The organism is Paenibacillus sp. An7 (assembly GCF_009870785.1).
In the GTDB taxonomy this organism is placed as follows: Bacteria; Bacillota; Bacilli; order Paenibacillales; family Paenibacillaceae; genus Paenibacillus.
The window spans coordinates 1-57,671 of the sequence record NZ_WTWX01000002.1 but is presented as its reverse complement, the minus strand read 5'-3'; the positions used below and the strand labels follow the sequence as shown (position 1 = coordinate 57,671).

The 57,671-nt window shown below is 41.7% G+C and carries 48 protein-coding genes; 33 read left to right on the top strand and 15 right to left on the bottom strand.

From position 1 onward, the window contains the following. The first annotated feature begins 109 nt into the window (after positions 1-109). From GQY27_RS03190 to GQY27_RS03170, 5 genes are all read left to right on the top strand, one after another. A complete protein-coding gene (locus GQY27_RS03190; RefSeq protein ID WP_160032100.1) occupies positions 110-712 on the top strand; it encodes a hypothetical protein in 603 nt (200 codons plus the stop codon). A 103-nt stretch (positions 713-815) separates the two neighbouring features. Continuing rightward, entirely contained in the window at positions 816-1,211 is a 396-nt protein-coding gene (locus tag GQY27_RS03185) for an SRPBCC family protein (RefSeq protein ID WP_328802940.1), read from the top strand. Positions 1,212-1,252: 41 nt separating this feature from the next. Continuing rightward, on the top strand, positions 1,253-1,738 hold the full coding sequence (locus tag GQY27_RS03180; protein WP_160032099.1) for an 8-oxo-dGTP diphosphatase: 486 nt from the start codon (positions 1,253-1,255) through the stop codon (positions 1,736-1,738). 14 nt (positions 1,739-1,752) lie between these two features. Beyond that, positions 1,753-2,889, top strand: coding sequence for a DUF4269 domain-containing protein (locus GQY27_RS03175; protein WP_236570465.1), 1,137 nt, complete (start codon positions 1,753-1,755; stop codon positions 2,887-2,889). Between the two features lie 72 nt (positions 2,890-2,961). Continuing rightward, complete coding sequence (locus GQY27_RS03170) at positions 2,962-3,390, top strand: hypothetical protein (RefSeq protein ID WP_160032098.1); 429 nt, start codon at positions 2,962-2,964, stop codon at positions 3,388-3,390. Between the two features lie 134 nt (positions 3,391-3,524). Here the strand turns inward: GQY27_RS03170 and pgmB are convergent, their stop codons facing one another. The 3 genes from pgmB to GQY27_RS03155 form a co-directional block, all read right to left on the bottom strand. Beyond that, complete coding sequence (gene pgmB, locus GQY27_RS03165) at positions 3,525-4,184, bottom strand: beta-phosphoglucomutase (protein ID WP_160032097.1); 660 nt, start codon at positions 4,182-4,184, stop codon at positions 3,525-3,527. Positions 4,185-4,208: 24 nt separating this feature from the next. Beyond that, complete coding sequence (gene mdxK / locus GQY27_RS03160; RefSeq protein WP_160032096.1) at positions 4,209-6,491, bottom strand: maltose phosphorylase MdxK; 2,283 nt, start codon at positions 6,489-6,491, stop codon at positions 4,209-4,211. A 365-nt stretch (positions 6,492-6,856) separates the two neighbouring features. Then, entirely contained in the window at positions 6,857-7,876 is a 1,020-nt protein-coding gene (locus tag GQY27_RS03155) for a LacI family DNA-binding transcriptional regulator (protein WP_160032095.1), read from the bottom strand. 379 nt (positions 7,877-8,255) lie between these two features. Here GQY27_RS03155 and GQY27_RS03150 point away from each other — a divergent pair, with 379 nt between their 5' ends. After that, the gene (locus GQY27_RS03150) at positions 8,256-9,923 is read left to right on the top strand and encodes a PTS transporter subunit IIBC (protein ID WP_160032094.1); all 1,668 of its coding nucleotides are present in this window, start codon (positions 8,256-8,258) and stop codon (positions 9,921-9,923) included. Positions 9,924-9,930: 7 nt separating this feature from the next. Continuing rightward, on the top strand, positions 9,931-10,752 hold the full coding sequence (locus tag GQY27_RS03145; RefSeq protein WP_160032093.1) for an endonuclease/exonuclease/phosphatase family protein: 822 nt from the start codon (positions 9,931-9,933) through the stop codon (positions 10,750-10,752). Positions 10,753-10,859: 107 nt separating this feature from the next. On the opposite strand, the gene GQY27_RS03140 is transcribed toward GQY27_RS03145, so the two are convergent. The 3 genes from GQY27_RS03140 to GQY27_RS03130 form a co-directional block, all read right to left on the bottom strand. Beyond that, positions 10,860-12,815, bottom strand: a complete 1,956-nt coding sequence (locus GQY27_RS03140) for an FUSC family protein (protein ID WP_160032092.1) — start codon at positions 12,813-12,815, stop codon at positions 10,860-10,862. A 108-nt stretch (positions 12,816-12,923) separates the two neighbouring features. Beyond that, positions 12,924-14,717 (bottom strand): ABC transporter ATP-binding protein, encoded by a 1,794-nt coding sequence (locus GQY27_RS03135; RefSeq protein WP_160032091.1) that lies wholly within the window; start codon positions 14,715-14,717, stop codon positions 12,924-12,926. Then, positions 14,710-16,446 (bottom strand): ABC transporter ATP-binding protein, encoded by a 1,737-nt coding sequence (locus tag GQY27_RS03130; protein WP_160032090.1) that lies wholly within the window; start codon positions 16,444-16,446, stop codon positions 14,710-14,712. The genes GQY27_RS03135 and GQY27_RS03130 overlap by 8 nt, the downstream gene beginning before the upstream one ends. A gap of 393 nt (positions 16,447-16,839) precedes the next feature. Between GQY27_RS03130 and GQY27_RS03125 the strand changes: the two genes are divergently transcribed. The 11 genes from GQY27_RS03125 to GQY27_RS03075 all read left to right on the top strand — a co-directional run bounded on the left by GQY27_RS03125 (position 16,840) and on the right by GQY27_RS03075 (position 25,101). Beyond that, positions 16,840-18,333: an alpha-N-arabinofuranosidase gene (locus tag GQY27_RS03125; protein ID WP_160032089.1), complete on the top strand. Its 1,494-nt coding sequence runs from the start codon at positions 16,840-16,842 to the stop codon at positions 18,331-18,333. Between the two features lie 9 nt (positions 18,334-18,342). Then, on the top strand, positions 18,343-18,624 hold the full coding sequence (locus GQY27_RS03120; protein WP_160032088.1) for a DUF6171 family protein: 282 nt from the start codon (positions 18,343-18,345) through the stop codon (positions 18,622-18,624). Between the two features lie 135 nt (positions 18,625-18,759). After that, a complete protein-coding gene (locus GQY27_RS03115; RefSeq protein WP_160032087.1) occupies positions 18,760-19,341 on the top strand; it encodes a DJ-1/PfpI family protein in 582 nt (193 codons plus the stop codon). Between the two features lie 315 nt (positions 19,342-19,656). Then, positions 19,657-20,094, top strand: coding sequence for a GNAT family N-acetyltransferase (locus tag GQY27_RS03110; RefSeq protein ID WP_236570464.1), 438 nt, complete (start codon positions 19,657-19,659; stop codon positions 20,092-20,094). Positions 20,095-20,134: 40 nt separating this feature from the next. Continuing rightward, positions 20,135-20,464 (top strand): avidin-fold protein, encoded by a 330-nt coding sequence (locus tag GQY27_RS03105; protein ID WP_160032086.1) that lies wholly within the window; start codon positions 20,135-20,137, stop codon positions 20,462-20,464. Positions 20,465-20,499: 35 nt separating this feature from the next. Further along, positions 20,500-20,832, top strand: coding sequence for an SdpI family protein (locus tag GQY27_RS03100; RefSeq protein WP_160032085.1), 333 nt, complete (start codon positions 20,500-20,502; stop codon positions 20,830-20,832). 637 nt (positions 20,833-21,469) lie between these two features. Continuing rightward, positions 21,470-21,946 (top strand): NUDIX domain-containing protein, encoded by a 477-nt coding sequence (locus GQY27_RS03095; RefSeq protein ID WP_160032084.1) that lies wholly within the window; start codon positions 21,470-21,472, stop codon positions 21,944-21,946. Between the two features lie 218 nt (positions 21,947-22,164). After that, positions 22,165-22,821, top strand: coding sequence for a ribonuclease H (gene rnhA / locus GQY27_RS03090; protein ID WP_160032083.1), 657 nt, complete (start codon positions 22,165-22,167; stop codon positions 22,819-22,821). A 43-nt stretch (positions 22,822-22,864) separates the two neighbouring features. After that, positions 22,865-23,668: a Cof-type HAD-IIB family hydrolase gene (locus GQY27_RS03085; RefSeq protein WP_160032082.1), complete on the top strand. Its 804-nt coding sequence runs from the start codon at positions 22,865-22,867 to the stop codon at positions 23,666-23,668. Positions 23,669-23,864: 196 nt separating this feature from the next. Next, entirely contained in the window at positions 23,865-24,353 is a 489-nt protein-coding gene (locus GQY27_RS03080; RefSeq protein ID WP_160032081.1) for an NUDIX domain-containing protein, read from the top strand. Between the two features lie 115 nt (positions 24,354-24,468). Further along, positions 24,469-25,101 carry a LysE family transporter gene (locus GQY27_RS03075; protein WP_160032080.1) on the top strand — a complete coding sequence of 211 codons (633 nt, stop codon included), beginning with the start codon at positions 24,469-24,471 and terminating at the stop codon, positions 25,099-25,101. Here GQY27_RS03075 and GQY27_RS03070 read toward each other — a convergent pair. Next, complete coding sequence (locus GQY27_RS03070) at positions 25,082-26,512, bottom strand: amino acid permease (protein WP_160032079.1); 1,431 nt, start codon at positions 26,510-26,512, stop codon at positions 25,082-25,084. The genes GQY27_RS03075 and GQY27_RS03070 overlap by 20 nt on opposite strands. 175 nt (positions 26,513-26,687) lie before the next feature. Between GQY27_RS03070 and GQY27_RS03065 the strand changes: the two genes are divergently transcribed. The 5 genes from GQY27_RS03065 to GQY27_RS03045 all read left to right on the top strand — a co-directional run bounded on the left by GQY27_RS03065 (position 26,688) and on the right by GQY27_RS03045 (position 32,693). Beyond that, positions 26,688-27,539 carry a GNAT family N-acetyltransferase gene (locus GQY27_RS03065; RefSeq protein WP_160032078.1) on the top strand — a complete coding sequence of 284 codons (852 nt, stop codon included), beginning with the start codon at positions 26,688-26,690 and terminating at the stop codon, positions 27,537-27,539. 19 nt (positions 27,540-27,558) lie between these two features. Continuing rightward, entirely contained in the window at positions 27,559-27,981 is a 423-nt protein-coding gene (locus GQY27_RS03060; RefSeq protein WP_160032077.1) for a VanZ family protein, read from the top strand. Positions 27,982-28,197: 216 nt separating this feature from the next. Then, on the top strand, positions 28,198-29,667 hold the full coding sequence (locus tag GQY27_RS03055; RefSeq protein WP_236570463.1) for an N-acetylmuramoyl-L-alanine amidase family protein: 1,470 nt from the start codon (positions 28,198-28,200) through the stop codon (positions 29,665-29,667). 356 nt (positions 29,668-30,023) lie between these two features. Next, positions 30,024-30,737 (top strand): beta-glucanase, encoded by a 714-nt coding sequence (bglS, locus tag GQY27_RS03050; RefSeq protein ID WP_160032075.1) that lies wholly within the window; start codon positions 30,024-30,026, stop codon positions 30,735-30,737. A gap of 267 nt (positions 30,738-31,004) precedes the next feature. Then, positions 31,005-32,693 carry an extracellular solute-binding protein gene (locus tag GQY27_RS03045; RefSeq protein WP_160032074.1) on the top strand — a complete coding sequence of 563 codons (1,689 nt, stop codon included), beginning with the start codon at positions 31,005-31,007 and terminating at the stop codon, positions 32,691-32,693. Between the two features lie 151 nt (positions 32,694-32,844). Here the strand turns inward: GQY27_RS03045 and GQY27_RS03040 are convergent, their stop codons facing one another. Together GQY27_RS03040 and GQY27_RS03035 are read right to left on the bottom strand one after the other, a co-directional pair. Beyond that, on the bottom strand, positions 32,845-34,485 hold the full coding sequence (locus GQY27_RS03040; RefSeq protein ID WP_160032073.1) for a response regulator transcription factor: 1,641 nt from the start codon (positions 34,483-34,485) through the stop codon (positions 32,845-32,847). 11 nt (positions 34,486-34,496) lie between these two features. Next, the gene (locus GQY27_RS03035; RefSeq protein ID WP_160032072.1) at positions 34,497-36,206 is read right to left on the bottom strand and encodes a sensor histidine kinase; all 1,710 of its coding nucleotides are present in this window, start codon (positions 36,204-36,206) and stop codon (positions 34,497-34,499) included. Positions 36,207-36,441: 235 nt separating this feature from the next. On the opposite strand from GQY27_RS03035, the gene GQY27_RS03030 reads away from it, so the two are divergent. The 4 genes from GQY27_RS03030 (at position 36,442) to GQY27_RS03015 (ending at position 43,529) form a co-directional block, all read left to right on the top strand. Beyond that, on the top strand, positions 36,442-37,302 hold the full coding sequence (locus GQY27_RS03030) for an ABC transporter permease (RefSeq protein ID WP_201450683.1): 861 nt from the start codon (positions 36,442-36,444) through the stop codon (positions 37,300-37,302). Between the two features lie 18 nt (positions 37,303-37,320). Then, complete coding sequence (locus tag GQY27_RS03025; protein WP_160032070.1) at positions 37,321-38,199, top strand: carbohydrate ABC transporter permease; 879 nt, start codon at positions 37,321-37,323, stop codon at positions 38,197-38,199. Between the two features lie 32 nt (positions 38,200-38,231). Then, a complete protein-coding gene (locus tag GQY27_RS03020; protein ID WP_160032069.1) occupies positions 38,232-42,671 on the top strand; it encodes a carbohydrate binding domain-containing protein in 4,440 nt (1,479 codons plus the stop codon). Positions 42,672-42,890: 219 nt separating this feature from the next. After that, positions 42,891-43,529, top strand: coding sequence for a hypothetical protein (locus tag GQY27_RS03015; protein WP_160032068.1), 639 nt, complete (start codon positions 42,891-42,893; stop codon positions 43,527-43,529). 61 nt (positions 43,530-43,590) lie between these two features. Here GQY27_RS03015 and GQY27_RS03010 read toward each other — a convergent pair whose 3' ends face one another. The 4 genes from GQY27_RS03010 to GQY27_RS02995 all read right to left on the bottom strand — a co-directional run bounded on the left by GQY27_RS03010 (position 43,591) and on the right by GQY27_RS02995 (position 48,735). After that, positions 43,591-45,222, bottom strand: coding sequence for a type 2 periplasmic-binding domain-containing protein (locus tag GQY27_RS03010; RefSeq protein ID WP_160032067.1), 1,632 nt, complete (start codon positions 45,220-45,222; stop codon positions 43,591-43,593). An 80-nt stretch (positions 45,223-45,302) separates the two neighbouring features. Further along, the gene (locus tag GQY27_RS03005; RefSeq protein ID WP_160032066.1) at positions 45,303-46,172 is read right to left on the bottom strand and encodes a carbohydrate ABC transporter permease; all 870 of its coding nucleotides are present in this window, start codon (positions 46,170-46,172) and stop codon (positions 45,303-45,305) included. A gap of 15 nt (positions 46,173-46,187) precedes the next feature. Continuing rightward, positions 46,188-47,144: an ABC transporter permease gene (locus tag GQY27_RS03000; RefSeq protein WP_160032476.1), complete on the bottom strand. Its 957-nt coding sequence runs from the start codon at positions 47,142-47,144 to the stop codon at positions 46,188-46,190. 394 nt (positions 47,145-47,538) lie between these two features. Beyond that, a complete protein-coding gene (locus GQY27_RS02995; RefSeq protein WP_236570462.1) occupies positions 47,539-48,735 on the bottom strand; it encodes a MalY/PatB family protein in 1,197 nt (398 codons plus the stop codon). Between the two features lie 101 nt (positions 48,736-48,836). Here GQY27_RS02995 and murG point away from each other — a divergent pair, with 101 nt between their 5' ends. Genes murG through GQY27_RS02975 form a run of 4 tightly spaced genes read left to right on the top strand, consistent with a single transcriptional unit; the run spans position 48,837 to position 51,318 of the window. Next, the gene (gene murG / locus GQY27_RS02990) at positions 48,837-49,913 is read left to right on the top strand and encodes an undecaprenyldiphospho-muramoylpentapeptide beta-N-acetylglucosaminyltransferase (RefSeq protein WP_160032065.1); all 1,077 of its coding nucleotides are present in this window, start codon (positions 48,837-48,839) and stop codon (positions 49,911-49,913) included. A gap of 37 nt (positions 49,914-49,950) precedes the next feature. Beyond that, positions 49,951-50,496: a DinB family protein gene (locus GQY27_RS02985; protein ID WP_160032064.1), complete on the top strand. Its 546-nt coding sequence runs from the start codon at positions 49,951-49,953 to the stop codon at positions 50,494-50,496. Positions 50,497-50,511: 15 nt separating this feature from the next. Continuing rightward, positions 50,512-50,805, top strand: a complete 294-nt coding sequence (locus tag GQY27_RS02980; protein WP_160032063.1) for an antibiotic biosynthesis monooxygenase family protein — start codon at positions 50,512-50,514, stop codon at positions 50,803-50,805. A gap of 54 nt (positions 50,806-50,859) precedes the next feature. Continuing rightward, positions 50,860-51,318, top strand: a complete 459-nt coding sequence (locus GQY27_RS02975; RefSeq protein ID WP_160032062.1) for a GNAT family N-acetyltransferase — start codon at positions 50,860-50,862, stop codon at positions 51,316-51,318. 206 nt (positions 51,319-51,524) lie between these two features. On the opposite strand, the gene GQY27_RS02970 is transcribed toward GQY27_RS02975, so the two are convergent. Further along, positions 51,525-52,610 (bottom strand): Gfo/Idh/MocA family protein, encoded by a 1,086-nt coding sequence (locus tag GQY27_RS02970; protein ID WP_160032061.1) that lies wholly within the window; start codon positions 52,608-52,610, stop codon positions 51,525-51,527. Between the two features lie 713 nt (positions 52,611-53,323). Between GQY27_RS02970 and GQY27_RS02965 the strand changes: the two genes are divergently transcribed. Beyond that, the gene (locus GQY27_RS02965; RefSeq protein ID WP_160032060.1) at positions 53,324-56,215 is read left to right on the top strand and encodes a 2-oxoglutarate dehydrogenase E1 component; all 2,892 of its coding nucleotides are present in this window, start codon (positions 53,324-53,326) and stop codon (positions 56,213-56,215) included. A 6-nt stretch (positions 56,216-56,221) separates the two neighbouring features. Next, entirely contained in the window at positions 56,222-57,478 is a 1,257-nt protein-coding gene (gene odhB / locus GQY27_RS02960; protein WP_160032059.1) for a 2-oxoglutarate dehydrogenase complex dihydrolipoyllysine-residue succinyltransferase, read from the top strand. A gap of 95 nt (positions 57,479-57,573) precedes the next feature. Here the strand turns inward: odhB and GQY27_RS02955 are convergent. Beyond that, a partial coding sequence (locus tag GQY27_RS02955; protein WP_160032058.1) for an IS3 family transposase occupies positions 57,574-57,671 on the bottom strand: 98 nt, incomplete at its 5' end.

Below are 57,671 nucleotides of genomic sequence, written 5' to 3'. Positions count from 1 at the left end.
TTTTGTGTTAGAGATTCTATGAAACAATGCACTTACTGGTAACGTTAATAATCATGTAGAATAGATAGATTCTAGTACATTACATCCTAGAGAGGAGCATGGCTACACGATGAATAATAAATGGAAGAACCTTATTTTGATTCTTACCTCCATTTTACTGATCTTTGGAACTCTACAAGCGAAGAAAAAGTATGCTCAGTATCAAAATACACACAGATATGTGCTGTCATTAATGAATCACGAATTAGTAACAAATGGTATGAGTAATTACAGTGAACTAAATCGGTTGTTGAAGGAACTCGATAGAGGCAGTATCTCGATGATACAGTTTGAGAATGGACTTCTGAATGTTGTTAAGAATTTGGATAGAGCTGAGCTCGCTGAATATACACTTGCGAATACCCATTGGAATTACACATATGATCAGCCCATAGGTGCAAATGATATCACAGGTTTCTTAACTTATATCTCCTACAAACTGAAATATATAGCTCTCTCGGATGATGATGAGGCTAAAGTGGAAGCTGTGAAAGAACTAAAAGAGATCTTCCTGACCATGGAAAATAACTTAGATCAAGAGCGGATGATCAGTGGAAATTATCCTTCTATTGAAAATAGTTGGACCGCTGCGATGAAAGCAGTATATAAGGAACATGGAGAATCAGATCTCGTGAAGAGTTTCTTTGAAAACAATGAGAGATATACAAAATAAACAGGTGGATTCATTCAATAAGGGGGAATGACCTCTGATTAGTATTCAGACCGAGATCACGATTGATAGACCGATACGCTGCTGTTTTGATGCAGCAAGAGATTTGGATCTGCATACCCGAACGGTATGGAAACATACTCACGAGAAGGTCATTTCATCCACTGGAGGTAAAGATGGACAGCTGATCGGGTATGGTGAGATGGTAACCTTTGAGGCAACTCACTTCTTAGTTCGTCAGAAGCTTACTTCTAAAGTGGTAGCGTTTGAGCCACCCTACATGTTTACAGATCAAATGCAAAAAGGCGCATTTCGCAGCATGATACACATTCACGAGTTCGACGTCCTTGGTCCAAGATCAACACGGCTTAGGGACACGCTTTATCTTGAAGCTCCTTATGGATGGGTAGGAAGGCTTGCGGAACGTTTTATTTTACAATTGTATATGAAGAATTTCCTGGAATACCGTAATAAGCAGTTAAAGAAGATGCTAGAATCATAGAGAGTACATATAATTTACTCTTCATAAGGAGAAATAATAGAATGACAAACGGATCAAATGATATTGAAATTAAACTGTACACGATGTGCGTAGTACGTGGCGGAGATCGAATCTTATTAATGAACCGTCCAAGTGAAAACGGATTTCCAGGATGGATTGCTGCAGGAGGGAAAGTGGACTTTCCCGAGAGCTTAACCGAAGGCGCCATACGCGAAGTAAAGGAAGAAACGGGTCTTACGGTAAGTAATCTAATATACAAAGGTCTTGATGAGTTTGTTGATGTGAATGAGAAATACCGGTATATGGTATTTAACTATATAACGGATACTTTCGAAGGAGATTTGCTGGACAATCCTCCTGAAGGAGAACTTCGGTGGATTCCGCTTAACGAACTTATGAATTATCCAATGCAAGATTGGTTTAGAGAGAGACTTACGTATTTTTTTGAAGATGGAACCTTTGAAATTTATGCTCTATGGGATGAAAAGCGTAACGAGACACAAAAGCGAACCATAACAAAACTGTAGGGAGAAAGACAACAGTGAATCATATTCGGTACAAAGATTTGACCTATCTACTTAGTGGCAGTGAAGTACAACAAGCGGCCTACCATGTGTTGCAACAATATAACGTTATGGAGATTCTATCTCCATATACTCCTATCCTTACAGGAACGATTCCGATCGATATCAATATTGTAGGCAGTGATCTCGATATTATTTGTGAGGTGCATGATTTTTCGGCATTTGAACGACTTTTACGAAGTGAATTTGGAGACTTCCAGGATTTTATCTTGACGGACAAAATAGTGAACGACATCAGAAGAATGAAGGCGAACTTCCAGCTTGAGCAGTTTGAGGTTGAGGTATTTGGACAGCCCATTCCGGTCACTAAGCAGAATGCCTATCGTCATATGGTGATCGAAGACCGCATACTTCGTCTTTATATTGAAGAGTTTAGACAACATGTACGTTCTCTTAAAAGAGAAGGATATAAAACAGAACCGGCTTTTGCTAAGCTGATGGATTTAGAAGGTAATCCTTACGAGACTCTGTTAGAGGTTGAAACATGGACTGACGAGAAAATGGAAGCAATGGGGTATCCTTCTTTTATAGATTGTGTCACAAGAGTATATCAATTTAGTGAGAAAGAGAAATACCACTTTCCATTGACCACGAAAAATATAGAGTATACAGAAGGGAACGAAGGGTCTGAATTATTTGCTGAAAGATATCATAAAGATCATTCCATACATGTATCACCGGGGAAAAATCGAAACGAAGCACATTTGTTTTTTCGAGGTGCTCATGACTTCACTTGTCGATGTACGATTCTTGACCTGTCACAGGAACAATCTCCGATTCTTAAGGAGATGAAGGCAAGTATTATCGAAGATACGGATGATTATAATTATGACTATTCTGATGTTTTCGATTCATTTGGTGTCATTGAAGTGAAGAACTTTGAGTGGAATACCTATATCACCTCAGATGTAGAGAAATGGGGTACGGAGTTTTTTGGTTTTATTGAATCTTTTTTGCTTCGATTTTTTTCTCAGCTTGTTTTTCCTGCGAAAGATATAAAAGCGATAGAGATCTACATGAAACGAACCTTGCCTTTCGCTAAAGCCTTTTATTATGAAGAAGAATTATATTATCGGTTTAAGGATTTCTGGTGACAGAGAGAGGAGGTATTCGTACTGGCATAATGGGACTTCTTTTTAAATGAATAATAGAAAGGAAGATCGCTCATGAAACTAAAAAAACGCAAAGTTTTTACTAGAATGCTACTTCTTCTACCGTTTCTTTTGATTATCATCCTCCTGCCTTTTGCTTATTCGAGTAAAACATATTATCCTGCTGCTCCTTTCTCAGCAATAAGCAAGAAAGAAGCGGTTCAAGCATTAGAACCGTCTTCCAAAGAACTGATCTATTTGACAGAAGAGGACGGTAAGCGCTGGTACGGATTTAAGGGCAACCAAGGTGATGGCGCAGAGGCCGTTATTTCTTTCATGAAGTCTAAAGGATGGACGTATCAAACTCAGGAGGGAGCAGGCTATTTCTTTGGCAAGGAAAGTGGAGTAAGCACCGAGAAGGAAGCTTCTGCAATCGTACATAGTGAAATGTGGACAGGTCAATATGTTCTCTACAGGATCCCTGTTCGTCACTTGGAAGAATAAATATCCATGCATCGTATACCAAATAGGAATTAAGGAACAGCGCCAGCATAAAAATAAAAAATAAAAAAGACGCGAGTGGAACGGGGCGCAAAGAACGACCATTTCACTCGCGTCTTTTATTTATCTACAATACATTACTTTGTTTTTTGCTTGAAATTCTCTTTCAACAAAGAGAGAGACAACTCCGCTGTGGATGAAACAATAAGGTCCGCTTTTTGCATCTGAGCAGGGGTACCTACGCCAACCGCATACATACCAGCAGAGAGAATAGATTCGATCCCTGCTTCTGCATCTTCAATGCCGACACATTCTTCAGGCAGAACGCCAAGTTTAGCAGCACCCGTTAAGAAGATTTCCGGATCCGGTTTTCCTTGTTTAATCAAGTTCACATCAACCACATGATTGAAATAGTGGGTAACTCCCAGACGATCCAGAATAAACGGTGCATTCTTACTTGCGGAGGCAAGGGCAGTGCCAATGCCAGCTTCTTGTAACTCTTTTAGCAGCGCTTCAATTCCTGGAAGCAAGTCAGCAGGTGTGACTTTTGCGATCATTTCTTTATAGAGATCGTTTTTCTTTTCAGCAAGTGCTTTTTTCTCTTCATCGGAGTAAGCAGCGTCACCTAGGGACAGGATGAATTCCAGGGATTCCATCCGGCTGACCCCTTTTAATTTCTCGTTAAATTCCTTATCAAAAGGAAGGTTCAATTCATCAGCTAGACTTTTCCATGCTAGATAATGATATTCTGCTGTATCGGTAATGACCCCGTCGAGGTCGAAAATAACGGCTTTCATTCTTTCTCCACCTTTCAGATTCACTTAGGAAGTGGTTTTTGTAATGAGTGGCTCTTCATTTGTAATGAGCACTTCTTTATCATAAAGCTCTATCGTCAGCGGCGCACCGGAGACAAGTGCGATCTTCACTTCGTTCTGATCTACACTTACGTTAATCAGGCGCTCACGATAATTGATGTGGAAGCTGTAGCTAGACCATTCTTTTGGCAGGAATGGGGAGAAGCGCAGCGTCTCTCCATGCGTACGCATGCCGGCAAATCCTTGTACAATAGCGAGCCAGCTGCCCGTCATGGAAGTAATATGCAGACCATCTTCCGTGTCGTTATTATAGTTATCAAGATCAAGTCTTGCCGTACGTTTGTACATCTCAACTGCTTTTTCTTCCATCTTCAGTTCAGCAGCAAGTACGGCATGAATAGAAGGGGAGAGAGAAGATTCATGAACGGTCATTGGCTCATAGAAGTCAAAGTTCCGTTTCTTTTCTTCCATTGTAAACTCATCGCTGAAGAAATAAATTCCTTGCAGAACATCCGCTTGTTTGATAAATGGAGAACGCAAGATTTTATCCCATGACCATTTCTGATTGAGCGGAAGATCCGCTTTATCCAAGGAGGATACAGGACGCAAATCCTTATCAAGGAAGGTATCATGCTGTACATGGACACCCAGCTCCTCGTCGTAAGGGAAGTACATCCGGTCCACAATATCCTGCCAGTGAGCGAGTTCCTCAGCAGATATATTCAGCTGTTCTTTTCTCTGCTCGTCGATATCTGCAAGACATTCCATCGTATATTTCAGCACCCAAGTTGCCATCGTGTTGGTGTACCAGTTGTTATTTACGTTATTCTCATATTCATTAGGTCCAGTTACCCCATGAATCATATATTTATTGTGACGTTTTGAAAAATGAACCCGGTCAGCCCAGAATCTGCTGATTTCGGTCAATACTTCAATACCTTCATTTTGGAGATACGTTTTGTCTCCCGTATAATTCGTATAGTTATAAATGGCGTAAGCAATCGCTCCGTTACGGTGAATCTCTTCAAACGTAATTTCCCATTCATTATGACACTCCACACCAGTGAAGGTAACCATCGGGTAGAGCGCACCTTTTAGGCCTTGCTGACGGGCATTATGTTTTGCACCATCCAGTTGATTGAAGCGATAGCGCAGCAAGTTTTCAGTTACACGTTTGTCAGCAAGTGCTAGATACATTGGAACCGCGTAAGCTTCAGTATCCCAGTAAGTTGCACCGCCATATTTTTCACCTGTAAAGCCTTTAGGACCGATATTCAGGCGCTCATCATGTCCATAGTAAGTCGAGAATAACTGGAAGATATTAAAGCGAATTCCTTGCTGTGCTTCTACATCACCTTCAATAGTAATATCCGCTTTCTCCCAGCGCCGAGCCCACTCTTGAATATGTTCTTCTTGAAGCAAGTTGTATCCTTTGTTCATCGCATCTGCCATCAGACGTTCCGCTGCCCAGATCAGTTCTTCTTTCTCCATATCACGTGAAGTGGTCACCACGACAAATTTCTGAATTTCCGCAGAAGCACCAGAAGGAATTTCATATTCATAATGAGCCGCTGCATAAAGGCCTGCTTCTTCTGTTGTCTTAGATAAAGCATGTTCAGTTACAATACCCATCGTTGCATTAATGGTAAAGCGCTCGATGTCAAAAGCATTTTCTTTCGTCATAGCCGAAAGACTGATGTAAGGTTCGCCGATTTTACGATCTGCTTCCACCCAGAATGTTTCTTCATAGTTAGCGTCTTCATTTTTCGTATTTCCGTCCAAGTACGGAATCAAAGTGACCTTAATATTCTCATCTGTCAGATTGGTTACGTTATATTTAATGAGACATAGTTCAAGGAAGGAGGCACTGAGAAAACGTTCTGTTTCAATGCGCACCTGTTCATTTACGGTGAAGGAGCGGCGTAATATTCCTTCTTTCATATCTAATTCTTGATAGAAGTCAGTAACTCTATCTTGATAAGTGTCGATTTCATGATCATTAATTAGGACACGAATTCCGATAAAATTCATAGCATTGATAACCTTGCCAAAATATTCAGGGTAGCCGTTTTTCCACCAGCCAACTTTTGTTTTGTCAGGATACCAAACCCCAGAAATATAGGTGCCTTGATGGTGATCTCCGGAATACGTTTCTTCAAAATTCCCTCGCATTCCCATGTATCCGTTACCAATGGAAGTCATGCTTTCCTGAAGGCGCAGATCTTCCTTATGAAGGGTATTTGTAGTGAGTTTCCAGGCATGAGTGTCAAAAATACGTTTGTATGACATGATAATCCTCCTTGAAGAGTGTGAGTCTCCACAACTCCTGTGTTAGTTAATCACTGGTAAACTGTGATACCTCATCGTACTGTGAAAGCCTTCTCTTATATTTGTCAAAATCCATATCTAGTATCTTATGAATAACCTTGATCATTTGCTTTTAAGAACGTACGATGTTGGATCGTGAAAGTGCTGTCATTTGATTGCGTTTTCAGTATATAGTGCAACCGGTTGCCCTGTCAACCTAAAAAAAGAATAATCTCGTATTTGAATTCACAGGATACTTTAATATAAGCAACTTAATGTAAAATCAAATGCGCGATCATTCTTTTAGTGTGTTGAGCAAGAAAGTTATGAACTTCCTTGTCCCCGTACTATATTTCGTTTGCTATACGCTGTGAAGAAGCACGCTCAACAATTTGGTGGGGAACAATGATATGTTTCGTCATTTCTTTGGGGTCTAGAATTTTCTCTATTAGACTTTTAGCTGCTTGATATCCCAGAGTGAAAATATCGATGTCAACCGAGGTGAGCGGGGGATTCAGCATCTCAGCAATACGGAGATTATTAAAACTCACAAGTGAGCAAGCCTCTGGCAGTGAAAAGCCCAGCTGACTCAGCATCGTCTGCAGTGGGAGAGCATGCATATCATCGCCGACAATAAGGGCCGTTGGCCGAGCTGGCTGTTTAAAGAGTGAATCTAAATCTGCTTTAGTAAAACTGGAGTCTAGAACATACGAATCATCAGCAATGAGGCCGAAATCTTGTAATGCTGCTCTGTACCCGCGAACCCTTTCTTTATGAACCGTGCGGCTTACATCCGCTCCCACATAAGCAATGTGCTTGTGACCAAGCTCTATTAGGTATTTTGTTACATCTTTACCCGCTTGAAAATTGTCATTATCTACATGAGTGGTTTCATTTACGTATTGCTGAGGTTTACCGATGACAGTATAAGGAATTTTTTCGTTATGAAAATAGTCGACTACCGGATCTTCTGATTTGGAGTATAGGATAATGAAGCCGTCTACCCGATTGGCTCTGGTCATCATTTTGACACGATCAAGCAACTCTTCATCGCTTCTTGCAGTCACAATGGCCATCGTAAAATTTTTCTCATTCGCAAGTTCACTGATTCCTCGAATACTCTCTAGAAAGAATGGATTTTGAAAAATAGCAACTTCTGCATCTGGCATGATAATTCCGATCGATTGCGTTTTTTTGTTAGCCAGGCTTTGTGCAGAGAAATTAGGTTCGTATCCAAGCGCTTTCATTTCTTTCCTTACTCTGGCTTTTGTTGCTTCGCTGATTTTAGGACTATCCTGTATGACACGTGATACGGTGGAGGTAGCAACATTCGCCCGCTTTGCTATATCTTTAATGGTTACTGCCATCGATAACGCTCCTTTACTATATTCTTTTGTTATATCATACACATCCCGTGGCAAATGAACAACGGTAAAACCAGGCTCCAAAATCACATTTATAAAAAAGGGTTGCAAAATGAAAGCGATATTATCTATAATAAGTTTGCAACCGATTGCACTGAATTGCACCATGTTGCAATAAATCTGTATGAATCCCTAACAAGTCTAGAAAAACAAACTGTAAACGCTTAAGGAGTGGGCACTAGATCCAGCTTATGTACTTTAACTGTAGTAATACACTTTTGTAAGGGGTTTCTGAATGCAATATCAATTCCAATTATGCTAAATGGGGAGTCATAATGGATCAAGTGAAGGTTGCGAAATAATAGAACATGAGGTACTCATTATGAAAAAATTATTGTCTTTTGAGTTCTGGCAAAAGTTTGGTAAAGCATTGCTCGTGGTTGTCGCAGTTATGCCAGCAGCCGGTATTATGATTTCACTGGGTAAAGTAATCGCCATGTTCGGGGCAGATCTTTCATTCCTGGTAACTGCAGGCGGTGTTATGGAAAATCTCGGCTGGGGAATTATCAACAATCTTCACATTCTCTTTGCAGTTGCTATTGGTGGTTCTTGGGCGAAGGAGCGTGCAGGCGGAGCTTTTGCTGCACTGATCGCATTTATCTTAATTAATATTACGACAGGAACGATTCTTGGCGTAAGCAGCGACATGCTCACACAGGAAGGAGCGACGACAACGACCTTATTCGGTCAGGAGATTCTAGTATCGGGCTACTTTACTTCCATACTGGGTGCACCAGCACTGAACATGGGTGTTTTTGTCGGTATCATTTCTGGTTTCCTCGGAGCTGTAGTCTTTAATAAATATTATAATTATCGTAAACTGCCGGAAGCATTAGCTTTCTTTAACGGTAAACGTTTTGTGCCTTTCGTGGTCATTCTATGGTCTGTTATTATTGCCGTTGTGATGTCTGCGGTATGGCCTTTCGTACAAACGGGAATTAATAGTTTTGGTAAGTGGCTTGCTGCATCAGGAGATACAGCACCGTTTATTGCACCTTTCTTATATGGTACGCTGGAACGGGTCCTTTTACCTTTCGGTCTGCATCATATGCTTACTATTCCAGTAAACTACACAGAGCTTGGAGGCATTTACACGGTACTAACTGGACCGAATGCCGGTGGAACAGTGGCTGGACAAGACCCGCTCTGGCTTGCATGGGCAAGTGACCTTGCGAACTTGCAAGGAACAGATCCAGCAGCATATCAGCAGCTTATTTCCACGGTTACTCCTGCACGTTTTAAAGTAGGACAAATGATCGCAGGAGCCGGTATTTTGATGGGTATTGCCCTTGCCATGTATCGCCGTGTAGATAAAGATAAACGTTCCAAATATAAATCAATGTTCCTGTCCGCAGGTTTGGCTGTATTTTTGACAGGGGTAACAGAGCCGCTTGAGTTTATGTTTATGTTTGCTGCACCATTATTGTATGGTGTGTATGCAGTCATTACGGGTCTTGCATTTGGTATGGCAGATTTAATTCATTTGCGTCTCCATTCCTTCGGTATGATTGAATTATTAACACGGATCCCGTTATCGATTAATGCGGGCCTTGTCGCAGATATTATTAACTTTGTTATTACAACTGCTGTATTCTTTGGAGCATCGTACTTTATTTCTTACTTTATGATTGGCAAATTTAAATTGGCTACACCGGGCAGACTTGGGAATTATACGGATGATGAGTCTGATAAAGCAGATGAGGATGCGGGTTCAGCACCTGCTTCTGAAAAATCAGCTGCAGGTGCTGAAGGGGATGATCTTCCTTCTAAAATCATTAATATCCTCGGTGGACCGCAAAATATTGTCGATGTAGATGCATGTATGACGCGTCTGCGGATTACAGTGAATAACGTGGATGCCGTGGGTAATGAAGAGGAATGGAAGAAACTTGGAGCACTCGGGCTGATCAAGAAGGATAATGGAATTCAGGCAATCTATGGACCGAAAGCGGATGTACTCAAATCCGATATTCAAGATAAGCTAGGGTGATGAAATTTTGAGAATATTAACACTGAACACACACGCATGGATTGAAGAAAATCAGCTTGAGAAAATAGAGCAGCTTGCTCATTTTATAAACGAGCACGATTTTGATGTGATTGCACTTCAGGAAGTCAATCAATCCATGCAGGAAGAAGCACTTCCTGCTTCGGAGATGAACTATTTTCATGAAGCGGAAGAGAATACGCTTATCAAAGCAGATAATTATGCTTATGTCCTTCGTAAACAGCTTCACACCGAATACTACTGGACGTACATACCTGTCCATGTTGGATTTGCTAAATACGACGAAGGATTGGCTATTCTGTCTAAGACGCCGATTAAGGAAGCGTTCGGTGCTTACGTATCGGATATGCGGGATTATGCCAACTTCCGTACACGCAAACTGCTGGGAATCAAAACGGAAGTCTCCGGTAAGGATACCTGGTTCGTGAATGGTCATTATAATTGGTGGCATGATGAAGAGGAACCATTCGAGCCTCAGTGGAAATATTCTCTTGCTGTGATGGACAAGTATGTTCATTCTCTGCCTGCCTTTATTATGGGAGATTTCAACAATGCGGCTCACATTGAGGGCGAAGGATATTCCCTGGTGACAGGGAGTGGATGGCATGATTGTTATGATCTTGCAACTCAAAAAGATGACGGATTCACGGTTGTTAAGGCGATCGCGGGTTGGGAAGATAATAAGCAGAAACTGCGAATCGATTATGTCTTTTCGAATCAAAACATCCCTGTCCAATCTTCAAAAGTCGTACTGAATGGAAAGGGTAGCCCTGTGGTGTCAGATCATTTTGGTATCGCTGTTGAAATCTAAAGTTAACAAAATAAATAATCCCACGATCCTAGAAGGAGGATGTGGGATTATTTATTTTGTGTATCAATGGGTTTACATCAAGGGGTTGGACTCGTATTTGTCTCTGCTCACAGAAGCTCCTGATATAGATCCGTAACTGCCGTGAAGAGCGGGATCGATTTGTCTTCTATTAAGTAAGAAACACCAAGGTTTTGATTCCATTTTATTCTTCTTTTATAAGAATTAGGGGCTGTTTTAAAATAGGCAGACATTTCTGTCAGCAGTTCGCTGCATGCAAGTAGTTCCTCTTTCTTCTCTTTTAGTTGCTCATTCCTAATAGTATCAATCGTAAGATAACCCGCTTTTTGAATCCGAATCAGGATAGGAAAGTCTTCTTCCACATGGTATGGACGACGAGTAATTTCATTAAAAGCTTGATCATATAAGGTACTGGTTCTTTTTAGCGACCGAAGTACGATATTGGACAAGATTTTTATTTCTTGGTTATGGTGTTTTTTTGCATAAGTCTTGAGCAGCTTGGCTTGGGCATCCAATGCGGCAGCAAAAGTCCGATTCAGCCTTTTTGAAGCCGAATGAGGTGATATTACAAGCATCCCGGCTAAACCAAGAGAACAACCAAGCATAATGTCTATAATTCTTACATTTACAAAGGAAATCGGTAAATCTACTGGATGTGCCAGTGATACGAGCAGAAGAGAGATGGGTGTTATAAATACCGCAGCAAGGGCATAATTCTTGACAGCCAGCGTTTTAATAATGAATTGCATGATAGCAACACTCAGTACGATCACAAAGCCTGTGGATTCTAAGAATAGCAGCAGAGACGCGAGTAATCCTCCTATGCAGGTACCAATCATAAGCTGAATTCCGCGATAAAAACTGGCCGTTGCTGTAGCAGCGATCAGGACAGAAGCACATCCTATGGGAACCCACGAAGGATGCGGTGCCTGGATCATAATCGCCACTCCATAAGCAACCAGAACGAGCAGCCCCATTTTCATTGAGGCAGAGAAAATCGTTGTGTAGTGATACAGACCTCGGATACTCCACCTGGTGCCAATCGCTTCTTTTAGTGAACGAGTGGACACCTCGAGTTTGGAAGAAGGGTTCCCGGTCGCATCCATCATGTAAACAAATGCTTCCTGTAAGGCAGGGTGAAAATGATCTTCTTCTTTTATGTTGCCAAAAACTTGCTGATCCAAAGTCAAAGTTGAAGGTCGTTTAGGCAATGTACGGGCTATCGTTCTCAGCATACGAGGGTAGGTAGCAGGAATAGATATTTGTTGATCTTCGATAGAAACAAGAGCCCAAAACAGCTGATCCGCAGCCGCTGTAATCTCGTAGATTTGCTGAAGGGAGCGATTTTCCTTTCGTCCAGAAATCATACTTTGATAAATTTTCTTTTTCGTTTGTTGAAGAAGTTCCCCCGTCTCCAAGCGAAGAAGCGGATAGTCGCTCGTATTCAAAGACTCAAGCATCGTTGCAAGTTTTTGGTACAGGGAAGAGAGCATTCTTTTTTCTGGCCCATAACGATGAAACGCTAGGGGGATCATACATAATAGGAGTGCAGGAATGCCGCCAAGAAGCACAGTCAGCCCCCGATAGGCGAATAAATCTGGATCTGCGGGAAGGCTGATTGCCATACCGCAGACGAGAACAAACATATATCCTGCAGGAAGCAGAACGCCTGATATTCCACACAAAAAAGTAGCTGCAGCACCAATGAAACTAATGGCAGCTGCACTTGCCAGTAACGAAGGGCCCGCAAGGGTACCCAGCATAATACTGAAAGCAAGCCCTAACAGAATGCAGCTCAGTTTCACAAAACGCTGTCTTGCGGTTTCATCCCTCATATATACATTCACAAAAGCACCCGTTGTTGCCAGCATTCCAAGCCCAGGTTCATGTAAGATGATACCAGTTAGCAGAGGAATGCCGGTGCTAAGCCCCGCAATAACAGCCGATCCCCAAGGAACCGGGACTTTATTGATGCGAAAAGCTTTTTTTAGATGCTGTGCGATGTAAGTTCTTGTTTTGGGTATTGATTGATTGTTTGGATTCAAAATGATATGGCACCTCTTTAGTCATGGGTAATTCTAGTAGAAGTTTTCAGTCAAAAACTCTATTTACCACAAGACCTCGGAGTTTAAACTTGCATCAGTAATCATCTATTAGGATACAACTCGTTGAAACTGACTTTGGTACAGCTCATAATAAGGGCCTTTTGCTGCTAATAATTCCTCATGTGTCCCTTGTTCTACAAGACGACCATGCTCAAGGTAAAGAATGGTATCTGCATCTTGAATCGTACTTAGCCGGTGGGCGATAACGAAGCTCGTTCTTCCTCGCATAAGTACCTTCATTGCCTCCTGAATATGCATTTCGGTTCTTGTATCTACACTGCTTGTTGCCTCATCCAGTATAAGAATAGCCGGATCGGCCAGGATGGCTCTCGCGATGGTTAACAGTTGCCGCTGTCCATGACTCAGGTTGCTGCCTTCCGTACTAAGCATCGTGTCATATCCCTGAGGGAGTCGTCTAATAAATGTGTCTGCATTCGCGAGTACAGCTGCTTGTTCTATTTCTTGGTCGGTTGCATCGAGTTTGCCAAAGCGGATATTTTCCCGAATCGTCCCTGAGAAAACATGGGCATCTTGAAGTACCATCCCCATCAGCCTGCGGAGATGATCTTTGTCGATTTGGCGAATGTCCACATCATCAATCGTAATTGCTCCATCCACAATATCGTAGAAACGGGTTAATAGATTTACGACCGATGTTTTACCTGCTCCCGTGGGTCCAACAAGAGCGACCTTTTCACCTGGATGTGCAGTAAAGCTTATGTTTTGCAAAATAGGTTTATCCGCATGATAATGAAAAGACACATCATCGAAACGTACAGCACCTTGTATATTCGTGATCGGTTTTCCATGTTCGCCTTCATGCTCCGTCTTCATATCCATAATCTCAAATACTCTCTCTGCACCGGCGACAGCAGATTGAATCAGGTTGTACTGATTTGCAAGTTCAGAGATGGGGCGTCCAAATTGACGAGAGTAACTTAGGAAACTGACGACAATGCCGACCTGGGTTTGACCCTGGAATACGAGCCAGCCTCCGACAGCCGCAATCAGGGCAAAACTGAGATTGTTGACGACATTCATGAACGGTCCCATCATTCCAGACATCATTTGCGCCTTAATTCCAACCTGATTAAGCCGTTCGCTAATTTCCCTGAAGCGCAGAGTTTCTTTTTCTTCCTGACGGTATAGTTTCACCACTTTTTGCCCACTGATGGTTTCTTCAATCATTCCATTGAGATCCCCCAGATGCTGCTGTTGTTCCTTGAAATATCTCTTTGTGTATTTAGCGATATTCCGAGTTACGACAAGAGCGAGCGGGATGCTAATCAGTGCTACTAAAGTAAGCGGTATATCCAAAATAATCATAATTACAAGGGAACCGATGAGTGTCACGATACTATTCAACAGTTGAGTAACACTCTGATTGAGTGTGCTTGATACATTCTCTATGTCATTTGTTGCACGGCTCATCAGTTCTCCAGTGCTGCGCTTGTCAAAGAATGAAATCGGCAATTTCTGATACTTTGAAAACAGATCTTTTCTCAGATGAAGCACCGTTTTCTGAGAGAGCGCGGTCATAATATAGGCCTGCACCCAGGTAACCACCGAACCGAACAAATGAATAGCGAGCATGATCAAGCATATTTTAATTAGTCCCATATAGTCTCTCGGGATAATATAATTATCAATCGTTACCCCAACAAGATAGGGGCCTAGTAGAGCAGTAAGTGAGCTTAGCACAGTGAAAATATAAACCATGAGCAGTGCGGCGCGCTGTTTGTTTAAGTAATTCCAAAGCCGTTTTATCGTAGGACCGGTATGTTTCGCTCTTACTTTTGGCATTTGATGCACAGGAACTCGGGAACGCATTTGACTAGACATAGGATCTATCCTCCTTGCGCTGTGAACGGTAGATATCTTGGTAAACGGAACTTGTTTTCAAAAGTTGTTCATGCGTTCCTTGAGCTGCGATCTTTCCATCGTGTAGAACAAGAATCAGATCTGCTTTTGTTACAGAAGAAATACGCTGTGCGATGATAATCTTAGTGATGTTGCTTTTTTGTTGTTCCATCGCTTTTAGTATGTTAGCTTCTGTCTTGAGATCAACCGCACTTGTACTGTCGTCCAGTATAAGTATCGAAGGATCCGTAACGAGTGCTCTCGCGAGGGAAATCCGCTGTTTTTGCCCACCAGACAGGTTTACCCCTTTTTGTCCAAGAACCGTGTCATACCCTAGTTCCAACCGTTCGATAAAAGGAGCTGCTTCGGCTGCCTTTGCAGCGGCCAAGATTTGTTCGTCACTTGCTGAAGGATTACCGTAGCGGATATTATCCCGAATTGTTCCGCTAAATAGAATTGCTTGCTGCATTACTACGGCAACCTTGCTTCTTAGTTCCTCCAGATCATAGTCCTGTACGGGGACACCCCCCACCCGTATTTCTCCACTGTATACTTCGTAAAGTCTTGGAATGAGGTGGACTAGGGTAGTTTTCCCAGCACCCGTCGCTCCAAGGATCGCTACCATTTGACCCGATTCTGCTTTGAAACTGATATCAGTGAGGACGAGGTCATCCTCTTGGTTATGGTAAGAGAAGCTAACATTAGAGAACTCGATAGATCCTTCATGAACACTTGACGCATGTTTTGGATGAACCGGATTTTCAAGCTCAGAATATGTACTTAGCACTTCATTTACCCGGTCTGCAGATACTTTTGCTCTAGATACGAAAACCAGCATGTTACTTAGCATCAGCATTGACATCAGGAGCTGGGTGACATAGTTAATAAAAGCGATCAGTTTACCTATTTCAAGATTTCCTTGATAATACTGCAATCCTCCGAACCAGAGCACCGCTACGATACTGACATTCAGTACAAGCGTCATCAGCGGCATACTGAGCGCCATCAGCCGATTAGCCCGAATTGCTGCCTGGGTATAATCGTCATTTGTTTTGTTGAATCGCTGCTCTTCATAATCATTGCGAACAAAAGCTTTGATGACACGAACACCAGATAAGTTTTCTTGAAGAACGGTGTTTACCTGATCGAGCTTACTTTGCATTTTCGTAAATAAAGGAAAAGACCGTTTGGTTAAGAGATAGAGAATGAAGAAAAGTACAGGCACGGACACTACTAAGATGAACGCTAGATTAGGGCTCAGCATAATGGCCATCACTAAGCTTCCGATCAGCATAAGCGGCGTACGGACAAAGATTCTTAGAATCATCTGAACAAAAGCTTGTAGCTGTACCACATCATTCGTTAAACGAGTAATGAGTGAGCCGGTTTTTCGTTCATCCAAATTGCGAAAAGAAAAGGATTGGATTTGTTCGAATAATCGAATTCGCAGATCTTTTCCAAAATGCTGTGCAGCAATGCTTGAAAAAATCGTACAGCCGGCTCCGCCCACTAGACCGATCAGCGCGACAACGATCATAAAGAGTCCGGTTTCTTGAATATGATCAAGGTTATTTTTTGTTATCCCTTCATCTATGATACTTGCCATGAGCCTGGGCTGAAGCAAATCCATGGAAACTTCGAGCATCATAAGCAGAGGAGCGAGTAAGCTCGCTGCCCAGTAGGGTTTGAGAAAAGGAAGTAGTTTCTTCATTAAAATAAGGACACCTTTCGTAAGTGAGATAGAGGGACAACCTTTTAATAAGAGAATTAATTTTCGTAATTCATTACAGTAACTACAGATATTTATGTAATGAATTCAAGTAAGCTTGTTTTTAACTTAAAGGTATGACGGAAAAATTGTCAAATGATTCCTTGCTGGACTTAAATGTATGAATTATATGTTCCAAACGTACTTTTTCCGCTGGATTAACTTTAATATTATTTTATAGTTAGATTTAAAAAAGCGTTTACAGAGTTAACTGGTTAGGTTTATTATGTAATTGATAGAAAGAAGATAGCAACCAGGATTTATATTTTAATTAATTCAAAGACGATAGGGAACAAACGCAGAACCATTCATTTCAATAAGGTGGAGGTTATTATTATGGTAAAAGTTCTTGTACATACAGAGAAACGAAAAAGCCAAATCAATAAAAACATCTATGGTCAATTTTCTGAACATTTAGGACGTTGTGTTTATGAAGGAATATGGGTTGGAGAAGATTCACCCATTCCAAATACAGACGGGATCCGAAATGATGTAATAGAAGCATTGAAACAACTAAAAGTACCTGTACTGCGCTGGCCAGGCGGCTGTTTTGCTGACGAGTACCACTGGGAAGATGGAATTGGTCCTCGTGAGAACCGTCCGCGTATGCTTAACACCCACTGGGGCGGAGTAGAAGAGAATAACCACTTCGGTACGCATGAATTTATGAGACTTTGTGAACTCATTGGGGCAGAACCTTATATTTGTGGTAATGTCGGCAGCGGTACAGTGTATGAGATGCAGCAATGGGTGGAGTACATGAATAACGGCGGACAGTCGCCAATGGCAAGTCTTCGTGCACAGAACGGTCAAGAAGAACCGTGGAACGTGAAGTATTTTGGAGTAGGTAATGAGAGCTGGGGCTGCGGCGGGAACATGCGTCCTGAATATTACGCTGATCTGTATCGAAGATATTCCACTTATGTGCGGAATTACAGTGCAGAGCCGGTATACAAAATTGCTTGCGGACCTAATACAGCAGACTATCACTGGACAGAAGTTCTCATGCGGGAAGCTCATCATCTCATGAATGGTCTTAGTCTTCACTATTACACGACAGGTACTGGAGTATGGGAGAAAAAAGGCAGTGCCACTGGATTCACAAGTGAAGAATGGTTTACAACACTGAAAGCTACTCTATACATGGAAGAGCTGATTGTAAAGCATTCAGCCATTATGGATAAATATGACCCAGACAAAAAAGTAGGACTGATCATTGATGAATGGGGAACTTGGTTTGAAGTAGAGCCAGGAACAAATCCAGGATTCCTATATCAACAAAATACAGTACGTGATGCGCTCGTAGCGGGAATTAACCTGAACTTATTCCATGAACACTCCGATCGCGTAACGATGACGAATATTGCACAGATCGTAAATGTCTTGCAAGCAATGATCCTGACGGAAGGTGCTAATATGGTACTGACACCGACATATCATGTTTTTGATATGTATAAAGTTCATCAGGATGCACATTTGCTTGAGACTCAATATGTAAGTCCATCTTATAAAATGGGTGACGAAGAAATTCCGCAGCTCAGCCTATCTTCTTCTATAGATCATGAAGGGCATATTCATGTTTCTGCTTGTAATCTCAGCCATGCAGATTCCTTGAATGTAGAACTTGATCTGCAAGGGATTGAAGATGCAGTGGTAAGCGGCCAAGTTCTGGTTTCATCTGATGAGCTGGATGCACATAACTCGTTCGATAACCCGGCCCAGGTTGCACCGAAAGAACTTGAAGGAATCAGAGCTGAGAAAGGAAACGTTAGTTTCACACTGCCTGCTGCTTCCGTAGCGGTAATTAAGATTGTGCCAAAGAGAGGCTAAGAGAAGAGGATGACAACAAGAGCTGATAACGAATGCAAAGGTTGTACGGCAAGTGTGCATGTCAGCGAATCACAACTTGCCGTTATGGAACAGTCCACTGTTACATCTGAGCAAGGAATGTCAGAGCAGGCTGTTCAGGAGCTGTACAAAGAGCGTTTAGCAATCTGCCGTACATGTGATGGATTCAAATACGGAACCACTTGTAAATACTGTGGGTGTCTCATTCCTTTGAAAGCCAAGGTAGCCAGTGCTACCTGTCCATATCCTTTTGAACCGAAATGGCTTAGGTAATATGAATGAAGCATGATAATGAAAGCATCTTCCTTTCTGAGGAAGGTGCTTTTCTTACATGAAAAGATACTGTATTACTCTATAATAGAGAGTAGCTCAATTGAAATTCATTTCAATAGAAAAGAGGAACTTCCTATGAAAATTGCTTTTGTTGTCTTTGACGGAATTACGTTTCTGGATTTTGCTGGATTTTATGATGTGATTACAAGACTTGCCTATTTTCCTGAAACGAAAAATACGACATGGGACATATGCGGAATGCAAGAGGAAGTAACGGATGAACTTGGAATGACAATGAAGGTTAATAAGGTAAAACCAGATCTTTCTTCCTATGATATGCTGTTTGTTCCCGGAGGGATCGGGACGAGAAAGCTTCAATACGATCATGATTTTACCCAGTGGCTGAAGAGTGCAGAGAAAGTTAAATTTAAAATATCAGTATGTACAGGTTCATTATTGCTTGGTGCAGCAGGTTTTCTTCAAGATAAGAGAGCGACCACCCATCCAATGCATTATGATTTGCTAGTCCCTTATTGTGCGGAAGTGGTGAAATGTCGCCTTGTTCGAGACGGAAATATATTTACCGGCGGAGGTGTAGCCACATCCATTGATTTGGGCCTATATATTGTAAGCCTGTTTCTTAAAGAAGAAGAAGTTCACAATATTCGTAAGCAAATGGATTATCCTTATCGTCACCACGATATCATTACCATCTAACGATAGTGGACTATGAGAAAGTTATGAAAATAGATTAAGGTCGAAGAGATGCTTCTTTTGTGTATACAAAAGGAGCATTTTTTTATAAATACCAAGTAGATCGAGATACGAAACTGCTAGACATATTTTTGGAAAATGCAGTAAAATGATGGGATTAGAATAAAGGGGTGCAGCTGATATGTCTTTTGAAAAAGTGCTTGATCAGGGTTATGTTCGTCTAGATCCCGGTAGCAATGAATGAGATGGTGCATGATAAGGAAGAAACCTTGATATAGAAAAGAGCATAACCTAAATGGATGGCAGGAGGTAACGAACTTGGAATACCGTAAGATGGATGCCCGTGATTATGAGCAGTGTATTGGTTTATGGAGAAGAACGGAAGGCATGAGCATCAGTAATGCAGATTCCAGGGAAGCCATAGAAAATTATTTGGAACGTAATGAAGGATTCAGTTATGTAGCCGCTCAGAATGAAGATATCATAGGGACTCTGCTGGCAGGGCATGACGGAAGAAGAGGCTATCTATACCATTTGGCAGTCAAGCCTGAATACCGGGGACAAGGGATTGCCAAAATCCTTGTACAGTCTTGTCTGGACCGGCTTCGAGACGCAGGGATCGAGAGAGCTCATATTATGGTGATGGGTTCCAATGAGAGTGGCCAATCATTCTGGACGGGTCTTGGATGGACACGGCGCGGAGATATTTTGATATGTTCCCGGGATATTTATACGAATCCTGTAGGAAAGGAATGACGTCAACAATTTCTTAAGTAGGATAGGGAGGCTGACAGTGATGAACAACATAGATTACAATGGGCGAATCTTTACGTCATGGGAGAATTCCGGCAATGGGGAGGTCAATCGAGAGACACTTTTTCATTATTTTCAGGACGGAAATCTCGTGTGGGCTAATTATGCAGGAGGCGGTATTATAGCAGGCCACCTGATTGCGACAATGGGGGACGATGGGGCTTTAGATATGCGTTATCATCATGTTAATGAAAAGAATGAGATCATGACAGGGATATGCACTTCAACTCCCGAATTACTTGAGAACGGAAAAATACGCATCCATGAAGAATGGACATGGACAAGCGGGCGTTCTATACTGCAAGAAGTCTGAAGGTGATTGTATTGTTGTATTAGAAGGAGGTAGCCATGGATTTGGATAATCTGGTCGTGTTCAGTTTTGTAGGGATCCTCTTCGTTATCATCGGTGTGATAATGAAATGGAAGCCTCCAAAGCGAATAAACAGCTTGTTTGGATATCGAACCCATCGGTCAACTCAGAATCAACGAATGTGGGAAGAAGCGAATCGTTATAGTGCGATGTGGATGATTTATGTAGGGATTTTTTTTATTCTTATTGGATTGATCGTTGCTAAATTTGTTCAAGGTATCCAGGGACTTGGTATTTTGGTAGGCGTATTTCTGACCGTTCATCTCCTTGTATTTGTCATGGTGGAGAGAAGATTAAAGGAATTAGAATAAGACATGAGAAGACAACTACAACCGCTTACATTATGAAAGTAAATGAAAAAATAACCGAACTATTTCAATTTTTATAAACAAAACGTATGTGTTTACAATATAAGGGTATTAAGAAGTTGTGCGGCCTGCATAACTTCTTTTTTATTCCATATAAACTACGAAATAGGAGTGAAAATTAGCGAGTCAGCAGTAAAATTGAAATTCATAAATATTTTTTTGGAAAATCAAACTATTTCCTCTTAAAGCTTGTTATTATATTACTGAACGTTGTTTTAACTGAATTCTGAATCGAAAATGTGAGTTCGTAAAGCGGACTAAATTCGCTGTGAGATAGGAAGGATGAACGGAGGTTTCCTGTGAGAAATATGGAAAATATCTTCTTGACGGATGCCCTTCAGATAGGGCTTACGGCAGCTCCGAAAGCTGTGATCATCCGTTGTTAATTTTTTGACCAAATGGTGTCATTAAAAGCAAAAGACGAACATCGGGTATGTTTATGATTCGGTGCTTCATTTTAGAACATGGTAAGAGCTGGATTGGGGCAAGCTATTCCTGATCAACCATTCATTGTAAGAAGTGAGTATATACGCAATAAAACCAAAATGAGTAAGCGGACTGTACTGAAGGAGGAATAGTGATGATGATATCCTACAACCATGAATCCATCGAGTATCACACAACTACAGGAGGAATAATTATTCAGAATGGTAAAGTTCTTCTGCAAAGAGAACAAAACCAGCCGTATTGGTTTTTACCAGGCGGAAGTGTAGAAGCAGATGATACACCTGAGTATACAATCGCTAAGATGATATATGAACAGCTTGGTGTGCCTGTAATTCAAGAGCAGCAAGTATGGATGATTGAGAATATTGTCGATCTACCATTGGGGCACAATATGCGGGTTCATGAGACGGGAATGTTCTTCGTATTGGAACTTCCATACCCACATCCGATCTTCAATCAAGATGGTGAATTTACAGGTACAAATAAAGAATATAGATATAAATGGATTGATCTTGATGTTCTTAGGCAGCACCATGTTGTTCCGGAATTTGTGGTTCCCGAGCTTCATGTGCTAGAAATTGGAAAGGGTGTCAAGTATATCGTGAGTTAGTATTCATAGAAATTATCTCTGTTCTTTATGAGTTTGAGCAGGGAGCATACGTATGCTGAGTCTTACGAAATGAAAAAAAGGATGGCTCTCATGAAAACCTGGGTTATTACTCAGGTTTTTTTTATGTCTTGAAATAACAGATGACTTTGCATCTTTTCGTCTGAAAAGGTATTGTAGAAAGTAATGTGAAAAGGTAAGCATGGAGGGAACCAGTGGACATGGCTAAGCAAAAATATTATGTGGTTTGGGAAGGGAAAATCCCGGGTATTTATACAAGTTGGCCTGCATGCCAGCAGCAGGTTAACGGAGTGAATGGTGCTAAATACAAGGCATTTGAATCCAAATCAGAGGCCGAGAAAGCCTATACGGCTGGCTGGAAAGGATACTATGGGCAAGGAGGAACGGGGAAATCTGCAGGGAGTTCTAGCAAGCGTACATATGGAACTGATGATTCAGCTCCCATAGAGCCTGTTGACTACAATAGTATCTCGGTTGATGTAGGAACCAGGGGGAACCCAGGCCCGATGGAATACAAAGGCGTGGATACGAAGACAGGAGAAGTGTTGTTCAGTGTAGGACCTATACCGAATGGTACAAATAATATCGGCGAGTTTCTTGCTATTGTTCATGCGCTGGCTTATCTTCAAAAACAAGGAAGTAATAAGACGATTTATAGCGACTCAGTAAATGCGATGAAATGGGTTAGACAGAAGAAAGCAGCTACTACTTTGAAAAAAGATGCCTCAACCCGACAGGTTTGGGATTTGGTTGAGCGAGCTGAAGAATGGCTCAGAACACATACGTACCAGAACAAAATTGTGAAATGGCAAACGAAGTTGTGGGGAGAAATAAAAGCAGATTATGGACGTAAATAAATAGAGAAATCATCATATGTACAATCATGGAGGGAACATAAGAATGACTAATTATAAAGCCGTATTTTTTGATATAGATGGTACGCTGGTGAATGATGAGAAGGTTATTCCTGCAGATGCAGTTGAAGCGGTGAATCAGCTGAAAGCTCGTGGAATTGATGTTTTTATAGCGACAGGAAGAGCACCTTACTATATTACTGAATATTTAACAGAGCTTGGTCTGGACTCCTTTGTCAGCCTGAACGGATCCTATGTGGTGTATAAAGGACAGCCTGTTTATAAGGCTCCTATTTCCAAATCAACAATGGAAAGACTGGAAAATACAGCACTCAGCCACAATCATCCGGTTGTGATGCAAGGTGCGAAGGCGAGCTTCTCTAACACGAAGCAGCACGATTTTATTAAGACGTCTTTTGAGACTCTTCGTGTCGAAGTACCGGGTTATCATACTTCTTATTGGAAAGAAGAACCGATTTATCAGGCGCTGCTGTATTGTCAAGAACACGAAGAGCATATCTATACATCGGAGAAAGCTGGTTTTGAGGATCTTCAGTTTATTAGATGGCATCCTTATGCTGTGGATGTAATTCCTGCGAGTGGTTCCAAGGCCAAAGGTATTGAGGCAGTACTCAAAGTTTTGGGAATATCGAAAGAAGAAGTAGTTGCTTTTGGCGATGGACTGAATGATGTAGAAATGCTGTCATATGTCGGGCTGGGAATCGCAATGGGAAATGCCAATGAAGAAGTGAAATCATATGCTAATCATGTGACCAGTTCAGTTGATGAAAGCGGAATTCGTAAAGGCTTAGAGTATGCCGGGTTATTGAGTGAGGTTTGGTCTACATAGGACAGAGCGGTGTGAGAAGAGGATGATCCTTGTGACCATCCTTTTTTCTATGCTGGCAGCCTTTATTTTCAACATAAAAAAATTACATGATAATTACATAATAAGGGGAACCAATATGCTTAAAAAAGGATATATATGGTATTATTGAACTCAAGATCGGAAAGAGGATTGGGAGTTTCCTGTGAGGAGGATGTTCATGTTCTATGTTAATGCAAGAGCTTTTATTGAAAGAGAAGGAAAACAAGGAACCGAGCTCGTCATTCAAACCCGTAACAAGCCGGGAGAGGAAGCACTTGAACTTCCAGGCGGGAGAATTGAACTATACGAATCCGTACACAAAGCGTTAATTAGAGAAGTCCAGGAAGAAACAGGTCTAACTGTTACTCGGATTGAAGGCGCTTCAAAAAGGATAGATACGGTAGGGATCAATCCTGATTTTGAGGTCGAATGTATTGAGCCTTTTTGTGTATACCAGACCCTTAAGGGCCCGATTGATTCCATTGGTATGTATTTTATCTGTAAGGCAGAAGGTAAACTGTTTGAACAAGGAGACGAGACAAAGGGAGCTACATGGAAAACGTTGCAAAGTCTTCGTACGATGATCGATCAGAATCCGCTGCAGTTTAGTAATGTTGATAGAGCAGGTCTTAAATATTATCTGAAACACAGAGTTGTGCGTGATTAAGTTACCTAAGTAACCATTTTAATTTTTCTCTCATTCACTTAGTTGTCGTACATGCCTTCCTTCTTGAATAAGATGAGCAATAGGTTGTCTTTTTATTCAAGGAGGAGGAGGCTGTATGATTACAAGTGCTTTTTTGGGTTACATACTGCTTGGAATTTCGATAGCTGCACCGATTGGTCCGCTCAATGCTGCCCAGCTTAACATTGGAATCAGACGTGGTTTTTTTCATTCCTGGTTTTTCGGACTGGGAGCAGTGCTTGCTGATCTTTTGTACATGCTCTTCGTGTATTTGGGAGTTGTCCATTTACTTGAGGCTCCCTTTATTCAAACGTTTTTATGGTTGTTTGGTTTTTTTGTGCTTTCATACACAGGAATAGAAAGTATTCTTAGCACGGGTCAGATTAAAGAAACGGAAATTAACCATAAAGAACCTTTGGGTAAATCAATGATGTCTGGATTTTGGTTATCGCTTTTTAATCCGATGTCCATTCTATTCTGGCTCGGCATTTATGGTTCCGTACTGGCGAAAGAGACAAGCTCTGGAAGCGTAATGCATGTAGTGATTTTTAGTTCTGCCATCATACTTGGTATTTTTGTGTGGGACCTGGCCGTTGCTACCATGTCCAGTTTCTTCCGCCGCTATTTAAGTCCCACACTTTTGAAGACCATTTCTGTAGTTTCGGGTCTATCCTTATTAGGATTTGGGTTATACTTTGGTGTTCAAGCTGTCAAGGCTTTATTTTTTTAACCCTTCCCGGGAAGCGATATTTGTTGGATTTTAAGCTTTGGATCAATTTGCGATCGGGTTTAGTTCGTTTAGGCTTCTCCGCAGTCCATACTTTTTTCTGCATAAACAGGGTTATGAGACCAATGCATGCGATAAACAGAAAGCTGATCCAAAAGCCAGGTCTGCCCGTCTTATGAAAGAGTGTTCCCGTTACAGCGAGTAGAATGAGAAGTAGTCCTCCATATCTTTTGACTTGTCCAAAAGGGGTCAACTTAAGCAATTTGCCTGATGTAATTAGAATGAAGGACCAATTGTACAGGAGCATGAGTCCTGCCGCAGTCGTGATTGATTCATAGATGGTATCTGGCAACAGCAGCGCTGTTAGGATCGAAATACCGAGAAGCACAGCATTGAATCCATAGGCATAAATAGGAAAACGTTCCTTCACTTTTCTGCCGAAAAGAGAAGGGGCGTCTTTGTCTTGAGCAAGGGTAACCAGCATCGTCGTTACCGCATATAAAGATGCAACCATCGTCGAGAAACCAGCAACAATCAGCACACCATTAAATAGGTGAGGAATAAAAGGAAGTTCATAAGTGGCTAGTGCTTGGATAAATGGACTCTTTTTTGTTCCATAACTCTGCCAAGGCGCTAAGGTAAGAACAAGAACCAAGGAAGTTACATAGATTACGGCAAGTACCGTTATCATGATCCGACCGGACTTTGGAGCATCTTCTGGCTCCTTCAAGCGAAGTGCCATAAGCCCCATGACTTCGACTCCGCCAAAGGCATAAAAGGAGAAGAGTAATGCTGCCCATGTACCTGTAATGCCGGTTGGGAATATCTCAGTGAGACGAAGCGGGGCATGAGGCTTTATACCGCCGGATAACCAGCCGAATAAACCAGCAGCTCCTAGACCAATGAACATAAGAATAGCGGAAAGTTTGATAATGGCTGCTGTAGTCTGCAGCGGATCAAACAACTTCGTACCAATTACGATGATCAGGAGACCAAGTAGTGCATATACCGATGCGAATACCCACATTGGGATAGCCGGAAACCAAAATCTCGTAAATAGGGATAAGGCAGTGAGCTGGCTTCCCATAATCAGTAATTCTGAAGAAAAATAACCCCATCCACTGCTGAATCCAGCCCATTTACCATAGGCCTTCTTCGCATAGGATCGGAAAGACCCTTGCTCTGGTTCAGCAGCTGTCATACCGGCGAGTGCATTAAATACACAATATGTACCAAGAGCAGCCAGTACAAAAGTAAATATAACGGATGGACCACCCACCTTAATTGCAAGAGCAGAACCTAAAAAATACCCCGTTCCGATGGTACCGGCAACACCAAGCAGAGAAAGTTGCCACCATGATAAATTTCCTTTTGTCTCAGATGCTTGTTTCTTATTGTTTTTATTATCGCCCATTTTTTCTGTACCTCATTCATGTCATATTTACCTCTGTAATATAAGAAAAGAGGGGCGAAAAGATACTGGAATAATTTCCTGTATAAAAAGGTCGGAAATAATTGGCAAAATATAGGGATTGGACTATGATAGATAAAAGGCGAAAAAAGCAAAGAGACGGGGGAGGTGTCAGATTATGCAAGGTAAAGTACTTGAAGTAAGCACTGCCGAGCGACTTGAACGTTCTGAAATGGAATATATGATCGATCGTATGAGGGCAATGGAAGAACGGCCGGGGAATCCAATGGGCATTGAGACCCAGTATTTTGGAGAAGCTGTCGCTTTTTATAGCAGGGAGATGCCTTGGCCCCAGTTTAATACAGTGAAGGGAATCAGCTCAGCGGAAGAGTCCTATTTGCCTGAAATAGTGATGTTTTATCGCTCTAGGGATCGAAATCCGCATATTAAGATTACTCCTCTTAGAGCAGAGCCTACACTATTTAGATCTCTGACCGCACATGGATTTTTCCAGTCCTCCTTTCATGCCACGTTATATACAGAATGTAAGAAAGAGACTAACTCTTCTTTAGAAAAAAGGACAAGCAACGAAGAAAATATTCAAATTGTAGAAATTAATTCGCATCAATTTGATGATTATGCTACGGTTCACTGTCTAGGAACAGGATTACCGATTTCAGGGATACGGCATATTGCAGATAACAACCGGATTCTTCATGGAAGAAAAGGCTGGAAGTATTATGTAGCTTATTATAATAACGAACCTGTGGGCGCTGCGGTAGCATATATGCAAGGAAGTACCGCTTCATTGACCTTTGCAACTACCTTGCCGGCATACCGAAATAGAGGGATTCAAACCCTGTTAATTGAGCGGAGAATGAGAGATGCAGTTCAGGAAGGTTGTAATCTTATCGTTGGACAAGCCTCGTATCTGTCTTCAAGTTTTCGGAATATGCAGCGAGCAGGATTGCAGCTTGGTTACACAAGATCGACTTGGAGCCGTCTTACGCCGCTGAGCGGCCTGATGTAGATAGAAGGGAATGTAAGAGTTGAAGCAACAAACTTTATTTCGCGTGATCCTTTTTCTATATACCGTAATGCTCCTATATTTTATGTTTGCCGGGTTTCATCGCTATGTTCATGATAACTATCGCTATAATCTAATCCCACTACATACGATATCCGCTTATGTGAGGAATCTGAGTCTAGATCATGCAATTGATTCAGCAATAAACCTGATTGGAAACATTGCCGTTTTTATCCCGCTTGGTTTTCTTATTCCTGCATCGCTGTCTCGTCCTTGGTCCTATGGAAGGTTCATTCTCATCTTTAGTTCTTTGATCCTTTTGCTTGAGTGTATGCAGACTTTGCTACGAGTGGGAACCGGAGATATTGATGATCTATTATTGAATGTAATCGGTGGTTCTATTGGATATCTATTATTCAAACGATATGAGACAAAGGCCTCCTAATTGGTCCGAAACATAGAAGAAATGCAGTATTTAGAAAAAGAGTGAAAAAACCGATATATATAAGGGATTTTCGGTTTCATTTTTATGACAGATCGGAAAAGAAAAGGTCATGATTGCGCAACTATTACCCGATTTCTGCGTTCATTATAGTAGTGAATGTAAAAAAATGTTGGATGCTGGCGAGTTTACTAGACGACCAAAAGGATGTGTGAAGGTTTGAAGAAAATTGTTCTATTCATGTTGTTGTTTGTAGGGTTATGGGTGATTCCTGGGCTCAGTCATGCAGACAGTGGACAAGCTAAGATTTATCTTAATGATAAACAGCTTGGAACGACGGGAGATACGAAAGTCGAGATTATTAATAAATCTGTCATGATTCCAATCCGTATGGTAGCAGAGGAACTTGGCTATGGCGTAAAGTGGGAACAAAAAACAGGCACCGTTACGATAGAACAAAATGGCTCCACCATAAAAATGGTCGTAAATAATAAAAATGCTACGGTTGATAATGAGTCCGTAAAGCTGGACAATGCACCCGTTCTTAGAAAGGGAACAACTTTGGTTCCGCTGCGTTTTATAGGCGAGCAGTTCGGAATGAAAGTGAAATGGAACAATACGACAAAGACAGTATACCTGGAGGATGAGAGTGGATCCGGTGCAGGCAGTCAGCCCCCAGCAGGTTCACCTACAGCACCCAGCGAAGGGGAAAGCAGTACGGTAATAAATCCTAGTGGTCTTACTGAAATAAGCGGGCTCAGCTTCAGCGAGAATCATCTGCTGATTGCAACAAGCGGCACAATTACACCAAAAGTATTCACGATGACTGGACCTGATCGAATTGTCATTGATCTGCCTAATTCTAAATTCAGTTCAACGTTTGGGCAAGATCTGAATCAGCAGGGAGCAGGTACTTTAGAAGTTACGGATTACCCGCTCGTATCTAAAATTAGATACTCCCTGTTCAGTGATAAACCTTCTACCGTACGCATTGTTATCGATTTAACGCAGTCCTCTGGGTACCATGTGGCGCAAGAAGGGACAAGCCTGCTTATCATTGATTTAAATTCGGATTCATCATCTACACCAAGTACCGACAATTCGGGGACAACCCCTGTTATACCGCCGAACACGGCGAAACCTGGCGAAAATAACGGCAATAAAGTCATTGTTCTAGATGCAGGTCATGGAGATCATGATTCTGGTGCAGTAGGAGTGACAGGCAAATTAGAGAAAGACTTAAACCTCAGTCTGATCTTGAAGGTAGAAGCGTTACTTAAAAAAGAATCTGGCGTTGATGTAATTCTTACCAGAGATGATGATACATTTGTTTCTTTAACAGGTCGTGCGAAGGTAGCAAATGACCTCGGAGCGGATGTATTCATCTCCATCCATGCCAACTCTGCGGCTTCATCAGCAAGCGGGACAGAAACGTTTTATTACAAAAATCAAGATAAAGCTTTAGCTACGATCGTTCATAAACATTTGGTCAGTGCAACGGGTTTTAAAGACCGTAAAGTGAAATCAGGTAATTTATCGGTGTTAAGAAATACAAAAATGCCGGCAGCACTCCTGGAGATTGGTTTCCTTTCTAACAAAGCGGAGGAAGCTGCTATGTTCAAAGAAGATTTCCAGAACCGTGTAGCTCAGGGCATTGTTGATGGCATTAAAGAGTATTTGAACTTATAAATTTTATTATAAGAATGACGGATTCATCTTAAATATCCACGGTGTAGAGATTAGTGAAGAAGAGATCTCTATACACATAAGAAGTCGCGAAATCGCGGCTTTTTTTGATTTAGTAATAAAAATTACCTTAACGTAAGCGAAGGAAAAGAGCTCTTTTTTAGGACGATATATTTAGAAATGAATACATAACCTTAAAAATTTATTATTTTTACCACATTGAAATCCATATAAAATGGAAACAACAAACATGTAAGCGCTTTAAAAGTTGTTTTACAGGTAAGATGATTTATCTAATTTTAATAGATCAGTTACCCGAACTTTGTGCATGTTTGAAATTTCTCAGGAGGTGTGTGTGGATGAAAAAGAAGACTTGGTACACGTTGGTGGTGGTTATGATGATTTCTTTATTTACCTCGGTAAGTGCTTTTGCAAGTTATGTTTTCTATGAACCATTAAGCTATTTCAACTCAAACACATGGGAAAAGGCAGATGGATATTCTAATGGTGGTATGTTTAACTGCACTTGGCGAGCAAACAATGTTAATTTTACAAGTGATGGTAAACTTAAGCTTGGTCTAACTAGTTCAGCTCAAAACAAATTTGATTGCGGTGAGTATCGTTCCAAGGATAGTCACGGTTACGGACTTTATGAAGTGAGTATGAAACCTGCTAAGAACCCTGGGATCGTCTCCTCCTTCTTTACTTATACCGGACCTGCTCATGGAACACAATGGGATGAGATTGATATTGAATTCTTAGGTAAAGATACAACAAAAGTACAGTTTAATTACTATACGAATGGGGTAGGTAATCATGAGAAGATTATCAATCTAGGATTTGATGCATCGCAAGGATTCCACACGTATGCTTTCGACTGGCAGCCAGGGTATATCAAATGGTATGTGGACGGAGTATTAAAACATACAGCAACTACCAATATTCCCAAAACACCTGGAAAAATTATGATGAATATTTGGAACGGGGCAGGGGTTGATGAATGGTTAGGTTCTTATAACGGTGCCAATCCATTGACCGCAGAATATGACTGGGTTCGATATACGAGTAACTAGAAAGATAAAAGCAGCCGACACTGGCTGCTTTTGATTTTTTCATAACTGGATACTATTTATAACTCATTAAACGATTTAAACGATAAATTTCTAACGAAATATACATCTAAATAATAGATTTACCCAAATATCATTTATCCAATATATACATTCAATTTCAAATATCCTAAATTAATGCAATAAATGTTGCAATATTAGTATGGGCATATGTATCTATTATTCATTATGATTAAACGGTAAGCAACATTACATAGACTGGGGGAAGCAATGTTGGACACAAATAAAAAGAGAAGAAGATTAGGCAGTATGGTAATGGTAGGGATGCTAGCCCTATCTGCGGTACTGAGTGGATGCGGTAATGGAGGGGACAAGGAAGCTGAATCAAGCACTCCATCTGCACCTTTGGAGCTTAAAGATGGGAAATACGATCCGCCGGTGACAATAAGCTATCTACGGCCGTGGGGTCCAGACGTTACGTTTAAGTCAGGCGAGGATCAAGATAATAATGTTCATACCAAATGGGCGAAAGAGAAGCTCGGCATTGAGCTGAAAAATGAATGGGTTTCTCCATCTACCAATAATGCATTCGAGACGAAGCTTCGTCTATCCCTTGCTTCTAATGCAGCAATGCCGGATATTATCTCCTATCGTGGTGAATTTAATTTGGTCCGTGAGTTGATTGAATCCGGAATGTTTGTTGATGCAGGTGAATTATTTGATAAATATGCGAACGATACATGGAAAGATGCTATTAACGAAGATCCTACCGTTTGGTATCCGTATATGCAAGACGGTAAACGCATTGGTATCCCGATTCTGGATTATTCCTATAATGGTGACCCAGTGATGTGGATTCGAGAAGATTGGCTGAAAAAGCTTAACCTGAAAGGACCGAAGACATTAGAAGATCTTGAAGTTGTTATGGATGCGTTTACAAATCAAGATCCGGATGGAAATGGCAGAAAAGACACATATGGTTTGACCATTGGATTCAAAAACTGGGTCAATACCTGGATGTCTGACGCTGGGTGGGTCTTTGGAGCATATGGCACAATGCCAAACCAATGGAATCTTACAGAAGATGGAAAACTTGAATACGGTTCAGTGACACCTGGAGCAAAACAGGCACTTGCTACATTACAAAGTTGGATGAGCAAAGGATACATCCCAGAGGAAGCAGGCGTATACGACGAGACGAAGGCTGCTGAAGAGTTTACTGCCGGCAAGGCAGGAATTGTGGTTGGCCCTCACTGGATGCCAACTTGGCCGCTGGAAGACGTGAAGAAAAACGATCCAGATGCTGAATATAAGGCATATCCTATTCCTACTGGCCCTGATGGCCAAGCAGGCAGACGTGGTACACCGAATGAGAATGGTGTTGTCCTGATTAATAAGAATATGAAGGATCCGGAAGCATTTTTCACTTATCAAAATTATTTGTTTGAGAATTTTGCTAACCCACAAGTAGGCGGTGAATTCGAATATGGATTTGCTGAAGGATACGATTATGTTTTGGTCGACGGCAAACCGTCAATCGATCCTAGCCTGACTGAAGGTTATGCTCCTGAGAAATATACACTGGCATTTGATGGGGCACGGATTCCAAGTCTTAGCATGAATACGCTGGCGAAGCTGGCAAATGGTGAGACGCCATCAACGCCATTTGAGAAAAAGTTAGATGCAAGTGTTCCAACAGAGATGCTGGAAGCAGCGAAACTTGTTTTGGATCAAAAAGATATCTCTCTTAAACAAATGTTTACTGGTGCGCCAACGATGACAATGCAGATGAATAATGATATTCTCACGAAGATGGAGAAGGATACATTCTCTCAAATCATCTATGGCAAAACTTCAATTGATGCATTTGATTCCTTCGTAGAGAAATGGAAGTCTTCAGGTGGAGATCAGATGACAAAAGAAGTAAACGAATGGTACGAGTCCGTTAGCGGAAAGTAAGAATTGCAGGGAAGGTGGATTACACATAAACTGCAAATTTCGAGCGAAAAGTTAACATCGCAAAAAAGGCATTGTCGGGAAAATCCGACAATGCCTTTTCGCATTTTAGATAACATAGATGTAACGTCTTAAATCTAATCTTGATTCTTCTTTAAACGGGCAGACTTTCCCGATATTCCTGTGGAGTAACATCATAAAATTTCTTAAAAACACGAATGAAGTAGGCAGTATTGTTGTAACCGACGAGCTCAGAGATTTCAAATATTTTGGCCGTTGAAGTTCGTAAATAATACGCAGCCTTCTCCATTCTTAATCGGTAGACATAGGCTGTAAGTGCTTCTCCCGTCTCTGATTTATAGACTTTGGACAAATAGACAGGATGCAAATGTACATGATCAGCAATCGCTGGCAGAGACACATCGGAAGCTAGATGAAGATCGACAAAACTTTGTACACTGCGAACGATGGTACTGTGATTGTCCTTCAGCTCTTGTTCAGCGTCATCACGGATGTAATGGAGTGTTCGGATAGACCAGTCCATTAATTGCTTTGTCGTCGAATAGCTAGGAGCTTGAAAGTAACGATAGGACTCTACTGGTAGAATGGAAGAGAGCTGTTTCCCATTTTTATGTATGATATAAGTAAATGCTCCGGCTAAAGCGTAGTACACTTCAATCGTTGACTCTGCGATATCGTGATATTCATTTGAATGCAGCAAATCCTCAAAGATCTGCTCGATCTTCAGTTCAGCATCTTGAAAACGTCCGGCTTCAAGCAGACTTATTAAAGTCGGCGGTTTATAAAGCGACCTGATCGTATAAAGAGAGGGCACATCTTTTTCGTCGGAAGCGGTTACGAACAAGCCTTGAACTTGTCCCATCCGCTTACGCATGGATATAACGGATCGCTCATAAATTTCACCGATCTCATTCGGAAACTCTCCCCAATGGGAGACAGAGATCGATATCGCTCCCTTTAAGTACGCCTGAACATTCGTTTGAATCTGGGCAGCATAATGTTCCAGCATCGTCTGAGGCGTCACGTGTTTATTCGAGGACAACTTACTAGGGTCCTTCAAACTCACCAGGACAACGATATAATCATGAACATCTCGGGTATGCCAGATATGAAAATGGTCTTGCACAACTTCATTAATGATGTTACAGATGGCATACTCCATGAGTGCAATATCGCTGCTACCCATCTCGGAAAAATGCTCTTCCATACGAATAATCAACATTGCTAAATCTTCTCCTATAGTATAGGGAAGTTCCAGCAGCTCGAGTTTATCTTGCAGCGTTTTTTGATCATAGGTTCTTCCAGTCAACAGCTCATGGAGCATCGTAGATTGCAATAGCGGCAGATTATCTTGAAACGCGTTAAGTGCTTTTTGATAAGATGCCGCGGTTTCCCATTTTACCTGAATTCTACTCACGAGACGTTGGACTGATTCAATCAGGTCTTCGTCACTTACAGGCTTGAGCAGATAATCAAAACTTTCCTGAGCCATCGCCTGTTTTGCATATTCGAAATCAGCATGACCTGACAGCAGAATAGTTTGTACATGGGGCCATCTTTTATGGATCTCTGTAATGAGTGCTATGCCAGATATTTCTGGCATACGAATATCGCTGATCACAATATCGATATCATGATTTTCCATAATTTCGAGTGCTAACTTTCCAGATAATGCCTCGTGGACAGTGCCAATTCCACAGCTTTCCCAAGGGATAGTTTCCGCCAACGTCTCGACCACTGAACGTTCATCATCTACTAATAAAATTTGCAGCATGGGTAGTTCACCTACTTGTTAGTATTGTCGTGCCATATGATATCAACTTTAACCCCGCCTAGTGAAGAATGGTTATAGGTTAGACCTGCTCCTTCACCGTAAAGAAAAGATAAACGCTGATGAACATTCCATGTGCCGCAGCCCATATTTTCATCCAGCGGTTTAAGGAGATCATATTTCATTTGCTCAAGCTGTTTGTCTGACATGCCAAGCCCGCTGTCTTCCACCGTAAGCGTATATACATCATCTTTGCAGTCCCCATATATTCTGATTTCCCCATTCTCTGCTTTCGGCTCGAGTCCATGAATGACAGCGTTCTCAATAATAGGCTGCAGGGTCAACCTAGGTACCGTTTTATCTAAAATAGCATGGGAAACGTCGATTGTAAAATGCATACGTTCAAGTCTAAGCGTCTGAATCTCAAGATAATTTTTCACCATGGCTAATTCTTCTCGTATGGTTGCCATGTCATTTTCTGATCTTGTTATGTACCGGTAGTATTCTCCTAAATTTAGCGCCATGGCCACAACCGCTTTTTCATTTTTCATTCTCGCCATATTTTTGATATAGAACAAGCAGTTATAGAGAAAATGCGGATTGATCTGTGATTGCAGCTGCTTCAGGGTTGCTTCGCGTCTTCTGAGTTTCTCCTCATACACATTCTCGATTAACTCCTGAATGCGCTGCGCCATGATGTTGAACCTCGCGAACAAGAGACTGAATTCGTTATGTCCATTTTGATTCAGCCGCACAGAAAAGTCACCGGCGGACAAGCGATTTGTTCCCTTCACCAGTTGAAGGAGAGGGACTTGAACACTGCGGAACAGCGTATACAGAACCAGGATACTCATCACGATTAAGACAGCGATAGAGGCATAAAACAGATTCCGGCTGATCGTAATCGGCTTTAAGATTTGCTGCATAGGAACATAGTCCACATAGTACCAACCGAGACTCTTGGACTCAATATAGGAGACGTAATATTCGGTTCCATCCAGTGTTGTTCTGAATCCGCCTCTAGCTTGCAGTTCTGCACTTTCTAGTGAAGGCAGGATGGATTTCAAGGTAGTCTTCTCCGTGCTGTTGCTAATTAAGCCGAAGTCAGGATGAAACATAAAAGGGTCGCCTTTGTTGTTTAACTTATTTTGATCAAGCAGCAATTTAAGATGGTGAACTGGAAAACTAATTTTGGTGATCAACTTGGCCTTACTAGGATTGCTCATCGCTGTCGTCGGATCGGTAGTATGCCAAATAAATTGATTGTCTTCATAAGTCCAGGTCTGCGAGAGTGGTTCTGCAAACTCATTCTTTCTGTAAGGTATATAAGCATAATAGTCTGTTGATATCACTTTTTCCATACGGGGGAAGTACAAGGTAATGGTCGAATGCCATTTGCTTGCTGCATTATACAGATTCATCTTCTCTAGAATGGCACTTCCAGCTTTGGCACGCTCATAGGGAATATCTTTGTAGTCGGGACGTTGATAATCCTGAATACTGGAATCTTGTCCAATCGACATCCCGTAAAGGGACAACTGATAGATGTTGGACTCAACGGATTCTGCAAAAGTCGATAGCTGATTCTTCGTGTTGTTCTGAATTTCATATTCAATGACTCTTACACTTTCTCTATTCGAGTAGGTATAGAGGAACAAAACTAGAATAAGCAGGATCACAACTAACAATGCAATTTTAGTAAAAACATTTAAGCGGTTAAGCAAAGCACTGCCTCCTCATCTCGTTAAAATATTCATATCATTCTTGCAATATTAGGATATAGATCGCAAAATCCCATTGTTATAATTTTACTATACAAGTTTGGGTTAACTTGTAAAACATAAATATTAGAACATGGGGGATGCAGGGGTGAAGGAACATACTTTAAAAACAACGCATAAACAGCGTTCTACCAGGGTGAGACAGCGCTGGAATTTTCAGCGGAACTGGCCATTGCATATGATGCTCATTCCAGCCGTATTACTTGCGCTGGTATTTCAGTACATACCAATGGGCGGTATTGTAATCGCTTTTCAAGATTACAAACCATACCTTGGATTTTCAGGATCTGAATGGGTAGGTTGGGACAACTTCAGATATCTGTTTTTATATCCTGACGTTGGACAAGTCGTCTGGAATACACTCTTTATCGCATTTTTCAAGATCGTGGCAGGGCTGATCGCTCCTTTGTTGTTTGCCATTTTATTAAATGAAGTACGACTGGTTGGCTTTAAAAGAGTGAGCCAGACACTGGTTTATCTGCCGCATTTTCTCTCTTGGGTTATACTCGGCGGGATTTTGCTTGACATCTTGTCTCCGCAAGGAGGAATTGTGAATCAGCTGATCGTAGCATTTGGAGGGAAACCGATCTTTTTCCTTGGAGATGGTACGTGGTTCCGGGTAACGCTGATCGTCAGTGATGTCTGGAAAGAATTTGGTTTTGGAACAATCGTCTTTCTTGCCTCTCTTGCAGGGATTAACCCGGCGCTTTACGAAGCGGCCGAAGTGGACGGGGCTAACCGGTTTAAGCAGACGCTGCACATTACGGTTCCGGCATTGATGCCGATCACAATTGTGCTTATGACGCTTTCCATTGGTAATATTCTCAATGCCGGTTTTGACCAAGTATTCAACTTGTACAATCCGCTTGTGTATGACAAAGGAGATATCATTGATACTTTCGTTTATCGACTCGGGATTTTGAACGGGAAGATGAGTTTTGCTACAGCGGTAGGATTATTCAAATCCGTGGTAGCTACTATTTTGATTGTGGTATCGTACAGACTTGCTTACAAACTAGCCAACTATAGAGTTTTTTAGAGAGAGGAGAAACGAAGCTTGTATTATAAAACAAAAGGATATCGAATATTCAGCATAGCCAACTACACGTTCCTTGGTATTTTATCGTTACTCTGTATTCTGCCAATCATTCACATATTAGCTGTTTCATTCAGCAGTATGGCGCCGGCTTCCTCCAATATGGTCACATTCTGGCCGATTGGTTTTACAACGGACGCCTACGTTAAAACATTCGGAAATTCAAACTTTATCAATTCCCTTTGGGTATCTGTCAATCGAACCATACTAGCTACAATCATTGGTATCGTCATCATGCTGATTACAGCGTTTCCTTTATCAAAGGAAGATACTAGTTTCAAAGGGCGCTCATTGTACACTTGGTTTTTTGTGTTCACCATTCTATTCAGCGGCGGACTTATTCCGAGCTACATTCTAGTACAAAAGCTTGGTTTGATGAATACAATCTGGGCACTTATTTTGCCAGGAGCTTTGTCCGTGTGGAATGTCATCCTCATGATGAACTTTTTTCGCGGATTACCAAAAGAACTGGAAGAAGCTGCTTATTTGGATGGAGCAGGACATCTCAAAACACTCGTTTTGGTTTATGTGCCGCTTTCACTTCCAGCCATCGCAACCTTGTCTTTGTTCACAATGGTAGCTCAGTGGAATTCTTGGTTCGATGGCATGATTTACATGTCTGACATTAAAGATTATCCACTTGCATCCTTGCTGCAAACCATCATTGTTCAGCAAGATCTCAGTAAAATCAATGTAGACCCATCTATGCTGGAGAATATCTCACAGCGTACTGTACGTGCAGCACAAATCTTCATCGGTGCGCTGCCGATCTTGCTTGTATATCCGTTTTTGCAACGCTTTTTTGTCAAAGGAATCGTCATTGGAGCGGTTAAAGGCTAAGCAACTAAAACTTGGTTAATGGAGGATATAGGATGAAAAAAGGATTGGCATGTATTGTTACGGGATGTTTAACAGCTTCACTCTTTTTCCCAACATTTTCTGGGGCAGAGGGTGTAGATAATCAGGTGAAAGGAGACTTGCAGGCGAAAAGCCTGCAAGCTTCTGTTCCCTACAAAGACCTGGGCAGTTCTTGGTCCCAGTCTGCAGTACTTCGTATGCAAAATATGGATTTATTACAAGGTTATGCAGATGGTACATTTAAGCCGAATCATGAGATTAACCGAGCTGAGTTTGTTATGATACTCGATCGTGTGTTTGGATTTACAGGCGGCACAGAAACTCATTCATTTACAGACGTTACCGCAGGGGATTGGTATTATGATGCGCTGACGAGAGCAAACGGGTCAGGAATTATCCAAGGAACCGATGTGGATCGTCTGTCTCCTAAACAACCGATAACTCGTGAGGAAGCTGCCGTAATGGTGGATCGTGCTTTTCAGCTTTCGAGCGGAGTGGAAGATGAAAAGGAACTATCAAAGTTTCATGATGCGAATGATATTTCCAACTACACTAAGAAAGCGCTTACCTTTCTAACGAGTAACCATATCATGAAAGGATATCAGGGAAAGCTAAATCCCAAGTTTCCTATCACACGTGCAGAGACGGCAAGTCTCCTGGCTGCGATGATCGCGGATATTAAAACCTCTCCAGGAACTTATGAATCTAGCGTAGGGGGAAATCTGATTGTTCGGTCTTCCGATGTTACACTCAAAAACACAATTATAAAAGGAAACTTACTGCTTACAGAAGGAATTGGGGAAGGGTCAGTAGTGCTTCAAGGGGTAACGGTTACGGGTAGCGTCATTGTTAAAGGCGGCGGCAGTCATTCCATAGACATCAGCGACTCCAAGCTGAATCGGATCGTGATTGACAAAAGCGGAGAGCCTGTAAGTGTAAAAATTAAAGAAGGCAGTAACGTACAAGAAATAACCGTTATGCAGAAAGCTAGTGTGGAACTTTCCTCAGACAGCTCGATCGATTCATTAACGGTCCTCACAAAAGCAAATCACACACAGATTAATTCTAAAGGGAAAATTAACAAACTGAAAGTCGATGCAGCAAATGTGGTTGTTAATGGCGAAACAGTAAAACCAGGATTTGTTACTTCTATTAAAGGAGAATCTACACAGCCTGTTCCCTCTCAGCCTGGTAATTCAACAACCGATTCGAGTACTTCTAGTCCATCTTCTCCAGGTGGACAAACACCATCCGTACCAGATAGCCCGTCAAATGAGAAGCCACCAACGACAATTCCTGATGAAGACTGGAAGCTTGTCTGGAATGACGAATTTAACGGACCTGTTATTGATGATACCAAGTGGACCGTACAGGACACGGGTCTAGTCTATAACAATGAGTTGCAATACTATAGTCCGAATAATACCCGCATTGTAAAAGATGAGGATCGAAGCGTTCTTCAAATTGAAGCAAAACGCGAAGAGAAAAGCGGTCAAAAATTCACTTCCGGTAAACTCATCTCCATGGGGAAAGGCGACTTCACATACGGTAAAGTTGTTGTACGTGCGAAGCTCCCTAAAGAACAAGGCATGTGGCCCGCTTTTTGGATGATGCCGACAGATGAAGCCCACTATGGAGGATGGCCTGCCTCTGGAGAGATCGACATTATGGAGCTCATTGGCGGCGAAGATAGCCACAACAAAATATACAGTACCTTGCATTATGACAGTGTGAAATCTGATGGGTCTCATGGACACGATCAGGGAAGCATCACACTTCCAGATGGAGAATCATTCGCTGATGATTATCATGATTTTCAAGTGGAATGGCTCCCGGGAATGATACGGTTTTCTGTTGATGGCAAGGTGCATCATGAAGTGACTAATTGGCAGACAAAGGCTCCAGGTCAGCCGGAATACTATACGTTTCCTGCCCCTTTTGACCGTCCATTCTACCTGATTCTGAATTTGGCGGTTGGAGGAGATTGGCCGGGATCACCTAATGATGACTTTACTTCAGAAGCGATGAACGTTGATTTTGTTCGCGTATATTCTTATGACAAATTAGACAAATGGCCTGATGTCACAACGAATCCAATTGAACCTGAAGCACAGCGTGAACCACAAAAGGGTGGCAACCAGATCTACAATGATCAATTCCTGGATGGTACTGAAACAAACGGTGTTCCGCAGAAGTGGCAGTTCATTACGAACGAAGGCGGATCAGGAAGTGTTAAGGTTGTAGAAGATAAGGAAAAAGGAAAAGCAGTACAGGTGACGATTGACAAAGAGGGGACTCAAAACTATTCAGTTCAGCTCACACAGATGCCGATCTATGTGAAGAAAAATAAAAAATACAAGATAGAGTTCGATGCGAAGGCGTCTGCTGATCGTACAATCTCTTCTAAGGTGACCCAATTTGAAAAAAGTTGGACAAATTACTCGGGGGATCACCCATTTGAGATTACGACAGAGTGGAAAACATACGACTATACGTTTGACATGCGAGATGGAACAGACAATAATGCCAGATTTGAATTTAATTTAGGATTGGATAATGATACCGTTCTGATCTCTAATGTTAAGCTGAGCGAGGTAGGAGAAGCAGATCCGCTGACTGTAGAGCGGAAGCCGCTGCCTGATGGCAATTACATCTTCAATGGAACATTTGATCAAGGCAAGAACCGTCTTGGGTTCTGGTCAAGCCATATTGCTGAAAATGCTGTAGCTGATATCAGCGTGAACAACTTCTTGAAATTCCCGATCATGGAACGTCAACTGGTTGTAGATGTGAAGAAAACGAATGGAGACTCTGAGCAGGTTGTGGTGACTCAAGGGGAGTTGAAGTTGGAGGCGAATACCACCTATGGTTATTCTTTTGAAGCCAAAGCAGATGCGCCGCACACGGTGAACATTGATCTGATTAGCAGTGGAGCAGATTCCAAACAAAGTCATCAGAGTCAGAGTATTCAGCTGGGTAAAGATTTGAAGACGTATACCGGGGAGATTCGTATTGGTGATATTGAGCCAGATACAACTTCCACGTTTAGACTGTTATTCGGCAGCTCTACAGGCAAAGTCTATGTGGACAATGTCCGTCTAACAAAACGTGGAAATCCTATTTCCGTTGATGGCTACGCACATATACCTGCAACGGAAGCCTGGTCCATGCAGGGCCTACAACTTGAAAATTCCGATGAAGGCGGTCAGCATATCAGTCACATGGAAGAAGGCGATCTTCTTCAGTACAAGATTAATGTAGCTGCTGACGCCGATTATGTAATATCGGCTCGAATGGCTAGTGCAAAAGATGATTCGAGTATCCGTTTCAGCGTCAAGGATGAAGAGGGCTCTACGGTTGTACAGTCTGTGTACGCTCTTGGGAACACGGGCAGTTGGCAGAAATACAATACAGTGTACTTTCCAGCTGTTTCTTTAAAAGCGGGCAAAAATTATTATGTAGACTTTGAAGGTAAGGATTATAATACCCGCTGGGTGGATATTTCGCAGAATAAGGTGAAAGATGGAAAGCTGGCATTAGCTGAGGGGAATTGGGAAAAGACTCCTGAAAAACTAGTAACTTCTGATGCCGATGGCGGAGGGGTGTTGATTCATTTACCCGGCACAAGTAAGAATTGGTGGGATGTATTACTGCAGCAACGACAGATAAAGCTGGATGAAGGAAAGACATACCGGCTCGCATTCGAGGCATCTGCATCCAGTCCGAAATCGGTACAAGCCGTCGTCTCACAAAATGAAGGCGATTATACAAAATATATGGAAGAAAAAATCGAGCTAACCGAAAGTACGCAACAATATGCGTATACATTTACGATGAATGGTGCTTCGGACCCCGCTGCTGTACTTGCATTTGGGTTAGGTGATCCGTCATCGATCGGGGATCATACTGTATCCATCCATAATGTATCGTTAATTGAGGTAAACCCAAGTGCCGATCAGGGTGGTCAGCCTGTTAACGTAAACCTGATTTCAAACGGCGACTTTTCCAAAGGAACCGATGGATGGTTTACTTATGTGAATGGGGATGCCAAGGAGCTTCAGATAAGTGCTGGTGATCAGAAGCTTCAAGCCAAAATTGGAACGGTTGGGCAGAACCCATGGGATCGTCAGGTTATTAACGAAGGGTTTGGCATTCAGCCAAATTCCAAGTACAAACTTACGTTTAAGGCGAAAACGGATAAGCCCAGAGTAATGAACATAGGCATCGGATGGGTCGATGCAGCATCCAACTACGAATGGCATGGATTCTTTGGGGATAAGGTGGATTTGACCACGGAGGAACAACTTTTTACCTTTACATTTAATACAAAAGAAAATGGCTATGGAAATACTAGAATTTCACTTGATATGGGTAATATTTCGGGTGCAGAAGATGGTAATACCATCATCACATTGTCTGATGTTAGTTTGTTTAATATGGGGTCTGCGGAGTAGACCGCTAAAGGTTTGTGCAGGGTTGGAATCGTATTAAGTTAGTTATAAATCTTAAACGGGTGAGGCACTATCTTCAGTAATGGAAGGTTACAAGTTACGAACTTGTGGCTGGAGACGGAGATGGTGCTTTTTACTTTTAAATCGATCCAATTAAATCACTATATTTTCCTGATTTCATATATAATGGTATAGATTATACAAGGAGGAGAGGTGCAGTTCTTGGAACATCATTTGATCTATGAAGAATCCTTTTGGGGACATGACGTTCGATTAAGACACATTACACAAGGTTCCAGTACGCTCGTGGTTTTCTTTCCTGGGCAAAATTATTCTTGTGAACTGCCTGTTCTGTACTACGCTGTTCAAAGCGCTACCTCTCAGGGCATGGATGCCCTGATCTTGGAGTACGGCTTTCAAAGTGCTCGTGTAGCACTGGAGAGAGAACAACGTTCCATCCTTGAAGAAGAAATATTACAGATGGTTAGACGCGGGAGTGAGGGGTATGAGCAGCTCATCTTTGTGAGTAAAAGTTTGGGGACCTTGCTTGCCGGGTACACGGCTAAACATCTCACAGATTACTCCATCCGCCACCTGTACCTAACACCGCTGGATAGTACACTCAAGTATATGGAGCATTCGAAAGGTATGGTGATCTACGGGGCTAAGGATTCTTTATTTAGCGAAGAAAGCAGGGCAAAGCTCGCCTCATGTTCTGAACTGAAGGTCCATCAAGTGCTGGAAGCAGGTCACGGCCTAGAAACATCGAATCCTAGAAAATCAGCTGAATTAACATCACAGCTAGTAGAAGAATACATTCGTTTTTTTACGTCAGCTAAAGAAGAAACGGTTTCATTATAAAATAAAAAAGAGAGTGAGCGAAGGGTTTTTCACCCTTTTGCCCACTCTCTTTCTTGTGGAATTAACGTGCTTGGTATCGTGTGTAAGCATCTTGATGGATCTTAATTACTTCTTCAATACCCATGCCTTTAATGGTCTCAACAAAGGTTTCGTAACTTGTAAGAGGTTCATCACCTAGAATAAATTTCGTAACCATTTCATCAACATAGGTGTTAACCTGACCCATAATTTGGGCTTCTTTTCTTGCTTCATCTTCTGTTTTACGCAGGTTAGGAAGAGCCATTGAATAATCTGCTTGCATCCATGAATTATTTGCTTCTTTTTGCTGATCAAATGTCATCAGTGCATCTAGATAACGCGTATCTTGGTTCATTGGTCCATCCATAATAGAAAGTGCATAACTAGCAAGTGCCTGGTCATAAGTCAGTCCATCCGGGTTTTTAAGAATCGTATCTGTAAATTCGATAGCGTCGCCATTACGAGTGTAACTTTCATTCTCAATACCGAAGTTAAAGAGATCATGTCCTTCCGGACTGTAGTTATAATCCATCCACTGGACAATGGCTTTCAGTTTGTCTTTGTCCGCAGAAGTAGTGATGGCTTCACCATAACTTAATACTTTGGTATCAAAACGGAAAGTACTTCTAGATACACCATTCTGATCTTTCGTCCAAGGAGCGCCAACAAGGTTAAAGTTAGGGTCTTTCTCAGCCATCATATTAAGGTATTTTGCCATACCGCTAAACACACCGCCATAGTAAGAACCAGCTTGGTTATTCGTAATTTTGTAGTCAAAAGCTTTTCCGTCATTGGTCATGACTTCTGGATCGATCAGACCTTCTTCATACCACTTTCTCATGGTAGTTAAAAATTCTTTGTAACCTGGTTGAATCGGACCATATTCAATGGTTTCTCCATTCAACTGAAAACCTGCAAGGACGCCAAAGGCAGGTGCAAAATCATTCAATTTACTCATGTTACCTGGACCCCAGTTAGCCGTAAAAGGAAGCTCATCTTTTTTACCGTTGCCATTCGGATCTTGTTCTCTAAATGCTTTTAGTACGGTATACCACTCGTCGATATTTGTAGGCGTTTTCAGATTTAGCTTATCAAGCCAATCTTGACGTAGAATCAAGCCTGTTGTCCCATTAAGTTTTACAGAATCTGTACGTAGATAAGGGAACATGAAGATCGTACCGTCATCGAGTGAAATTTGTTTCCGAACTTCTTCATCTTCTGCAATGATTTTCTTTAGATTTGGAGCATAAAGGTCGATATACTCATTAAGTTTTATAATGCGTCCGTCCGCTAGCAGTTTCTCCGGTCCGCCTGATACATCAGCCCAGTTGTAATAAATAATGTCAGGAAGCTGGTTACCTGTGACTAAAAGATTGAATTGATCTTTTTGTTGGCCGAGTGGAGGATGCGTGAAATTCACCTTAATTCCGGTGCGTTTTTCTTTCTCCTGGTAAGCTTTCACATCGCTGAATCCGTTGCCTGAAGCGATTTTCCCGTCATTTGCTCTCCAATAATTGATTGTCATTGGTTCATCTACAATCGGAAGAGAAATTTCGGTAATCGCCTGCTCGCCCTCCGCTGGCTTAGGGCCCTCCGCCTCTTTCGTTCCACTACATCCTGCAAGAAGCCCTGTTGTCATTACCAAACCAAGCATGATAGACATGACCCTCTTCATATAAACCCTCCTTAACAATCTATAGGATAAAGCTGTTACTTGCACCACGAATGATGTAAAGATGATGCAAGTACTTTGCTCTATTCTTTAATGGCTCCAATCAGTGCACCTTGAACAAAATAACGTTGGATAAAAGGATAGATCAGCAAAATTGGGAGTGTCGAAACAATGATGGTAGCATACTTGATGTTTTCTCCGATCGCAAACCCGGTGTCATTCGCTGAACCCATCGCTTCGGTACTGTTACTAAGCAAAATATCTCGAAGAATGATTTGAATCGGATATAGATCCTGAGATCTCAAGTACAAGAGAGGACCCATAAAATCGTTCCAATGATCCACAGCGTAATAAAGAGTCATTACGGCGATGATCGGCTTGGATAAAGGAACAACGATCTGAAACAGAATTCGAAAGTCATGAGCCCCATCGATTTTAGCAGACTCGATCAAGGGGAGCGGGATACTCATAAAATTCGTTCTCATAATGATAAAGTTAAATGTACTGATGGCTGTCGGCAGAATCATGGCAAGTCTCGTATCCAGCAGACCTAAATTCTGAATGAGCAAGAAGGTAGGAATCATCCCGCCTCCAAAAAACATAGTGAAGGTAATTAGTTTCATGAAGAAGCTGCGTCCGTATAAATCAGGTCTTGAAAGAGCATATGCAGCGAGTGTCGTCATTAATAGGTTAAGCGCAGTTCCTACAATAACATAAAACAAAGTGTTCATATAGCCACTGTAAATCTTGGGATTCTGAAATACTTTTGTATAAGCTTCTATGGAGAATCCTTCTGGGAGCAGCATAAGCGATCGACTTGCTAGAAGCTGCTGCGGATCAGATATAGAAGAGTTAAATATGTAGAGCATAGGATAAGCACAAAGTAACATTACGAGAAGCAGCAGAAAAATATTGATAACGTCAAATACATTTTCGCCAAAGGATTTTTTCATGTTGGGTTCACCTCTCTACCACAGACTGGTTTCATTTGCTTTTCTGCTAATGTAATTGGCACCAAGCAGTAAGGCGAAATTAATGACGGAGTTGAACAAACCAATTGCGGTAGAGTATGCCTGATCGCCTAGAAGCATCCCTTGTCTATATACAAAAGTAGAAATAACATCGGATGTCTCATACGTAGCAGCGGTTTGCATCAGTAAAATCTTCTGAAAATCTGCGTTCATAATACTGCCCATCCGCAAAATAAGCAGGATGATAACCGTTGGCATGATCCCCGGCAATGTAATATGTAATAATTGATTCCATCTGCCTGCGCCGTCCATCCTTGCAGCTTCATATTGCTCTGAGTTAATGCCGGCGAGTGCTGCGAGGAATAGAATGGAGGCCCATCCTGCACCTTGCCACACATTAGAGAGAATATACATAGGACGAAACATGTCTTTATCGGTAAAAAACATCATCGCCTCAAAACCGAAGAATCCTCGGATTATATTAAATAGTCCACCGTCTAACGATGAGAAGGTTTTTAGCATACCTACAACAACGACTACCGAAATAAAGTGAGGCAGGTAGCTGACCGTTTGTACGGCGCTTTTAAAGTATCGGTTACGCACCTCATTTAACAGAAGTGCAAGAATGATCGGCGCGGGAAATCCGATAACGAGACTTAACAAGCTAAGGATTAGGGTGTTACTCATGAGTCTCCAGAAATTATAGCTCTCGAAGAACATGGTGAAGTTATCAAAACCAATCCAGTTTCCGCCCATAATTCCTTTTGCGGGGCTGTAACTGCTTTGGAATGATAAGAGAATCCCATACATGGGTCCATAACAAAAGATCAGGTAATAAGCTAAAACAGGAACAAGCATTAAATAAATGTACTTATTACGGCGCCATTCTCTCTTGAAAAAATGCATGGCTCCTTTACTTTGAACCGTCTGTTTCACAGCCAAGGGATTATTCATTCCCATGGTTCTGATTCCTCCCCCTAAGGTACATATAATGAATCGGAAATAAACAATATCAAAATATCTGTGAACATCTGTGTTGTAAACAAAATACTACCGAATAAGCGCTTTCATTGTCAATATTTATTTTTAATGTATATTATTTGATTTTGATTGCCGTTTATTTAAATTAATTCATTATTAAAGTGGAATCTTTAATTAACAGTGTTTTATAGGTCTATTTCTTAACATTTTAGGTGGAGGGTTCTTGTATTGATCGTAAAAAATGATATATTCAGCACAAAAATAAAAAGAAACAAAATGTCTGAAATAAAGAAAAACAAACAAAAAAGAGTGGGAACTCGCCGTTAGACGGTTTCCCACCCTACATTATGGAGTACATGCTGATCTTTTATCGAGACTGTAAAGCAATTTTAAGCTTATTCATGGCTTCTTCCAGCAAGTGCCTTGAACATGCTACATTCATGCGCATAAATCCTTCACCATGTTCACCAAAGTCGGTGCCGCTGCTAAAGACGAGACCGGCTTCATGAAGCAGAAATTGATAGAGTTCTTTATGAGGGATTTGCAGATTACGAAAATCAATCCACAGCAAATAAGTTGATTCAGGCAGTTCCACTTTCAATTCCGGCAGATGCGTATGAATAAATTCGGTTACATATACCATATTTTCATGAATGTAATCCAGTGTCTCTATAAGCCAAGGTTCACCTTCGCGGTATGCTGCTTCCGTTGCTGCAATACCGAAGATGTTCATTGAAGAGAGTGCATTTTTTTCAATGATTTTCTTAAACTTTTCGCGCAGTTCTTCATTAGCGATGACGACATTTGACGTATGTAAACCAGCAATATTGAATGTTTTGCTTGCGGCAGTACAGATGACAGAATGCATTTTAGCTTCTTCAGATATCATAGCGTAAGGCGTATGCAGTCCTTCTTTGAATACGAGATCTGCGTGAATCTCATCGGAGATAACAATTAGGTCATGCTTAGCAGCAATCTCCATTACGTTGTCTAGTTCTTCTTTGGTCCATACACGTCCAATCGGATTATGAGGGCTGCATAATACGAGCATTTTAGCTTTTTCATGTTTTGCAACTTGTTCCAAATGAGCCAGATCCATTTTATAATGAAGCTCATCGTGAAGGAGAGGGTTTAACACCAGTTCTCGTCCATGGTTAGATGCTAACTTGTGAAAAGGTCCGTAAACAGGAGGCTGTATAATAATATGATCTCCAGGCTCAGTAAAGGCTTCTACTGCCATATTAAGGGCGGGGACGATACCTGGTGTATAAACAAGCCACTCGGGGCTTACATTCCAGCCATGGCGTTTTTGCATCCAGTCCGCAATGGACTGCTGAAATGAAGTATTAGGTGCAGCGTAGCCGAGTATTCCATGATCTGCTACATCACGTACTGCCTGCAGGACCGGCTCTGGTGCTGTAAAGTCCATGTCTGCAACCCAGAGGGGAATGGCTTCTTTTACCCCAAAAAGGGACTCCATTCCATCCCATTTCACAGAACGTGTTTCTCTGCGGTCAATCATGCGATGAAGCGGATGATCATGATTTGTCGTATTTTTATTCATTATTTAGTTTCCTCCAACACAATATATAGCATAGCAAGTAATAATGATTATTATCTAATAAAGTAGGTATGAACGCAATGAGACAGGAGTGGAGCATATAAATGGAACAACAAGCGATTGTTTTTACCGGGGGAGGATCAGCCGGACATGTAACCGTGAATTTGGCACTTATTCCTTATTTTCTGCAAAAGGGTGAAAAGGTACATTATATAGGTTCTAGAGATGGTATTGAAAAAGAACTTGTCCAGTCTCTAGAAGAGGTGAGTTATAAAGCAATAGCAACAGGGAAACTACGCCGGTACCTTAGTGTTAAGAATTTGAAAGATCCTTTTAGAGTGCTAAAAGGGGTGGGTGAAGCTTACCAGTACCTTGGAGATGTGAAACCCTCTATTGTATTTTCGAAAGGCGGATTTGTCTCTGTTCCCGTTGTTATGGCTGCATGGATGCGTAAAATCCCCGTTGTTATTCATGAATCGGATCTTACCCCGGGTCTCGCTAACCGAATTGCTCTGGCTTTTGCTACGAAGGTATGTACCACCTTTGAAGAAGCGGTAAAACATCTAAAAGGAAATAAGGCAATCCATGTAGGGGCTGTTGTTAGAGAAGAATTACGGCAAGGCGACAAGGAGCGAGCCAGAAGATGGCTTGGTTTTGAGCAAGAGAAGCCGGTACTGTTATTTATGGGTGGCAGCCTCGGTGCGAAGAAGATGAATGATACTTTGCGGGCTATAGCAACCCAGCTTACACAAAAATATCAGATTGTACATCTCTGCGGGAAAGGCCAAGTGGACTTAGAGATGGATTCGGTACAAGGCTACAAGGCATTTGAATATCTTCAGGATGAACTTCCCGATGTGCTTGCATTAGCGGATATGGTGATTTCAAGAGCAGGTTCGAATGCAATATTTGAATTCTTAACCTTACATAAACCGATGCTGCTGATCCCATTATCTGAGAAAGTAAGCCGTGGAGATCAGCTTTTGAATGCCAAATCCTTTGAAAAGTCTGGTTATGCTCATATCTTATGGGAAGAAGATCTAGCCGAAGATACCTTGCTTGAATCCATTCGTTTACTGGATGAGAATAAAGAAAAAATCAAAGCGCAGATGCTGGATTATGATCGACAAGACCCGATATCAGAAATCATCAAGATTATTGAAAATTCACGTTTGAAATAAGTTTTATTTTGTGGAAAAGCAGGGAATTTCTTGTATCTTGACGAATGAATTCAGAATTGATATCTATTCCAATCTATTTCTGCGAGGGGATGAAGACGAAGTGAATACACTGCAAAAAAATTCCTTGATTGTGTCTTTTCACGAATGGCATGACTGGTTCCACAAGTGGAGTATAGAGAAGAATACGCTTTGGGATACCCCGGTTGCAGTAGGGAAATGGACAGTTCGTGAGCTGGTTAGTCATATGATGCGCTGGGATCGTTATTTTTGGGAAGGTGCGATATCTCTGATCATTTCGGGAGAAGAGAAACAGCTGCAAATTCAGCATCTGGATTTTGATATATTTAATGAGGCGGCGCGTGAACATGCACATACGATCAGTATAGAAGAGTTAGTGCAAGAAACACTCCAATACCGGGAGCAGATTATCCGTGCGCTTCATGAGCTGCCTGCTGAGGATTGGACGAAAGAATATAAGGGACTTGATGGCGGACCTTTTACGGTACAAAGTTATGTTGAAGATTTTATTTGGCACGATCGCCATCATATGAAACAACTTGAAGATATGTCTAAACCTTTATAGCGAGGACGATGCACGATGATTCTGGAAAGTGCCATGCTGTATGTAACGAAAGGGAATGAATCTGCTTTTGAACAAGATTTTGCTAAGGCATCTACGATCATATCAAGCATGACAGGGTATATTCATCATGAATTGTACAAATGTATGGAAACAGATCATCAGTATCTCCTGTTAGTTCAATGGGAAACACTGGAGGATCACACGATTGGATTTCGAGGTTCGAAAGAATATCAGCAGTGGAAAGGGATTCTGCATCACTACTATGATCCTTTTCCAAAAGTAGAGCATTTCGTGCAGGTTAGTTTGTAAATAGTGAACTATAAAAGCATTTTCGCATTTCCGATGCATCAAGGGGGAACAGATATGGAATACACGATCCGGTCAATGGAGAAGGAAGATCTCGTACCTTATGATCTATTACTCCTCGCTGATCCATCGAAAGCTGTGATAGACGAATACCTTCCCCGCGGACAAATAAGCGTTGCCGTATCTCATGGAGCGATTATAGGAATTGTGGTGCTGCTGCATACCAGACCGCAAACGTATGAGATTGTAAATTTGGCAGTGAAAGAGGAGTATCAGGGTAAGGGCATAGGAAGAGCATTACTGCGCTGTGCATTTGATCATGCAAAGGATCAGGGAGCCTTGACTATTGAGATCGGTACTGGCAATTCAAGTCTGGATCAGCTCGGATTGTATCAAAGAGAAGGGTTCCGAATTACGGGAATTGACCGTGATTTTTTTATTAAACACTATCCTGACCCTATTATCGAAAATGGTATACCTTGTGTAGATATGCTGCGTCTATCCAAGGAGGTGTAGCCTATGATTCTTGAGATTTTAGTCATTACTTGTGCAGCTTATACTCCTATTATTTATAGTTTGATCAAAAGAATAAGGCGTCTCGAAGAACAGGTTAAAGAGTTGAAGCAGTGAGAAGATTGAATTATGAGAAATAAGCCATCGTAATCCTCAACAGGATAGATGGCTTTTTGTTTTTCTTATTGCTGTGATTTTTTATTGCTTTGCTATAAATCAGGAATTTCAATCGTCACTTCTTTTCTTGCTGCTGAGGAACGGAGAACTCCGTCAATGATCGCCTGATTATATAAAATTTGCTCACCCGGTATGGGAGCGGGTAACCGTTTTTGAATGGCATTAGCGTAGTCAAATATCTTTGCATGAAATAAATTGAGCTGATGATGTTGAATAGGAAGAGGACTTTCTGTATGATGACCAGCAATGTCGTGATACAGCGTCATACTGCCGATTCGGCCTTCCCAGCCTCCGCTCCAAGGACCGCTTCCTGCAGGAGTAACTTTTAAACCAGCATCCGTCCCAAGAAACATCGAGGGTCCGAGTGTATCCATATGCATAGCCCAGGAGATTTTGTAGCTTAGCAAAATATCGCCTTCTAATCGAACCATCGCCGCACCAAAGTCTTCTACGTTAAACATATTTGCTTCTGGGTGATATTTGGGGTTCGTGCCAAAATAATTGGAGGTATAGGCAGATACCGTAAGCGGCTTTGGATAACCTAGCGCATGGAGAACCATATCTAGAGAATAGCAGCCAATGTCTGCCATGGCTCCTGCGCCGGCAAGATCTTTTCTGATGAATGTACCCCCAGGCATACCGCGCCTACGGCCGCCGCCTGCTTCGACATAATATACCTTTCCAAGCTGTCCATCTTGAATCAGGCTGCGAATGGACTGCATATTTGGATCATATCTGTGTTGAAATCCGACAGTAAGCATCTTTCCCGTGCGTTTAGAGACCTCTACCATTTCAATCGCTTGATCGAGTGTTACTGACATCGGTTTCTCTACCATGACATGCTTTCCTGCATTCAGTGCATCAATAGTAATATTGTAATGGGAGAAGTTCGGTGTACAGATGCTGACACCATCGAGGTCCAGTTCCAGCAGATGTTGATGATCATCAAAGGCTTTTGCCATAGGCAGATTTGTTTGTTCTATGAATAAGGACGCTTTGCCTGAAATAATGTCCGCAACAGCTACAACCTCTACATAGTCAAGTTGTTTATAGGCATTTGCATGAGCTCTTGCAATACCTCCGCTTCCAATGATTCCGATTTTAATTGTACGTTCCAAGCATCATTCCTCCTTTGCCAAATCCATTGATTAATGAAATTACTCTTGCCTTATGGTTACCACAATATGCCGGAATGAAACCAATGATTTTATATATATTCTTGTTAACAAGAATATAATTCTACTCCGCAAATGAAGAGACTCTCCATCGTAAAAGCATTAGCTCAATTTCAACAGTTGGCTAAAAAGTATAAAATCCATTCAAATCGTGAAAAGTAGGGTACTATAGATATAGTAACTACCTTTTTAAAAGAGGAGATTTCCAAGACTTTTGTCTTCTTACTCGTTATTTGGTAGAATATATAATTGGTGTATTGAAACGTAAATAATGATTCATCTAATTAATGCATCAATTACCTTTAAAATTGGAAATGCTCTTCGCTTCAAATCTTTATAGAATAGAATCAGGAACCACAACCATCCTTTGGGATCGGTAGAATAATTAAATGAGGTGACCGCCTTGGGCTAACATGAGCATCAGTTTACATCTACTATATGAAATAAAGAAACTCACCTTTCTATTGTGAGTGCCCGTAATTCATGAATTATGTAGCTATGTAATGAAAGATGAGGATGACCAAAGAGCGATTCATTACTGAAGTTAATTCATATTCTCTTCATATTAACGATTTATAATATGTTTTTAATTAATCAGATTTTTATATGGTATTCCGTCCTGGAACAATCCAAAATAATTGACGGAGGGAACATTTATGGCTAACGAAGATGGCAATATGCAAAGCCCTTGGAAAGCTTATTACGGACCTAATATGGGTTATGTTCAAGAACAATATGATATTTATATAGTAAATCCGGATTTGGTAGATGCTGAATACCGTTTACTCTTTGAGCAATGGGGACCTCCTCCTGTAGAGGAAAAAACAAGTAATAATGAGACAGGGAGTACGGTTGCTTCCGGTGTAGCTGATATCCACCTTTTAAGGAAAGCGGTTACAATAGGTGAATTAGTACAAAATATACGAAGATTCGGTCATTTAAAAGCAGATATTGATCCTCTTGGAATCAGTGAAAATACAGATACAGATCTTCTATCTCCTGGGCATTTCGGTCTCAGCGAGCAGGATTTAAGATCATTGCCTGCCTCTATTGTGTGGGAGAATGCAGATCAGACTACCCAAACAGCTCTAGATGCTGTCACGCGTCTAAATGAATTATATACTGGGCCGATCGCTTTTGAGTTCACGCATATTCAGGACGAAGAAGAACGAAAGTGGCTTAATGAATATATCGAGTCGGGCAAATTACAAGAGGAACTTAAGGAAGAAGAACGAAAAGGACTTTTAAAACGTTTGGTAGAAGTTGAACAGTTTGAACAATTTTTGCACAGGACATTCGTTGGACAAAAATGGTTTTCTATTGAAGGCAATGACATGCTTGTCCCTATGCTTGATACTTTTATTGATACGATGACGGATGCAGGTTCAAGTCATATTCTAATGGGGATGGCTCATAGGGGTAGACTTAATGTGCTTGCTCATATTCTTGGTAAGCCTTATGGCAAAATCTTCTCCAAGTTCCATCAAGCGATCAACAAGGATCTTGTTCCTTCGGAATCATCTTCCGGTGTGAACTATGGCTGGACGGGTGACGTAAAATATCATTTAGGTGCTACACGCACGCTTAAAAAAGCGGATAACATTCAGGCCAAAATCACTCTTGCAAATAATCCGAGTCACCTCGAGTACGTGAACCCTGTCGTTCAAGGTTTCGCTCGTGCTGCGCAAGAAGATCGAAGCGAGTCAGGTTATCCTAAACAGGACGTATCTAAAGCCGCAACGATTCTAATGCATGGTGACGCTGCTTTCCCTGGTGAGGGTATCGTAGCTGAAACTTTGAATTTTAAAGCACTGAAGGGGTACCAGAATGGCGGAACACTTCATGTTATCGTAAATAATCGAGTAGGTTTTACAACGAACAGCGATGACTCACGGTCTACGCTTTATTCTAGCGATTTGGCAAAAGGTTATGAAATTCCGATTGTCCACGTTAATGCGGATCATCCTGAAGCATGTGTTGCTGCGATGAGACTTGCATCAGCGTACCGAAACCGCTATAAGAAAGACTTTTTAATAGATCTGATTGGTTATCGCCGTTATGGTCATAATGAGACCGATGATCCGGAAACGACACAACCTACTGTGTATGCAAAAGTGAAAAAGCATGCGCTAGTTACTGAATTGTACGCTGAGTATCTTAGCCAAAAGGGAATTTCATCCGATCTTCTGGCTGAGTATCGTACAGAAGCGCAGCGTGTTCTGAAACAGGCTTACGAGGAAGTAAAACAAGGAACGGTAAGTCATGAAGAAGTTCATAATAAAGTGGATGCGGGCAGTAAACGTCTGGATCGACCAGAACGAATGACGAATATGCCGACTGGGGTACCGTTAGAAAAACTTCGTGAGATCAATTCAGAATTACTGAAATGGCCGGAAGGATTCAAGGTGTATCCGAAGCTGCAGAGAATTTTACAACGTCGTCAGAATGCTCTGGATGAGGGAGAAAAGGTAGACTGGAGTTTGGCTGAAACATTGGCCTTTGCTTCGATCCTTGCGGATGGTAAACCGATTCGAATGACGGGGCAAGATGCACAGCGTGCAACCTTTGCCCATCGTAACCTGGTTCTACATGATACGGAGACAGGCAAAGAGTACAACATGCTGCATCGTCTGCCGCAAGCTAAAGCGTCATTTGCTCTTCATAATAGTCCTTTATCAGAAGAATCTGTTCTTGGATTTGAGTATGGATATAATGTTTTCTCTCCAGAGACGCTTGTCATCTGGGAAGCGCAATTCGGTGATTTTGCTAACTGTGCTCAAGTTGTCTTTGATCAGTTTATATCTTCTGGCCGTTCGAAATGGTCTCAGAATTCGAGTTTGGTTATGCTTTTACCTCACGCAAGTGAAGGACAGGGACCTGAACATACAAGTGCAAGATTAGAACGTTTCCTGCAGATGAGTGCGGATGATAACTGGATTGTTGCCAATCTCTCAAGCAGTGCGCAATACTTCCACTTACTTCGTCGCCAAGCTGCTTTGACGGAAACCGAAGACGCAAGGCCGCTCGTACTCATGTCACCGAAGAGCCTGATTCGTAACCCTAGAGTAGCATCGCCAGCTAAGCTGCTTAGCGAAGGCAGTTTCCAGGCAGTACTCGAACAACCTAACCTCGGTATACAGTCAGAGGGAGTGGAACGTGTATTGTTATGCAGCGGCAAGATAGCTATTGATCTAGAAGAGGCTATTGATAAAGATAAGGAAAAAGACTGGTCCTGGCTTCATATTATCCGTGTAGAACAGCTGTATCCATTCCCTGAACAGGAGATTAAACGGATACTGGCTAGATTCCGCAATCTGAAAGAACTCGTATGGACTCAGGAAGAACCTAAAAATATGGGAGCCTGGAACTATATGGAACCCAAACTGCGCGGTCTTGCACCAGAAGGTGTTAAAGTGGAGTATGCGGGACGTACCGAGCATTCAAGCCCAGCTACGGGATTCCAGCACGTTCATATTCAAGAACAACAACAAATTATCGCTAAAGTATTGAAACAAAATTCGAAGAAAAACATACCACTGGGGAGGTAGCTTGCTGTGAGCGAAATTAAAGTACCGGCTATGGGGGAATCCATCACGGAAGGGACAATATCCAGATGGGTCGTTAAAGAAGGAGACTCTGTAAATCAAGGGGATGTACTTCTAGAAGTTGAAACCGATAAAGTAAATATCGAGATTAGTGCGGAAGAGAGCGGTGTAATCACCAGCATCTTGCATCAAGAAGGAGATACGGTGCAAATCGGGGAAGCAATTGCACTGCTTGAAGCAGGCGCAGGCGCTAAGGAATCTGCAGCAGCTTCAGCTCCGGCTCCTGCAGCTCCGGCTCCTGCAGCGTCGCCAGAACCAGCTCCTGAACAAAGCAAGCAAAAGGAGGATGCTGCTGAGAGCGGAAGCCCTAAAGCTTCTCCATCTGCACGCAAGCTTGCCCGTGAACGTGGTATCGATCTTGATCAAGTACAGAGCCGCGATCCTATTGGACGTATCTACCAGGAAGATGTGAAAACTCATGGTTCGGTGCAAACGGCTCCTACTGCAGCACCTAGTAAGCCGGCAAGTGCTCCTTCTGCTCCAAAAGAACAAGCAAGCTTCACTAAGCCAGTAGAACGTCAGAGAATGTCTCGCCGCCGCGCAACCATTGCGAAGCGTCTGGTAGAGGCACAACAAACTGCGGCTATGCTAACTACATTTAATGAAGTTGATATGACTGCCATCTTGGACGTTCGTAAACGTCGTAAAGATAAATTCAAAGAAAAACATGATGTAGGTCTTGGCTTTATGTCATTCTTTACGAAAGCAGTTGTAGGGGCGCTTAAACAATTCCCAACAGTTAACGCGGAGATTGACGGCGACGATATTATTCTTAAAAAATACTATGATATCGGTATAGCTGTATCTGCTAAAGAAGGACTTGTTGTTCCGGTTGTCCGCGATGCTGACCGTCTGAGCTTTGCTGAGATTGAACGCAACATTGGAGAACTTGCATCTAAAGCGCGTTCGAATACCTTGTCTCTAAATGAACTGCAAGGCGGAACATTTACCATCACAAATGGCGGAGTATTTGGTTCACTCTTATCTACTCCAATCCTGAATGCTCCGCAAGTGGGAATCTTGGGTATGCATAAGATTCAGGTCCGCCCTGTAGCTATTGATGATGAACGTATGGAGAATCGCCCAATGATGTATATTGCTCTATCTTATGATCATCGTATTATTGACGGCAGTGAAGCAGTTCGCTTCTTGGTAACGGTGAAGGAATTGTTAGAGGACCCAGAATCACTGCTGCTTGAAGGATAAGAAAGCGGAATATTGAATAATAAGAAGAACAGATACGCGCATCTTGAACTGAACCCTATTAAGTAGACAGTTTTAAAAAAAGGATGTGCCGCTATTTAAGCGGCAATGAGATGGCTTCGGTATGCTGCCGGAGTCATTTTTTTTAATGTCCATTGCTTTCTTGTATTGTTATAGTGGTCCATATAATCATCAA

Excerpts from the sequence above, each read along its gene's own strand:
- GQY27_RS03040 (WP_160032073.1), bottom strand. The coding sequence starts at position 34,485 with ATGCTGCAAATTTTATTAGTAGATGATGAACGTTCAGTGGTCGAGACG.
- GQY27_RS03010 (WP_160032067.1), bottom strand. The coding sequence starts at position 45,222 with ATGAAGAGGGTCATGTCTATCATGCTTGGTTTGGTAATGACAACAGGG.
- bglS (WP_160032075.1), top strand. The coding sequence starts at position 30,024 with ATGAAAAAGAAGACTTGGTACACGTTGGTGGTGGTTATGATGATTTCT.
- GQY27_RS03070 (WP_160032079.1), bottom strand. The coding sequence starts at position 26,512 with ATGGGCGATAATAAAAACAATAAGAAACAAGCATCTGAGACAAAAGGA.
- GQY27_RS03120 (WP_160032088.1), top strand. The coding sequence starts at position 18,343 with ATGACAACAAGAGCTGATAACGAATGCAAAGGTTGTACGGCAAGTGTG.
- GQY27_RS02975 (WP_160032062.1), top strand. The coding sequence starts at position 50,860 with ATGGAATACACGATCCGGTCAATGGAGAAGGAAGATCTCGTACCTTAT.
- GQY27_RS03085 (WP_160032082.1), top strand. The coding sequence starts at position 22,865 with ATGACTAATTATAAAGCCGTATTTTTTGATATAGATGGTACGCTGGTG.
- murG (WP_160032065.1), top strand. The coding sequence starts at position 48,837 with ATGGAACAACAAGCGATTGTTTTTACCGGGGGAGGATCAGCCGGACAT.
- GQY27_RS02995 (WP_236570462.1), bottom strand. The coding sequence starts at position 48,735 with ATGAATAAAAATACGACAAATCATGATCATCCGCTTCATCGCATGATT.
- GQY27_RS03135 (WP_160032091.1), bottom strand. The coding sequence starts at position 14,717 with ATGTCTAGTCAAATGCGTTCCCGAGTTCCTGTGCATCAAATGCCAAAA.
- GQY27_RS03045 (WP_160032074.1), top strand. The coding sequence starts at position 31,005 with ATGTTGGACACAAATAAAAAGAGAAGAAGATTAGGCAGTATGGTAATG.
- GQY27_RS03170 (WP_160032098.1), top strand. The coding sequence starts at position 2,962 with ATGAAACTAAAAAAACGCAAAGTTTTTACTAGAATGCTACTTCTTCTA.
- GQY27_RS03030 (WP_201450683.1), top strand. The coding sequence starts at position 36,442 with ATGATGCTCATTCCAGCCGTATTACTTGCGCTGGTATTTCAGTACATA.
- GQY27_RS03095 (WP_160032084.1), top strand. The coding sequence starts at position 21,470 with ATGATGATATCCTACAACCATGAATCCATCGAGTATCACACAACTACA.
- GQY27_RS02980 (WP_160032063.1), top strand. The coding sequence starts at position 50,512 with ATGATTCTGGAAAGTGCCATGCTGTATGTAACGAAAGGGAATGAATCT.
- GQY27_RS03190 (WP_160032100.1), top strand. The coding sequence starts at position 110 with ATGAATAATAAATGGAAGAACCTTATTTTGATTCTTACCTCCATTTTA.
- GQY27_RS03065 (WP_160032078.1), top strand. The coding sequence starts at position 26,688 with ATGCAAGGTAAAGTACTTGAAGTAAGCACTGCCGAGCGACTTGAACGT.
- GQY27_RS03115 (WP_160032087.1), top strand. The coding sequence starts at position 18,760 with ATGAAAATTGCTTTTGTTGTCTTTGACGGAATTACGTTTCTGGATTTT.
- GQY27_RS03105 (WP_160032086.1), top strand. The coding sequence starts at position 20,135 with ATGAACAACATAGATTACAATGGGCGAATCTTTACGTCATGGGAGAAT.
- pgmB (WP_160032097.1), bottom strand. The coding sequence starts at position 4,184 with ATGAAAGCCGTTATTTTCGACCTCGACGGGGTCATTACCGATACAGCA.
- GQY27_RS03125 (WP_160032089.1), top strand. The coding sequence starts at position 16,840 with ATGGTAAAAGTTCTTGTACATACAGAGAAACGAAAAAGCCAAATCAAT.
- GQY27_RS03180 (WP_160032099.1), top strand. The coding sequence starts at position 1,253 with ATGACAAACGGATCAAATGATATTGAAATTAAACTGTACACGATGTGC.
- GQY27_RS03155 (WP_160032095.1), bottom strand. The coding sequence starts at position 7,876 with ATGGCAGTAACCATTAAAGATATAGCAAAGCGGGCGAATGTTGCTACC.
- mdxK (WP_160032096.1), bottom strand. The coding sequence starts at position 6,491 with ATGTCATACAAACGTATTTTTGACACTCATGCCTGGAAACTCACTACA.
- GQY27_RS03080 (WP_160032081.1), top strand. The coding sequence starts at position 23,865 with ATGTTCTATGTTAATGCAAGAGCTTTTATTGAAAGAGAAGGAAAACAA.
- GQY27_RS03150 (WP_160032094.1), top strand. The coding sequence starts at position 8,256 with ATGAAAAAATTATTGTCTTTTGAGTTCTGGCAAAAGTTTGGTAAAGCA.
- GQY27_RS02965 (WP_160032060.1), top strand. The coding sequence starts at position 53,324 with ATGGCTAACGAAGATGGCAATATGCAAAGCCCTTGGAAAGCTTATTAC.
- GQY27_RS03020 (WP_160032069.1), top strand. The coding sequence starts at position 38,232 with ATGAAAAAAGGATTGGCATGTATTGTTACGGGATGTTTAACAGCTTCA.
- GQY27_RS03100 (WP_160032085.1), top strand. The coding sequence starts at position 20,500 with ATGGATTTGGATAATCTGGTCGTGTTCAGTTTTGTAGGGATCCTCTTC.
- GQY27_RS03075 (WP_160032080.1), top strand. The coding sequence starts at position 24,469 with ATGATTACAAGTGCTTTTTTGGGTTACATACTGCTTGGAATTTCGATA.
- rnhA (WP_160032083.1), top strand. The coding sequence starts at position 22,165 with ATGGCTAAGCAAAAATATTATGTGGTTTGGGAAGGGAAAATCCCGGGT.
- GQY27_RS03130 (WP_160032090.1), bottom strand. The coding sequence starts at position 16,446 with ATGAAGAAACTACTTCCTTTTCTCAAACCCTACTGGGCAGCGAGCTTA.
- GQY27_RS03000 (WP_160032476.1), bottom strand. The coding sequence starts at position 47,144 with ATGAATAATCCCTTGGCTGTGAAACAGACGGTTCAAAGTAAAGGAGCC.
- GQY27_RS03005 (WP_160032066.1), bottom strand. The coding sequence starts at position 46,172 with ATGAAAAAATCCTTTGGCGAAAATGTATTTGACGTTATCAATATTTTT.